At 68.7% G+C, this 56,587-nt stretch carries 50 protein-coding genes and 1 pseudogene (2 of these 51 cut by a window edge); 23 read left to right on the top strand and 28 right to left on the bottom strand.

The features are described from left to right. Both EGT29_RS28810 and ggt read right to left on the bottom strand, forming a co-directional pair. Positions 1–1,283, bottom strand: the 5' portion of a protein-coding gene (locus EGT29_RS28810) for a glucan biosynthesis protein G (RefSeq protein ID WP_124692473.1). Its footprint begins 262 nt before the window's first position; only the first 1,283 of its 1,545 coding nucleotides appear in the window; the start codon lies at positions 1,281–1,283; its stop codon lies off the left edge, out of view. A gap of 232 nt (positions 1,284–1,515) precedes the next feature. Continuing rightward, on the bottom strand, positions 1,516–3,288 hold the full coding sequence (gene ggt / locus EGT29_RS21995) for a gamma-glutamyltransferase (RefSeq protein WP_124690986.1): 1,773 nt from the start codon (positions 3,286–3,288) through the stop codon (positions 1,516–1,518). Between the two features lie 104 nt (positions 3,289–3,392). Between ggt and EGT29_RS21990 the strand changes: the two genes are divergently transcribed. Both EGT29_RS21990 and EGT29_RS21985 read left to right on the top strand, forming a co-directional pair. Then, the gene (locus EGT29_RS21990; RefSeq protein ID WP_124692472.1) at positions 3,393–4,091 is read left to right on the top strand and encodes a response regulator transcription factor; all 699 of its coding nucleotides are present in this window, start codon (positions 3,393–3,395) and stop codon (positions 4,089–4,091) included. Continuing rightward, a complete protein-coding gene (locus tag EGT29_RS21985) occupies positions 4,091–5,404 on the top strand; it encodes a HAMP domain-containing sensor histidine kinase (protein WP_124690985.1) in 1,314 nt (437 codons plus the stop codon). Before EGT29_RS21990 ends, EGT29_RS21985 begins: the two co-directional genes overlap by 1 nt. 3 nt (positions 5,405–5,407) lie before the next feature. Here EGT29_RS21985 and fghA read toward each other — a convergent pair whose 3' ends face one another. Beyond that, a complete protein-coding gene (gene fghA / locus EGT29_RS21980) occupies positions 5,408–6,253 on the bottom strand; it encodes an S-formylglutathione hydrolase (RefSeq protein ID WP_124690984.1) in 846 nt (281 codons plus the stop codon). Between the two features lie 21 nt (positions 6,254–6,274). Further along, entirely contained in the window at positions 6,275–7,381 is a 1,107-nt protein-coding gene (locus EGT29_RS21975; protein WP_124690009.1) for an S-(hydroxymethyl)glutathione dehydrogenase/class III alcohol dehydrogenase, read from the bottom strand. Between the two features lie 134 nt (positions 7,382–7,515). On the opposite strand from EGT29_RS21975, the gene EGT29_RS21970 reads away from it, so the two are divergent. The 5 genes from EGT29_RS21970 (at position 7,516) to EGT29_RS21950 (ending at position 11,912) form a co-directional block, all read left to right on the top strand. After that, positions 7,516–9,102: a methyl-accepting chemotaxis protein gene (locus tag EGT29_RS21970; RefSeq protein ID WP_124690983.1), complete on the top strand. Its 1,587-nt coding sequence runs from the start codon at positions 7,516–7,518 to the stop codon at positions 9,100–9,102. 160 nt (positions 9,103–9,262) lie between these two features. Further along, positions 9,263–10,669, top strand: a complete 1,407-nt coding sequence (dacB, locus tag EGT29_RS21965) for a D-alanyl-D-alanine carboxypeptidase/D-alanyl-D-alanine-endopeptidase (RefSeq protein WP_124690982.1) — start codon at positions 9,263–9,265, stop codon at positions 10,667–10,669. 130 nt (positions 10,670–10,799) lie between these two features. After that, entirely contained in the window at positions 10,800–11,111 is a 312-nt protein-coding gene (locus EGT29_RS21960) for a YqjD family protein (protein ID WP_124690981.1), read from the top strand. A gap of 10 nt (positions 11,112–11,121) precedes the next feature. Further along, the gene (locus tag EGT29_RS21955) at positions 11,122–11,535 is read left to right on the top strand and encodes a phage holin family protein (RefSeq protein ID WP_161567912.1); all 414 of its coding nucleotides are present in this window, start codon (positions 11,122–11,124) and stop codon (positions 11,533–11,535) included. Continuing rightward, positions 11,532–11,912 carry a hypothetical protein gene (locus EGT29_RS21950; protein WP_124690979.1) on the top strand — a complete coding sequence of 127 codons (381 nt, stop codon included), beginning with the start codon at positions 11,532–11,534 and terminating at the stop codon, positions 11,910–11,912. Before EGT29_RS21955 ends, EGT29_RS21950 begins: the two co-directional genes overlap by 4 nt. 33 nt (positions 11,913–11,945) lie before the next feature. Here EGT29_RS21950 and ubiD read toward each other — a convergent pair whose 3' ends face one another. Further along, entirely contained in the window at positions 11,946–13,499 is a 1,554-nt protein-coding gene (ubiD, locus tag EGT29_RS21945) for a 4-hydroxy-3-polyprenylbenzoate decarboxylase (protein ID WP_124690978.1), read from the bottom strand. A gap of 745 nt (positions 13,500–14,244) precedes the next feature. Between ubiD and EGT29_RS21940 the strand changes: the two genes are divergently transcribed. Continuing rightward, complete coding sequence (locus EGT29_RS21940) at positions 14,245–15,066, top strand: transglycosylase SLT domain-containing protein (protein ID WP_161567911.1); 822 nt, start codon at positions 14,245–14,247, stop codon at positions 15,064–15,066. 70 nt (positions 15,067–15,136) lie between these two features. Here the strand turns inward: EGT29_RS21940 and EGT29_RS28805 are convergent. Both EGT29_RS28805 and EGT29_RS21930 read right to left on the bottom strand, forming a co-directional pair. After that, positions 15,137–15,265 (bottom strand): annotated as a pseudogene (locus EGT29_RS28805) (RNA polymerase sigma factor SigJ); the annotation flags it as partial. Between the two features lie 8 nt (positions 15,266–15,273). Then, the gene (locus tag EGT29_RS21930; RefSeq protein WP_124690975.1) at positions 15,274–16,431 is read right to left on the bottom strand and encodes a pyridoxal phosphate-dependent aminotransferase; all 1,158 of its coding nucleotides are present in this window, start codon (positions 16,429–16,431) and stop codon (positions 15,274–15,276) included. A 254-nt stretch (positions 16,432–16,685) separates the two neighbouring features. On the opposite strand from EGT29_RS21930, the gene EGT29_RS21925 reads away from it, so the two are divergent. The 5 genes from EGT29_RS21925 to EGT29_RS21905 all read left to right on the top strand — a co-directional run bounded on the left by EGT29_RS21925 (position 16,686) and on the right by EGT29_RS21905 (position 22,074). Beyond that, positions 16,686–17,609: an FAD-binding protein gene (locus EGT29_RS21925; RefSeq protein ID WP_124690974.1), complete on the top strand. Its 924-nt coding sequence runs from the start codon at positions 16,686–16,688 to the stop codon at positions 17,607–17,609. A gap of 70 nt (positions 17,610–17,679) precedes the next feature. Beyond that, on the top strand, positions 17,680–20,001 hold the full coding sequence (locus tag EGT29_RS21920) for an NADP-dependent malic enzyme (RefSeq protein WP_124690973.1): 2,322 nt from the start codon (positions 17,680–17,682) through the stop codon (positions 19,999–20,001). Next, on the top strand, positions 19,982–21,232 hold the full coding sequence (locus EGT29_RS21915; protein ID WP_124692471.1) for a patatin-like phospholipase family protein: 1,251 nt from the start codon (positions 19,982–19,984) through the stop codon (positions 21,230–21,232). Before EGT29_RS21920 ends, EGT29_RS21915 begins: the two co-directional genes overlap by 20 nt. Before the next feature lie 2 nt (positions 21,233–21,234). Continuing rightward, positions 21,235–21,627, top strand: coding sequence for a ribonuclease domain-containing protein (locus EGT29_RS21910; RefSeq protein WP_124690972.1), 393 nt, complete (start codon positions 21,235–21,237; stop codon positions 21,625–21,627). A gap of 3 nt (positions 21,628–21,630) precedes the next feature. Then, positions 21,631–22,074, top strand: coding sequence for a barstar family protein (locus EGT29_RS21905; protein WP_124690971.1), 444 nt, complete (start codon positions 21,631–21,633; stop codon positions 22,072–22,074). A 15-nt stretch (positions 22,075–22,089) separates the two neighbouring features. On the opposite strand, the gene EGT29_RS21900 is transcribed toward EGT29_RS21905, so the two are convergent. From EGT29_RS21900 to EGT29_RS21860, 10 genes are all read right to left on the bottom strand, one after another. Beyond that, positions 22,090–23,016: an AraC family transcriptional regulator gene (locus tag EGT29_RS21900; protein WP_124690970.1), complete on the bottom strand. Its 927-nt coding sequence runs from the start codon at positions 23,014–23,016 to the stop codon at positions 22,090–22,092. Positions 23,017–23,068: 52 nt separating this feature from the next. Then, on the bottom strand, positions 23,069–23,545 hold the full coding sequence (locus EGT29_RS21895; protein ID WP_124690969.1) for a CBS domain-containing protein: 477 nt from the start codon (positions 23,543–23,545) through the stop codon (positions 23,069–23,071). 22 nt (positions 23,546–23,567) lie between these two features. After that, entirely contained in the window at positions 23,568–25,289 is a 1,722-nt protein-coding gene (locus tag EGT29_RS21890) for an IlvD/Edd family dehydratase (RefSeq protein ID WP_124690968.1), read from the bottom strand. A gap of 28 nt (positions 25,290–25,317) precedes the next feature. Then, positions 25,318–26,769 (bottom strand): NAD-dependent succinate-semialdehyde dehydrogenase, encoded by a 1,452-nt coding sequence (locus EGT29_RS21885; RefSeq protein ID WP_124690967.1) that lies wholly within the window; start codon positions 26,767–26,769, stop codon positions 25,318–25,320. A gap of 9 nt (positions 26,770–26,778) precedes the next feature. Next, positions 26,779–28,689: a thiamine pyrophosphate-dependent enzyme gene (locus EGT29_RS21880; RefSeq protein ID WP_124690966.1), complete on the bottom strand. Its 1,911-nt coding sequence runs from the start codon at positions 28,687–28,689 to the stop codon at positions 26,779–26,781. A gap of 38 nt (positions 28,690–28,727) precedes the next feature. Then, complete coding sequence (locus EGT29_RS21875; RefSeq protein ID WP_124690965.1) at positions 28,728–29,726, bottom strand: tripartite tricarboxylate transporter substrate binding protein; 999 nt, start codon at positions 29,724–29,726, stop codon at positions 28,728–28,730. Positions 29,727–29,810: 84 nt separating this feature from the next. After that, positions 29,811–30,830: a xanthine dehydrogenase family protein molybdopterin-binding subunit gene (locus EGT29_RS28880; protein WP_202865557.1), complete on the bottom strand. Its 1,020-nt coding sequence runs from the start codon at positions 30,828–30,830 to the stop codon at positions 29,811–29,813. Continuing rightward, a complete protein-coding gene (locus EGT29_RS28875; protein ID WP_202865556.1) occupies positions 30,827–32,734 on the bottom strand; it encodes a molybdopterin cofactor-binding domain-containing protein in 1,908 nt (635 codons plus the stop codon). Before EGT29_RS28875 ends, EGT29_RS28880 begins: the two co-directional genes overlap by 4 nt. Beyond that, complete coding sequence (locus EGT29_RS21865) at positions 32,727–33,638, bottom strand: xanthine dehydrogenase family protein subunit M (protein WP_124690964.1); 912 nt, start codon at positions 33,636–33,638, stop codon at positions 32,727–32,729. The genes EGT29_RS28875 and EGT29_RS21865 overlap by 8 nt, the downstream gene beginning before the upstream one ends. An 11-nt stretch (positions 33,639–33,649) precedes the next feature. Beyond that, entirely contained in the window at positions 33,650–34,792 is a 1,143-nt protein-coding gene (locus EGT29_RS21860; protein ID WP_124690963.1) for a zinc-binding dehydrogenase, read from the bottom strand. Positions 34,793–35,032: 240 nt separating this feature from the next. Between EGT29_RS21860 and sodC the strand changes: the two genes are divergently transcribed. Then, positions 35,033–35,560: a superoxide dismutase family protein gene (sodC, locus tag EGT29_RS21855; RefSeq protein WP_124690962.1), complete on the top strand. Its 528-nt coding sequence runs from the start codon at positions 35,033–35,035 to the stop codon at positions 35,558–35,560. Between the two features lie 16 nt (positions 35,561–35,576). On the opposite strand, the gene EGT29_RS21850 is transcribed toward sodC, so the two are convergent. Continuing rightward, positions 35,577–36,320, bottom strand: a complete 744-nt coding sequence (locus EGT29_RS21850) for a 16S rRNA (uracil(1498)-N(3))-methyltransferase (RefSeq protein ID WP_124690961.1) — start codon at positions 36,318–36,320, stop codon at positions 35,577–35,579. Between the two features lie 122 nt (positions 36,321–36,442). On the opposite strand from EGT29_RS21850, the gene tkt reads away from it, so the two are divergent. The 7 genes from tkt (at position 36,443) to EGT29_RS21815 (ending at position 44,714) form a co-directional block, all read left to right on the top strand. Further along, a complete protein-coding gene (gene tkt, locus EGT29_RS21845; RefSeq protein WP_124690960.1) occupies positions 36,443–38,491 on the top strand; it encodes a transketolase in 2,049 nt (682 codons plus the stop codon). Positions 38,492–38,548: 57 nt separating this feature from the next. After that, complete coding sequence (gap, locus tag EGT29_RS21840) at positions 38,549–39,559, top strand: type I glyceraldehyde-3-phosphate dehydrogenase (RefSeq protein ID WP_124690959.1); 1,011 nt, start codon at positions 38,549–38,551, stop codon at positions 39,557–39,559. Positions 39,560–39,561: 2 nt separating this feature from the next. Further along, entirely contained in the window at positions 39,562–40,764 is a 1,203-nt protein-coding gene (locus EGT29_RS28795; protein WP_124690958.1) for a phosphoglycerate kinase, read from the top strand. 4 nt (positions 40,765–40,768) lie between these two features. After that, entirely contained in the window at positions 40,769–42,217 is a 1,449-nt protein-coding gene (pyk, locus tag EGT29_RS21830; protein WP_370282538.1) for a pyruvate kinase, read from the top strand. A gap of 33 nt (positions 42,218–42,250) precedes the next feature. Then, a complete protein-coding gene (fba, locus tag EGT29_RS21825) occupies positions 42,251–43,315 on the top strand; it encodes a class II fructose-bisphosphate aldolase (RefSeq protein ID WP_124690956.1) in 1,065 nt (354 codons plus the stop codon). 28 nt (positions 43,316–43,343) lie between these two features. Further along, positions 43,344–44,228, top strand: coding sequence for a phosphoribosylaminoimidazolesuccinocarboxamide synthase (locus EGT29_RS21820; RefSeq protein ID WP_124690955.1), 885 nt, complete (start codon positions 43,344–43,346; stop codon positions 44,226–44,228). Positions 44,229–44,321: 93 nt separating this feature from the next. Further along, positions 44,322–44,714: a DUF1640 domain-containing protein gene (locus tag EGT29_RS21815; RefSeq protein WP_124690954.1), complete on the top strand. Its 393-nt coding sequence runs from the start codon at positions 44,322–44,324 to the stop codon at positions 44,712–44,714. Position 44,715: 1 nt separating this feature from the next. On the opposite strand, the gene EGT29_RS21810 is transcribed toward EGT29_RS21815, so the two are convergent. From EGT29_RS21810 to EGT29_RS21775, 8 genes are all read right to left on the bottom strand, one after another. Further along, positions 44,716–45,447, bottom strand: a complete 732-nt coding sequence (locus EGT29_RS21810; protein WP_161567910.1) for a GntR family transcriptional regulator — start codon at positions 45,445–45,447, stop codon at positions 44,716–44,718. A gap of 89 nt (positions 45,448–45,536) precedes the next feature. After that, positions 45,537–46,541, bottom strand: coding sequence for a tripartite tricarboxylate transporter substrate binding protein (locus EGT29_RS21805; RefSeq protein WP_124690952.1), 1,005 nt, complete (start codon positions 46,539–46,541; stop codon positions 45,537–45,539). Between the two features lie 29 nt (positions 46,542–46,570). Beyond that, the gene (locus EGT29_RS21800; RefSeq protein ID WP_124690951.1) at positions 46,571–47,764 is read right to left on the bottom strand and encodes a CaiB/BaiF CoA-transferase family protein; all 1,194 of its coding nucleotides are present in this window, start codon (positions 47,762–47,764) and stop codon (positions 46,571–46,573) included. After that, positions 47,761–48,591: a p-hydroxycinnamoyl CoA hydratase/lyase gene (locus EGT29_RS21795; RefSeq protein WP_124690950.1), complete on the bottom strand. Its 831-nt coding sequence runs from the start codon at positions 48,589–48,591 to the stop codon at positions 47,761–47,763. Before EGT29_RS21795 ends, EGT29_RS21800 begins: the two co-directional genes overlap by 4 nt. 17 nt (positions 48,592–48,608) lie before the next feature. Next, positions 48,609–50,060 carry an aldehyde dehydrogenase family protein gene (locus EGT29_RS21790; protein ID WP_124690949.1) on the bottom strand — a complete coding sequence of 484 codons (1,452 nt, stop codon included), beginning with the start codon at positions 50,058–50,060 and terminating at the stop codon, positions 48,609–48,611. A 51-nt stretch (positions 50,061–50,111) separates the two neighbouring features. Next, positions 50,112–50,960, bottom strand: coding sequence for an alpha/beta fold hydrolase (locus EGT29_RS21785; protein WP_124690948.1), 849 nt, complete (start codon positions 50,958–50,960; stop codon positions 50,112–50,114). 33 nt (positions 50,961–50,993) lie between these two features. Then, positions 50,994–51,932, bottom strand: coding sequence for a 3-carboxyethylcatechol 2,3-dioxygenase (locus EGT29_RS21780; RefSeq protein WP_124690947.1), 939 nt, complete (start codon positions 51,930–51,932; stop codon positions 50,994–50,996). Positions 51,933–51,941: 9 nt separating this feature from the next. Next, on the bottom strand, positions 51,942–52,934 hold the full coding sequence (locus EGT29_RS21775; protein WP_124690946.1) for a PhnD/SsuA/transferrin family substrate-binding protein: 993 nt from the start codon (positions 52,932–52,934) through the stop codon (positions 51,942–51,944). Between the two features lie 150 nt (positions 52,935–53,084). Here EGT29_RS21775 and EGT29_RS21770 point away from each other — a divergent pair, with 150 nt between their 5' ends. Then, the gene (locus EGT29_RS21770) at positions 53,085–54,053 is read left to right on the top strand and encodes a tripartite tricarboxylate transporter substrate binding protein (protein WP_124690945.1); all 969 of its coding nucleotides are present in this window, start codon (positions 53,085–53,087) and stop codon (positions 54,051–54,053) included. A gap of 274 nt (positions 54,054–54,327) precedes the next feature. Here EGT29_RS21770 and trxA read toward each other — a convergent pair whose 3' ends face one another. Both trxA and EGT29_RS21760 read right to left on the bottom strand, forming a co-directional pair. Then, positions 54,328–55,170: a thioredoxin gene (gene trxA / locus EGT29_RS21765; protein ID WP_124690944.1), complete on the bottom strand. Its 843-nt coding sequence runs from the start codon at positions 55,168–55,170 to the stop codon at positions 54,328–54,330. Positions 55,171–55,218: 48 nt separating this feature from the next. Continuing rightward, positions 55,219–56,169, bottom strand: a complete 951-nt coding sequence (locus tag EGT29_RS21760) for a LysR family transcriptional regulator (protein WP_370283062.1) — start codon at positions 56,167–56,169, stop codon at positions 55,219–55,221. Between the two features lie 118 nt (positions 56,170–56,287). Between EGT29_RS21760 and EGT29_RS21755 the strand changes: the two genes are divergently transcribed. Continuing rightward, on the top strand, positions 56,288–56,587 hold the beginning of the coding sequence (locus tag EGT29_RS21755) for a YeiH family protein (protein WP_124690942.1). It continues 792 nt past the right edge of the window; the window shows 300 of its 1,092 coding nt (coding positions 1–300); it begins with the start codon at positions 56,288–56,290; its stop codon lies beyond the right edge, outside the window.

Genomic DNA, 56,587 nt, shown 5'->3' with positions numbered 1-56,587 from the left:
ATCAGGAATGCGGTGCTGCCGTCGGGGCGGCGGATCAGGTCGGTGCCGCGCGTCTCGCCCACCGAGCGCCGCGTCTGCAGGACGCGGGCCAGCTTGGGATCCTGCAGCGCGGCTTCGTTGCGCGTCCAGCGCAGCGTGTAGTTCATTTCCAGCGCGGTGCCGGGCTTGGGCTGGTGTTCGGGCACCCAGAACGCGACGATGTTGTCGTTGGTTTCATCCGCGGTCGGGATCTCGACCAGCTCCACCCGGCCCTTGCCCCAGTTGCCCGTGGGTTCCACCCAGAGCGTCGGGCGCAGGTCGTAGCGGTCGTCCAGGTCCTCGTACTGGCGGAAGTCCCGGGCCCGCTGCTGCAAGCCGAAGCCGCGCGGATTCTCGACCATGAACGAGCTGTTGGCCAGGCGGCGCGGGTTGTTCAGCGGCCGCCAGAGCCATTCGCCGTTGCCGGCGTGGAAGGCCAGGCCGTCGGAATCGTGCAGCTCGGGCCGGTAGTTGGGGCTGCTCGAAGGCTGCGTCGCGCCATAGAGATACATGCTGGCCATGCTGGCGATGCCGAGCTTGGCGACCGGGGCGCGCAGGTAGACGCGCGAGCGGACCTCGACCAGGGTGTCCTCGCCCGGGGTGATGGTGAACCGATAGGCGCCGGTGGCGCGGGGCGAATCCAGCAGGGCGTAGATCACGACGTGTTTGTCGCTGTTGGCCGGGCGGGCGATCCAGAACTCGCGGAAGCGGGGGAATTCCTCGCCCGAGGGCACGGCGGTATCGATGGCCAGTCCCCGCGCCGAGACGCCGTAGACCTGGCCCTTGCCGACCACGCGGAAGTAGCTGGCGCCCAGGAAGGACGCGAGTTCGTCGTCGCGCTTGGCCGGATCGTTCAGCGGATAGAGGATGCGGAAGCCGGCGAAGCCCAGGCCGCGCAGCAGCTTGGGATCGACCTGGCGCGGGCCGAAGTCGAAGTCGGCGGGATCGTACTTGATCTCGCGAACGCCTTCGGCATCGATCTCGTTGATCTTGACCGGAAGGTCGAAGGCCATGCCCGGGTGATGGAAGGCGATCTGGAACGCGGTACGGCCGTCGGCCCACAGATACTTGTCGCGCTTGGGCTGGATCTGCTGGTATTCGGCGTACTTGAGGTCGCGCAGTTCCTTGGGAAGCTGGCTCGTGGGCGCCTTGTATTTCTCGCCGGAGAGTTCCTTGGCGCGGCGGGCGACATCGAAGAAATCGAAGGCGCTGGCGGGGGCGGCGGCCAGGAGGCCGGCCGACAAGGCCAGGGCCGAGAGAAGCATGCGGGCGGCGAGCGAGCGCACCCCTGCGGAAGAAAGGGAGTTGTCAGTCACGGATCTTGGACGTCCGGCGTGGCCTGGAATGCTGAAACGGAGATTCTAGAGGGTATGGCCGCCCCTAGGGGGCTCCGGCGGCATACATGTACTACTGGATGTAGCCATGCGGCGCCAACCGGACCAGAATGGACGCCATTTTCACCAAATTGGTTCCCCGGCGCCCGGTTGGGGCGCGCGCCTAGCGCCCCGATGCGGTGCCTTCGCGCCGCGGATCGGCGCCGGCCCGCAGCAGTCCGTTGCTCAGGACCTCGATGCCGTGCAGGCCGCTGGGCATGGCCGAGACGGCCACGGGGTGCCCCATGGCGCGCAGCGCGGGGACCAGGCTTTCCAGGCGGGTATCGCTTTCCAGTTCCGTGGCATGGTTGCGGCTGCCGTAGTGCGGCAGGTCGATGGCGGTCTGGATGTCCAGGCCCCACGTCAGATTGGCCAGCAGCGTCTGGGCCACGTAGTTGGCGATGGCGCTGCCGCCCGGCGAACCCGCCACCAGCCGCAGCCGCGGGACCTCGCCGCCTGCGCGCAGCACGATGGTGGGCGCCATGGTGCTGCGCGGGCGCTTGCCGGGCTCGACCCGGTTGGCCACCGGCACGCCATGGTCGTCGCGCGGCGACAGCGCGAAGTCGGTCAATTCATTGTTGAGCAGGAAGCCGCCCACGAGGATCTTGCTGCCGAAGGCCTGCTCGATCGTGGACGTCATGGCCACCGCGTTCCCCTGGGCATCGACGATGGACAGGTGGGTGGTCGAGGGCAGCGCGGGCGTGTCGTCGACGCCATGGCGGGCCAGCGCGCCGCGCACGGGTTCGCCCGGCAAGGCCCGGCCCATCGAACGGTCGGCCGAGATCAGCGCCGCGCGCCGGGCCAGGTAGGCCGGATCCAGCAGGGCGGCCACCGGCACGTCCACGAAATCGGGATCGGCCACGTAGCGGTCGCGATCGGCATAGGCCAGCCGTCCCGCCTCGGAAAAGTAATGCACCGCGGCAAGCGATTCGGGCCGGGCCCGGGCGATGGGCGTGGCGTCCAGCAGCGCCAGCATCTGCAGCACGGCCAGTCCCCCGGACCCGGGCGGCGGGGCGCCGCACACCACATAGGTCCGGTAGGAGCCGCACAGCGCGGCGCGTTCGCGCGCCTGGTAGCGCGCCAGGTCTTCGGTCGACAGGTCGCCGGGCCGCGCATGGGCGCGTACCGCCTCGACCATGGCGCGGGCCAGCGGTCCGCGGTAGAAGGCGTCGGCGCCCTCGCGGGCGATGCGCGTCATCGTGCGGGCGAGTTCGGGATTGCGCAGCCGTTCGCCCTCGCGCAGGGCCGAGCCGTCGGGGTGGAAGAAGTAGGCGCGGGCGGCGGGCTGGGCAGCCAGACGCTGGTTGTCGCGCAGCAGCGCGGCCAGGCGCTGCGAGACCGGGAAGCCGTGCCGCGCGCGGTCGATGGCGTCGTCGAACAGCGACGGCCAGGGCAGCTTGCCATGCTGGCGGTGCGCCAGTTCCAGCGCCCGCAGCAGGCCCGGGACGCCGACCGACTTGCCGCTGTCGACGGCAAAGGCGAAGCGCATGGGCCGGTCGCCCCGCATGAAGCGCTCATCGTTCGCGGCGGCCGGGGCCGTCTCGCGGCCATCGAATACCGTGACCCGGTCCTGGCGGGCGTCGTAGTGGACCAGGAAGGCTCCGCCCCCGAGCCCGGAGGATTGCGGCTCGACCAGGCCCAGCATCATCTGCGCGGCGATGGCCGCGTCGACGGCGCTGCCGCCGCGCTCGAGCACGCGATAGGCAGCCTGCGTGGCGAGCGGGTGGGCGGTGGCCGCCATGAAGTGGCGGCTCATGACGGCCTGCTTGGGCTGGTAGGCGGTCTGCGCCTCGGGGTTGGCGTCGATGCCCGGGTCGGGCACGGCGGCCCGGACCGCCGAGGCGAGCGCGACGCAGGCCAGCCAGAGCAGGCGCGATGCGCGGACGAACGATGTCATGGATGAAGCTTCCTTGCGATGGCCTGGGGCCGGCCAGACCGCGACCTTACCATCGGCCGCGGCAAAGCGGCTTACACTTGGACACCCGTCCTTCCTCCGGTTTCATGAAGACGCCCCATCCCCGCGTGCTCGTCGTCGAAGACGACATGACGATCTCGGCCAATCTGTGCGCCTATTTCGAGGCCAAGGGCTACGTCGTCGACGTCGCCTACGACGGCCCGTCCGCGCTGTATCGGCTCGGGTCCGACGGCTTCGATGCCGTCCTGCTCGATATAGGCCTGCCCGGGCTGGACGGGGTCACGGTGCTGCATCGCCTGCGCGCGGAGCTGCATCAGGCCACGCCCGTGCTGCTGCTGACGGCGCGCGACGAACTGCAGCAGAAGCTCGACGCCTTCGCCCATGGCGCCGACGACTACGTCACCAAGCCCTACGCGCTGGCCGAGGTCGAGGCGCGCGTGCGCGCCTTGCTCAACCGCGCCTCGGGCCAGGTCGCCAATCCGGTGCGGCGTTTCGGCGCGCTGTCCTACGATGCCCGCACCCGCGAAGTGCACGTGGCGGAGCGGCCGGTGCGGCTCACGCCCAAGGCCAGCCGCATCGTCGAGGTGCTGATCCGCGATCCCGGCCGGGTAGTGTCGCGCGCCGACCTGGAGAGCGCCCTGTGGGGCACCGACGTACCGGAAAAGGATGCCTTGCGCAGCCAGATCCATCTGCTGCGCAAGGCCTTGTCCGAAGCAGGCTTCGATGGGCTGGAGACCGTGCACGGCGTGGGGTATCGCCTGTCCGGCGGCCCGGGGCGCGACTGATGGCCGGTCCCGCCATGCTCAAGCAGCGGGTCATCTGGGCGCTGACACTGGCCATCGCCTTGTTCGTGGCGGTGCAGGCCATCGTCGCCTATCTGGTGCTGGACAGGCAGGAAGACCGCATCGTCGACCAGATCGTGCTGACCGAGGCCGAGCGCCTGGTGCATCGCCTCGAGGCCGGCGAAATGGTCTGGACCGGCGGCGACATCCTGCTCGGCCCCAGCCTGCATGCATGGGTGGGAACGAACGGCGACGTGCCGCGCGTGCTGTCCCGGCTGGGCCCCGGGCAGTACCAGCTCAACACCGAGGGCGAGGTCTGGCACGTGGCGGTGGCCGATTCGGCGAAAGGGCGGGTGTACCTGCGCTACGATGCGACCGACAACGAGCACCGGGTCTACGAGTTCGGCGCCATCCTGCTGGGGCTCTGGCTGGCATGCACGCTGCTGGGATACTGGACCGCCCGCGCGCTGGCCGGCCGCGTGGTCGGCTCGATGGTGGAGGTGACCGATCGCATCGAGTCGTGGGCGCCTGGCAGCCCGGGCATGAAAGTCATGCGCAGCGACGAGGCGGGCCGACTGATCGAGGCCTTCAACCGCATGCAGGACAAGGTGGACCAATCCATCGCCCAGGAGCGCGAGTTCTCGGCCAACCTCAGCCACGAGATCCGCACGCCGCTGACCAGCATCCGGACCGACGCCGAACTGATCGCCCTGGAGTCCGAGCCGTCCGCGCAGGCCGGGCTGCGCCTGACGCGCATCGTCAGCGCGGTGGACGAGATCGCCTCCACGCTCGAGACGGCGCGCGCCATCAGCAGCGCGCAGGCGGGGCCGCGCACGGAAGTCGCGCTCCGGGCCTGCCTGGACGACGCCTGGAGCGGCCTGGCCGAGCGCGCGCACCGCGCCGGCCTGGTCCTGGTCAACGAGGTGCCCGAGGCGGCCATGGCCACGCTGGACCGCTACGGCCTTCTGATCGTGCTGCGCAACCTGGTGCGCAATGCCATCGACCACGCGGCCCCCGCCGTGCTGACCGCGACCTGGACCGGGGAGTGCCTGGCCCTGGCCGACAACGGTCCCGGCATTCCCGCCGCCGACCAGCCGTTCGTGTTCGAGCGCTACTACAGCGGCCGCCTGCGCGACAGCCAGGTGCCCGTGGCCGGGGACGCGGGCGTCCAGCGGGGGCTCGGATTGGCGATCGCCAAGCGGGTGTGCGACATCCAGGGCTGGCGGCTTACCGTGGCGTCCAGCACCGACGAACAGCACCGGGGCACTCGCTTCCTGCTGTGCTTCGGGGAAGGGGCGGCGCTGGTGGTGTCCTGAGGCTCAGGCGCCCAGCGCCTTGGCATGGAAGGCCATGTGGTCCTCCATGAACGTCGAGATGAAGTAGTAGCCGTGGTCGTAGCCCGCGTGGCGGCGCAGCTCCAGCGGCTGGCCGGCGTCGCGGCAGGCGGCCTCGAAGGCCTCGGGCCGCAACTGCGGCTCCAGGAACTGGTCGGCCAGCCCCTGATCGACCAGGATGCCGCCGGGGAAGGGCTGGCGCGCGGTCCGCATCAACTCGGTCGCGTCGTACCGCTTCCAGGTTTCGCGGTCGGGGCCGAGATAGTTGCCGAAGGCCTTGTGGCCCCAGGGGCAATCGACCGGATGGGCGATGGGAGCGAAGGCCGACACCGAGCGGAACTTGTCCGGATTGCGCAGGGCCAGCACAAGCGCGCCATGGCCGCCCATGGAGTGGCCGAAGATGCCGGCGCGTGCCGGATCGCCCGGCAGTTCGGAGGTCACCAGCCCGAACAGCTCGTCCACGATGTAGCTGTACATCCGGTAGTGGCGATCCCAGGGCGCCTGGGTCGCGTCCAGGTAGAAACCGGCGCCGGCACCGAAATCCCAGCTGTCGGTTTCGCCCGGCAGGCCCGCGCCGCGCGGGCTGGTATCCGGCGTCACCAGCATGATGCCGTGCTGCTGCGCGAACCGCTGCGCGCCGGCCTTGATCATGAAGGTTTCCTCGGTGCAGGTCAGTCCGGCCAGGTAGAACAGCACCGGCACGGGCCCCGCCTCGGCGTGCGTGGGCAGGAAGACCGAGAAACGCATCGGCAGGCCGATGGCGGAGGAGTCGTGGCGGTAGAAACGCTGCTGGCCGCCGAAGCACTGGTGCAGGCTGATCAGTTCGGGCATGTGGAATCCTTGCGGCCTTGATTAATACAGCACGACCGAGCGGATGGACTGCCCGCTCTTCATGAGGTCGAAGCCCTCGTTGATGCGTTCGAGCGGCAGGGTGTGGGTGATGAGTTCGTCGATCTTGATCTTGCCGTCCATGTACCAGTCGACGATGGTGGGCACGTCGGTGCGTCCGCGGGCACCGCCGAAGGCCGAGCCTTTCCATTCGCGGCCGGTGACCAGCTGGAAGGGGCGGGTGGCGATTTCGGCGCCGGCGGCGGCCACGCCGATGATGAAGGACTGGCCCCATCCCTTGTGGCAGCACTCGAGCGCCTGGCGCATGGTGGTGGTGTTGCCGATGCACTCGAAGCTGTAGTCGGCCCCGCCGTCGGTGAGCTGGACGATGTGGTCGACCACGTTGGCGACGTCCTTGGGGTTGACGAAGTGGGTCATGCCGAACTGGCGGCCCAGGGCCTCGCGCTCGGGGTTCAGGTCGATGCCGATGATCTTGTCGGCGCCGACCATTTTGGCGCCCTGGATGACGTTCAGGCCGATGCCGCCCAGGCCGAAGACGACGACGTTGGCGCCGGCCTCGACCTTGGCGCTGAAGACCACGGCACCCACGCCGGTGGTCACGCCGCAGCCGATGTAGCAGGCCTTGTCGAAGGGGGCGTCCTCGCGGATCTTGGCCACGGCGATCTCGGGCACCACGATGTAGTTCGAGAAGGTCGAGGTGCCCATGTAGTGGTGGATGGGCTTGCCGTCCAGGGAAAAGCGGCTGGTGCCGTCGGGCATCAGGCCCTTGCCCTGGGTGCTGCGGATGGCCTGGCACAGGTTGGTCTTGCGCGACAGGCAGAACTTGCACTGGCGGCACTCGGGCGTGTACAGGGGAATGACGTGGTCGCCCTTTTTCAGGGTGGAGACGCCGGGGCCGGCATCGACGACGATGCCGGCGCCCTCGTGGCCGAGGATGGCGGGAAACAGGCCCTCGGGGTCGGCGCCCGACAGGGTGTAGTAATCGGTATGGCAGATGCCGGTGGCCTTGACCTCGATCAGCACCTCGCCGGCGCGCGGACCTTCCAGGTCCACTTCTTCGATGGTCAGGGGCGCGCCTGCCTTCCAGGCGATCGCGGCTTTGGTCTTCATGGGCTGCTCCTAGGCTCTCGAGGGAATCATCCGGGATTGTAGTGGGGCGGCGCGGGGCCGATCGGCAAATAGTCCTAAAGTCCGGCGACCTTGGTGCCGTCAACCGTCATGAGTCGTTGTCCATACCAAGAGTCATGCGCAAGAATCTGCCCGTCACGTCGCTCGAGCGCTTCGTCGAGAAAAGCCGCCCCGTGGTGACCACCACCGACCTGAAGGGGCGCATCACCTATGCGAACCCCGCGTTCATCGAAGTCAGCGGCTTCTCGCGCGATGAACTCATCGGCCAGCCCCACAACATCGTCCGGCATCCCGACATGCCGCCCGAGGCCTTCGCCGACCTCTGGCAGACCATCAAGCGCGGCCAGCCCTGGCGGGCGACGGTCAAGAACCGCTGCAAGGATGGCGGCTTCTATTGGGTCGAGGCCTACGTCACGCCACTGTACGAGAACGGCAGGCACGTCGGCTACATGTCGGTGCGCAGCGCGCCCGACCGCGCCGAGGTGGCGTCCGCCCAGGCCCTGCATGCCGACGTGTCGGCGGGCAAGGTGAAATTCCCCGCCACGCCGCGTCCGCGCTGGTGGCACGCGCCCACCCCCTGGGGCGCGGGCGTGGCCGTCCTGTCGCTGGGCATGGCGCTGGGTGCCTGGCTGCTGCCCCACTGGGGCTGGATGCTGGGGCAGGTCGCGGTGGCGGGTGCCGCCGCGGCGGTGTGGCGGTACCGGGTCTGGGCGCCGCTGCGCCGTGTCGACCGCACGCTGGCCGCGATGGGCGAGGGTATGCTGTCGGTGGCCGTGGAAGGTCGTCATCAGTTCGATCTGGGCGGCCTGCCCATGCGTATCGAATCGACCCGCATCCACCTGCGTTCCACGCTGTGCGACGTGCTGCAGGTCGCGCAGGCGGTGGATGGCAACGCCGACCGCGTCAACGGCGAGATCGCCGCGATCCGGCAGGTCATCGACGAGCAGCGCGACCGCCTGACCCGCATCGCGGCGGCGGTCGAGCAGATGAGCGTGGCCATCCGCGAAGCGTCGCAGCACACGGGCACGGCCCTGTCCTTGTCCGAGTCGGCCCTGAGCGAGGTCGATACGGCCGAGGCCAAGATCGGCGATTCGGTGCGCGGCACGGATTCCGTGGCCAAGGCCGTCGGCCGCACCAACGAACAGATAGGCTCGCTGCACGACCTGGTCTCGACCATTTCCGGCGTGACCCAGGCCATCAGCGAGATCGCCAACCAGACCCGCCTGTTGTCGTTGAACGCGGCCATCGAGGCCGCCCGCGCGGGCGAGAACGGCCGCGGCTTCGGCGTCGTGGCCGAGGAAGTGCGCACCCTGTCCGATCGCACGGCCGGCAGCACGGGCGACATCGGCCACGCGCTCCAGGCCATCACCCGCTTCGCCACCGAGACTTCGACCTCCATGCAGGACGCGGTGGCCTCGGTGCAATACAGCGGCGAGCAGATCCGCGAAAGCGCCGGCTTCTTCGAACGGGTGCGCCATTCGTCGTCGCTGGTGGTGGAGCGGGCGCGCGACATTTCCGGCATGTTGCAGCAGCAGTCGGCGGCGTCGCAGGAAGTCGCCGACAGCATGGAAGGCATCTCGGGCGAAGTGGAACGCACCTCCGCCTCGGTCGCCTCGCTGGCCCAGGCCACCGAGGCGCTCAAGGGCACGGTGGGCGACATGCGCCAGTTGCTGGTGCGCTACGAGGCCTCGCTCCATCATTGAGCGGCATGCCGGCGGCCGCGCCGGGAACCGTTATGCTCTAGCCTGTTCGAACCACGGAACGGGAACAAGGGGGCAGGCGTTGTTGCAGAGTGGCGCGCGAGCCGGCGTGGCCGAGGGCCGGCGCGGGACGGGAAGAGCCGGGGGCAGGCCCGGCGCATGGATGCGGGCCGCGGCGGCAGTGTGCGCCTGCCTGGCATTCACCATGGCGCGGGCGCAGGACCTGCCCGCGGAATTGTCGGCGGCCTGGGCCGCCACGGGGTTGCCCGAGAGCGCGCTGTCGGTGGTGGTCGAACCGGTCGATGGCCCGCGCATGGTCTCGGTCAACGCCGGGCAGCCGCGCAACCCCGCCTCGGTCATGAAGCTGGTGACCACCTTCGCCGCCCTGGACAGCCTGGGGCCCGCGCATATCTGGCGCACCCAGCTGCTGGTGGAGCCGGGCACCACGATCTCGGCCGACGGCGTCCTGTCCGGTCCGCTGTACCTGCGCGCCAGCGGCGATCCCTTCTTCAAGCTGGAAGACCTCTGGCAGCTGCTGCGCGAGCTGCGCGTGCGCGGCGTGCGCAGGATCCCGGAACTGGTCGTGGACCGCTCGGTATTCGGGCCGGTGGCGATCGATCCCGGCGCCTTCGACGGCGATCCCTCGCGGCCCTACAACGCCAGTCCCGACGCCTGGATGGTGGGCTTCGGCGCGGTGCGCCTGCTGTTCACCCCGGACCTGCGCAGCAGGCACTGGCGGGTGACCCTGGACCCGGCCCTGCCCGGCGTCAAGGTCGAGGGCGGACTGAAATGGTCGGACAATCCGTGCCCCGGTTCGCCCGTGGTGCAGACCGAGCCGTTCCTGACCTCGTCCGGCGTGTCGCTGCGCGTGGCGGGAACCGTATCGGGGGGCTGCGGCGAGTTCAGCCTGTACCGGCTGGCACTGTCCCAGCCGCGGCATGCCGAGGCGGTCTTTCGCGTGCTCTGGCAGGAAATGGGCGGCAGCCTGGCGGGCCGGATACGCGAGGGCGGCGTGCCGGGCGATGCCGTGCTGTTCGCCACCCACGATTCGCCGTCGCTGGCCGAGGTCGTGCGGCATATCAACAAACAGAGCAACAACGTCATGGCCCGCCTGCTGCTGCTGACGCTGGGCGCCGCGTACGAGCCGGGCCCGGCCACCGTGGCCAGCGGCGATCGCGCGGTGGACGGGATCCTGGCCGCGCGGGGCCTGACGCTGCCCGAGCTGGTGCTGGACAACGGCTCGGGGCTGTCCCGCGACGGCCGGATCTCGGCCGACAGCCTGGCGCGGCTCCTGGCCGCCGCGTGGCGTTCGCCGGTCATGCCGGAGTTCGTTTCCTCGCTGGCCATTTCGGGCATGGACGGAACGGTGCGCCGCCGCATGCGCGACTCCGATGCGGCGGGCCTCGCGCACCTGAAAAGCGGGTCGCTGCGCGACGTGCGGGCCCTGGCCGGCTACGTGCTGGCGGCCAGCGGGCGCCGCTACCTGGTGGTCAGCGTGGTCAACGACGAACGTGCGCAGCAAGCCAACGGCTTCAACGACAAGCTTATCGCGTGGCTGGCCAGCCAGTGATGCAGGATGCAAGCGCGGGGTTGCAGGTGTTACCCGATGCTGCCCTCCGGATGCAAGGGTTCCGGTATGCGGGGGCGACTGCTATCATCGGATCGTCCAATCGTAAAAACAACGCAGGGAGCGCAACACGATGACTACCAGCACCGCAGGCAAGGAAAAACTCATCTCGGACGTCAAGGTCGTGCTGAACGACGCGGAAGACCTGCTCAAGCAAGCCGCTTCCAGCACCGGTGACCGCGCCGTCGAACTCCGCGAAAGCGCCCTGACCTCCCTCAAGCGCGCGCGCGAAAAGCTCCTGGACGTCCAGGACTCCATGCTGGAACGCAGCAAGGCAGCCGCCCGCGCCACTGACGACTTCGTGCACGACAATCCCTGGCGCGCCATCGGCGTGGCGGCGGCGGTCGGCTTCCTGGCCGGCCTGCTGGTCAACAGCCGCCGCTGATACGCGCAGCGTGTCCGCGTCGCCGCATCTGCTGGGTTCGCTCCGGGCGCTGGCTGCCACTTCCATCGGCATCCTGCGTACCCGGCTCGAACTCGTCGCCATCGAACTGGCCGAGGAAAAGTCGCGCCTGCTGGGCATGGTGCTGGTCGCCCTGGCGGCCCTGCTGTGCCTGACGCTCGGCCTGATGATGTTCTCGTTCCTGATCGTCGTGGTGTTCTGGGATACCGAATACCGGCATCTGGCCATCGCGCTGGTCGGGGCGGCCTATCTGCTGGTCGGGCTCATCATGCTGGTCATGGTGCGCCGGCAGGCCGTGCATGCACCCCTGGTGTTCGAGGATACTCTGGCCGAACTCGAACGCGACCGCGACATGCTCGCCGCGGTGGCCGAGTCCGACCCCGACAGCCGCCGGGGGCCGCGATGAGCGCCCGTCGCAGGGCGCGCGAGGCGGGAGACATCGAGGCCCGCAAGGAATTGCTGCTGGCCCGGTCGTCCATCGAGCGCATGGAGCTGGCGGCCCACCTGCACCAGATCAAGGAAGCCGTCACGCCGGGGCAGGTGCTCAAGTCGGTCCTGCCCAGCCTGGGCGGCAGCCGCGGCATGGCGACCGCCATGCAGGCCTGGCGTTTCCTGCGGCGCTATCCGATCGTATCGTCCGCTGCTTCGATGTTGCTGGCCCGCGTGCGGCTGGGCGGCGTCTTCCGTCTGTTGAAGCTGGGCGGCGGCGCGGTGGCCGCCTATCAAGCCTACAAGCTCTGGCGGGCCATCAAGGAAGACCGCAGCCGGCCCGACCCACGCTAGCGTCAGCAGGCCCCGTTGCTGGGGCAGCCGGATTCAGCCCGGCAGCCCCAGTTCCTGCCACAGGCCGTCCACCCGTTTCTTCACGTCCGCATCCATCACGATGGGGCGTCCCCATTCCCGATCGGTCTCGCCCGGCCACTTGTTGGTGGCGTCCAGGCCCATCTTGCCGCCCAGGCCCGAGACCGGCGATGCGAAGTCCAGGTAGTCGATGGGGGTGCGGTCGGCCAGCAGGGTATCGCGGACGGGGTCCATGCGCGTCGTGATGGCCCAGACCACCTCCTGCCAGTTGCGCACGTCGATGTCCTCGTCCACCACCACGATGAACTTGGTGTACATGAACTGGCGCAGCACGCTCCAGATGCCGAACATCACGCGCTTGGCGTGCCCGGGGTACTGCTTGCGCATCGAGACGATGGCCAGGCGGTAGCTGCATCCTTCGGGCGGCAGGTAGAAATCGACGATTTCCGGCAGTTGCCGGCGCAGCAGCGGCGTGAAGACCTCGTTCAGGGCGACGCCCAGGACGGCGGGTTCGTCGGGCGGCTTGCCCGTGTAGGTGGAGTGGTAGATGGGATCGCGCCGCATGGTGATGCGGTCGACGGTGAAGACCGGGAACCAGTCCTGCTCGTTGTAGTACCCGGTGTGGTCGCCATAGGGGCCTTCCAGCGCCATCTCGTAGCCGTTGTCGGGCGGGGCCGCGACGTCGGGGGCGGGAGTGGGGGCGATGGCGCGCGGATCGGAGGCCGGCAGCAGGTGGCCCTCCAGCACGATCTCGGCCGAGGCGGGTACGGACAGCGTGCTGCCCAGGCAGCGGACCACCTCGGTGCGGCCGCCGCGCAGCAGGCCGGCGAACTGGTATTCGGACAGGGCGTCGGGCACCGGCGTGACGGCGCCCAGAATGGTGGCGGGATCGGCGCCCAGAGCGACCGCGACCGGGAAGGGCTGCCCGGGGTGAGCCAGCATGTGTTCCCGGAAGTCCAGCGCGCCACCCCGGTGCGACAGCCACCGCATGATGAGCTTGTTGCGCCCGATGGGCTGCTGGCGATAGATGCCCAGGTTCTGGCGCTTGCGATTCGGTCCGCGCGTGACGACCAGCCCCCAGGACAGCAGCGGGGCGACGTCGCCGGGCCAGCAGTGCTGGATGGGCAGGCGCCCGAGGTCGACGTCGTCGCCTTCGAGCACGATCTCCTGGCAGGGCGCTGCCCGGACTTCGCGCGGCGCCATGTCCCACAGGGCGGATTTCAGCATCGCCACCTTGCCGAGCGCATCGCGCAGGCCGCGCGGCGGCTCGGGCTCGCGCAGCGAGGCCAGCAGTTCGCCCACGTCGCGCAGGGCGCCCACGTCTTCCGCGCCCATGCCCAGCGCCACCCGGTGGGCGGTGCCGAACAGGTTGGCCAGCACCGGCATGTCGGCCTGCTCGCGGCCGGGCTGCCGGGCGTTCTCGAACAGCAGGGCCGGCCCGCCTGCGCGCAATACGCGGTCGCAGATCTCGGTGATCTCGAGGCGGGTCGACACGGCGGTCGGGATGCGCTTGAGTTCGCCCCGCGCTTCGAGCTGGCGCAGGAAATCTCGGAGGTCGCGGTATTTCACGGGCGGGGCACCTTGATGGGGGAAGCCGGGGGAAGGGCCACTTTAACCCGCCGTGGCGGTTGCGGCGTTTGACGCACGGATGAGGTCATCGGGGTCCGTGGCGGTGTGAAACATGAAGTCCGGGACAAATTTTACATATGTTTCTGAATCTGATTCGATCGTGGCGATAGTGTATGCTTACTTTTATCTATCTTTCCATATACGGTCGCATGGGTACCGATAGAAAATCCCAATGATCGCGATTGTCTATCGGATGCACCAGAATGGTGAATTTTTACGGTTGACCACATCAAATCGCATTCCTACAATCCGCCAACTTTCAGCGTGTGCCCGGTGCCGTCGTCCTGACAGCCGCCCCCAAGTCGGGGCCGGACCAGACCACCGGGCTGCTTAACGGGCCATCGGGCGCCCACCATACTGGAGTTCTCTTAGCGGCGCGAACGCGCCCTCTGCCCGAAACAGGCATGGTCCCGAGCTGTCTCTGCGATAGCGACCATGCAGGTGTGCCGCCAGTCGTCCTGACTGCGGCGCGATGTGCAGCCAAGCAGGTTGTGGCCTTGATGTCCGGAGTCGTATCTCGATCGCTTCCGGATGCGGTTTTTTTGTGGCCCGCCGTTGCAAGGAGGTAAGTATGCCCGACGCGCAGTCGAGCTCGTCGACGGAGCAGCCCGACCCCCGGCCTCGACCGGGAATCACGGATTGGTGCCGCTCCATCAATAGTTATGTAGGCCTGGCCGTGCTCGCCATGGCCGCCGTAGTGTGGTCTGTTCCTGGTCTGCGTGACCAGGCTTCGCAATTCACCGCGTTCAACGGTGTCGAGACGCCCGTGGCCGAGCCGGCCCAGGTCGATGTCGCCTCCGCCGTTGCCGCGGCGGCCGCCGTCGCGGCCGTGGCCGACAACGTACAACCGCATGCCCAGGCGACGTCTTTCCTGGGCTCGATGGGTAATGCCGCCAAGCCGGCGCAGAAGCCGCACGCGACCAAGGTGTCGGCCGTGCAGTCCGAGTCCCTGGGCCGCTATATCGCGCGCAAGTACCGGGTCTCGAACGAGGCTACCCGCATGCTGGTTTCCACCGCCTATGGCGTGGGACAGGAAATGGGCCTGGATCCGCTGCTGCTCCTGGCGATCATCGCCATCGAGTCCAGCTTCAATCCGTTCGCCGAAAGCCATGTCGGCGCCCAGGGCCTGATGCAGGTCCTGACCCGGGTCCACACCGAGCGGTTCGAGCCGTTCGGCGGTAGCCAGGCCGCCTGGAATCCGGTGGCCAACATCCGTGTCGGCGCGTCGATCCTGAAGGAATACATCGAGCGTGGCGGTTCGCTGACGGCCGGCCTGCGCATGTACGTGGGCGTGGGCCCCGATGGCACCAGCCCGTACGGCGACAGGGTCCTGGCCGAACGCCGCCGCCTGGCCTCGGCCGCGGGCGTCAACACCGAACTGCCGGGCACCGCACCGGCCACGCCGGCGCGCTCGGCGTCGGCCAAGCCTATACCCATCCCCACCGATCCGTCCTCGGAAGCGGTGTCGGTCAAGGGCACCGAACCCGGCTCTCCCGCCGTCATGTAGGCTCGTCCCCGGGCCTGCGCCCGGGCGACGTTTCCGCCGGCCTTTCCGGCCGGTTGCCGGATGCGGCATCCAGATGCCGCAGCTTGTCCGGATTGCGCGTGACGTAGATCGCCGCCACCTTGTCCTTCTCGATCAGCAAGGCCGTTGCCTGCAGGATCCCTCCGCGCTCGATGGTCAGGAAGCCCGGCAGGCCGTCCAGCATGCGCGTTACCCGAGCAATCGCTCCATGCGCGCCACGCCTTCCTGCAACCGGGCCAGGTCGGTGGCGTAGGAAAAACGCAGGTAGGAGGCGGTCTCGGCGGTTCCGAAGTCGCGGCCCGGCACCGCGCACACCCCGGCCTCGTGCAGCAGGCGCGTGGCGAAGGCCGCGCTGTCGGCCGCATGCGCGCGCACATCGCTATATATATAGAAGGCGCCGTTGGGCTTGACCGGGACCGTCAGTCCCAGGCGTTCGAACTCGGGCAACAGGTAGTCGCGCCGCTGGCGGAAGGCTGCCCGGCGCGCCTCGAAGATGTCGAGCGATTCGGGCTGGAAGCACGCGAGCGCCGCGTGCTGGGCCAGCGTGGACGGGCAGATGACCAGGTTCTGCGCGAGCTTCTCGAACACCGAGACCAGTTGCGGCGGCACCACCAGCCAGCCCAGGCGCCATCCGGTCATGTGGAAGTACTTCGAGAAGCTGTTGACGATGATGAGATCGTCGGCCAGCGCCAGCGCCGACCGGCGGTCGCCTTCGTAGCTCAGGCCCAGGTAGATCTCGTCGACCAGGGTGAAGCCCTGGCGGCCGCGTACCTCGCGGATCAGCTCGGCCAGCGCGTCCGGCACGATGGAGGTTCCGGTGGGGTTGCCGGGCGAGGCCACGATCACGCCGGCGGTGCGCGGTGTCCAGTGGCGCCGTATGTGGTCGGCCGCAAGCTGGAAGCGGTCGCCGGGGCCGGCCGGGATCAGCACGGGCTCGCCGCCGGCCGCGGTCACGATGTGGCGGTTGGCCGGATAGGTGGGGTCGGGCATCAGCACCTGGGCGCCGGCATCGACGAGGGCGGTGCAGGCCAGGAGCAGCGCGCCCGAGGCGCCGGCGGTGACGATGATGCGTGACGGATCCACGGCCACGCCGAAGCGCGTCTGGTAGAAGCCGGCGATCGCCTCGCGCAGGGGGGCGATGCCGACCGCCTCGGTGTACTGGGTCCGTCCTTCGCGCGCGGTGCGTTCCAGCGCCTCGACCACGGCCGGGACGGCGGTGAAGTCGGGTTCGCCTATGCTCATCTGCACGATGTCGCGGCCCTGGGCCTGCAGGGCCGCCGCCTGCTTGACGACCTCCATGGCGTAGAAGGGAGCGATGCGGGCGATGCGGGGGGAGAGGCGCAGCATGGTGGTCGGACGGCGGGTGGTGGGTGGGCGGCGCCGTCGCGGACGCGGCGCCGATGGGGGCTCCATGCCGTCCATGATACGCCCCGCCGCAGGCAGGGGGCGGATGGCCGTCCGCGCGCCCGCGCCGTTACAATGGACGGCATGGCACCGCTTGTTTCGTTACGTTCCATCTCCGGCCGCACCTTCCCGCCGTCCTGGCCCGAAGGCCGGCTCGGCCTCCCTCCCGGGCCGGCTTCCGGCGCGGAGTCCCTGTCATGAAACCCGGCCGCCGCGCCTTTTTCCTGCCCCGCATGCTGTCGGACGCGCCCTGGCCGGCCTTCTGCCAGCGCCTGGCGCGCATGGCCCGTGGCCAGGTCAGCGACGAGACGCCGCAGGCCGATGCCCCCGGGCGCGGGCGCCTGGTCGTGGCCCGGGAAGAGGACGTCTATCATGCCGCCGCGCTGTGCCGCGAGTTCGGCGTGCTGCTGGTGCAGCCCGGCGCGCGCGAAGCGGCCCTGCCGGCCGACCGCGGCTGGCTGCGGCTGGACACCTCGCAACTGGCGGCGATCGAATCTTTCGACGAACGTGCCGGCACCATCGTGGTGCAGTCGGGCTGCTCCATGGGAGCGCTGCGCGAGCGGCTGGCGGGAACGCCGTGGCGCTGGCATGCGGGCGCCGACCTCGAACCGGTCGGCGCCTGGCTGCTGCGTACCCGCGGCTGGCTGCCGGGCCGCTGCCGGGACTCGGGCCTGGACGCCGCCCAGGTGCTGCTGGCCGATGGCGCGTTCGAGCAATTGGGCCCTTTCGGGGTCGAATCCACCCAGCCCCTGCGTTCCACGTCGGCCAGCCGCCTGGTGTCCGACCTGTTTCAACTGGCCACCGATTCGGCGGTCGCCGCGATGCTGGAACTGCCGGTCTGGCCGGCCGGCTACCGGATCGACGCGCTCGTGCCGCGCGCCGCCGCGGGCGGCGAGCCGGTGCCCAACCCCGCGCATTTCCTGCTGGGCAGCGAAGGCACCCTGGCCTGGGCCGGACGATTCCGGCTGCGTTTGCGCGATGCCGGGGAATCGCCTCCGGTGCTGTCCGTGCAGGAGCGCGAAGACCGGGCTTCGGGCCGGGAAACCCCGGCCGACCGGCTCGACGCCATGGTCAAGGCCACGTTCGACGCGGGGAGTGTTTTCCCCTCGTCGGTTGTATAACCCGTGCGGGGAGCGGATAATCCGCACCTCGCATAACTTCGTGTGACCGCCCTGCGGGCGTTATTTTTCCATGGCTCAACCCCTCGACCCCAATCTGCGCAAGGCCGCCCTCGAATATCACGAGTACGGCCGTCCGGGCAAGATTTCCATTGCTCCGACCAAGCAACTCGTCAACCAGCGCGACCTGGCTCTGGCCTATTCCCCGGGGGTGGCGGCGGCGTGCGAAGCCATCGTCGACGACCCCGCGGCCGCGTTCCGCTACACCGCGCGCGGCAACCTTGTCGGCGTGATCTCCAACGGCACGGCGGTGCTGGGCCTGGGGGCGATCGGCGCGCTGGCGTCCAAGCCGGTCATGGAAGGCAAGGCGGTCCTGTTCAAGAAGTTCGCGGGCATCGACGTGTTCGACATCGAGGTCAACGAGACCGACCCCGACAAGCTGGTCGACATCATCGCGGCGCTCGAGCCGACCTTCGGCGGCATCAATCTGGAAGACATCAAGGCGCCGGAGTGCTTCGCGGTCGAACGCAAGGCCCGCCAGCGCATGAACATCCCGGTGTTCCACGACGACCAGCACGGCACGGCCATTACCGTGGCGGCCGCCGTGCTGAACGGCCTGGCCGTGGTCGGCAAGAAGATCGACGAGGTCAAGCTGGTGGCGTCGGGCGCGGGCGCCGCGGCGCTGGCCTGCCTGAACCTGCTGGTCGACCTGGGCCTGCCGCTCGCCAACGTCTGGGTGACCGACATCGAGGGCGTGGTCTGGAAGGGCCGCACCACGCTGATGGATCCCGACAAGGAACGTTTCTCGCAGGAAACCGACAAGCGCACGCTGAGCGAGGTGATCGAAGGCGCCGACGTCTTCCTGGGCCTGTCCGCCGGCGGCGTGCTCAAGCCCGAGATGGTGGCGGCCATGGCCAAGCGGCCGCTGATCCTGGCGCTGGCCAACCCCACGCCGGAAATCCTGCCCGAGATCGTGAAGTCGGTGCGCGACGACGCCGTCATCGCTACCGGCCGTTCGGACTATCCGAACCAGGTCAACAACGTACTGTGCTTCCCGTACATCTTCCGGGGCGCCCTGGACGTGGGCGCGACCACCATCACGCGCGAGATGGAAATCGCCACGGTCCACGCGATCGCCGAACTGGCGCGCCAGGAGCAGAGCGAGATCGTCGCCGCAGCCTATGACGTGTCCGATCTCGCGTTCGGTCCGGAATACCTGATTCCCAAGCCCTTCGATCCGCGCCTGATCGTGCGCATCGCGCCCGCCGTGGCGCGCGCGGCCATGGACTCGGGCGTGGCCACGCGGCCGATCGCCGACATGGACGCCTATGTCGAGCAGCTGCAGCAGTTCGTCTATCACTCCGGCGCCTTCATGCGCCCCCTGTACGGCGCGGCGCGCCGCACGGTGCGCGAGGGCGGCAAGGCCCGCATCGTCTACACCGAGGGCGAGGACGAGCGCGTGCTGCGCGCGGTGCAGGCGGTGGTGGACGACGGCCTGGCCCGGCCCATCCTGGTCGGCCGTCCGGCGGTGCTGGCCAAGCGCATCGAGAAGCTCGGCCTGCGCATGCGCCTCGGGCAGGACGTCGAGGTCACGAACACCGAATTCGACGAACGCCACCGCAACTATTCCCAGACCTACTGGGACATGACCAAGCGCAAGGGCATCACCAAGGAATACGCGAAGATCGAGATGCGCCGGCGCCTGACGCTGATCGGCGCGATGATGGTCCACCAGGGCGATGCCGACGGCATGATCTGCGGTACGGTCGGCCCTTACGTCAACCACCTGCAGTTCATCGACGAGGTCATCGGCCGCAATCCCAGCGCCAAGGTCTACGCCGCGATGAACTTCCTGGTGCTGCCGCAACGCACCGTGGTGCTGGTCGACACGCACGTGAACGAGAATCCGGACGCCGACCAGCTGGCCGAGATCACCATCATGGCGGCCGAGGAAATGAAGCGCCTGGGCGTCGAGCCCAAGGCCGCGCTGCTGTCGCATTCGAACTTCGGTTCCAGCGATTCGCCGTCGGCGGTCAAGATGCGCCAGGCCCTGGCGCTGATCCAGGAACGCGCGCCGTGGCTGGAAGTGGATGGCGAGATGCACGGCGACTGCGCCATCGACGAAGCGGTCCGCAACCGCATCATGCCCGACAGCACGCTCAGGGGCGAAGCCAACCTGCTGGTGTGCCCCACCATCGAGTCGGCCAACATCGCCTACAACCTGCTGAAGACGGCGGCCGGCAACAACGTGGCCATCGGCCCCATCCTGCTCGGCTGCAAGGCCCCGGTCAACATCCTGACCGCCAGTTCGACGGTACGCCGCATCATCAACATGACCGCGCTGACGGTCATGGATGCCAACGCCTCGCGCCTGGATGGCAGCGGCGGACGTTGATCCCGCCGCGGGGGCCGCGCGCGCGGCCCCCACCGTGCCGGTGCTGCGGCCCGCATGCACCGGCCTCGTGCTTGCCGGCGGCGGCGCCCGCGCCGCCTACCAGGTAGGCGTGCTCAAGGCCATCGTCCGCATCCTGGGCGAGCGGCCCGGCGGCCTGCACGCCAATCCCTTCCACGTCCTGTGCGGCACCTCGGCCGGCGCCATCAATGCCGCCGTGCTGGCCTGCGGCGCCCATCACCTGCCGCAGACGATCGAGCATATGCTGGACGTCTGGGAGAATTTCCACGCCGCCCAGGTCTACCGGACCGATGCGCTGCACACCGTGCGCGGCGGGGGAAGCTGGCTGTCCATGTTGTCGTTCGCGCTGATGATGGCCCGCGTGGGCCGGAGCAAGCAGCCCGCGCTGCTGGACAACCAGCCCTTGGGAGAACTGCTGCGCGGCGTACTGGACTTCGGCCGGCTGGACGCCAACCTGGCCGACGGCGTGGTCCAGGCGCTGGCCATCGCCGCCACCGGCTACACCTCGGGCCAGCACATCACCTTCTACCAGTCGGCCTACGAGATCGAGCCGTGGCGCCGCTCGCTGCGCGTGGCGGTGCGGGCCGAGATCGGCGTCGAGCACCTGCTGGCGTCCAGCGCGATCCCGTTCGTGTTCCCGGCGCGCCGGCTGCTGGTGCACGGCGAGCCCGAGTGGTGCGGCGACGGCTCCATGCGCCAGCTCGCTCCCATCAGTCCCGCGATCCACCTGGGCGCCGGCCGCGTGCTGATCATCAGCGGCGGCCATTCCGAGGCGGATCCCCGGCGCCGGACCGGAGCGCCCACCTACCCGACGCTGGCCCAGATCGGCGGCCATGCCTTGTCCAACATCTTCCTGGACAGCCTGGACGCCGACATCGAGCGCATCCAGCGCATCAACCAGACCCTGTCGCGGCTGCCGGCCCAGGAGCGCTGGAGCGGGACGCTGCGCCCCATACGCGTGCTATCGATATCACCCAGCCAGCGCCTGGACGAGATCGCCGGCCGCCACCTGGACAGCCTGCCTCCGGCGATGCGCAGGCTGATGCGGGGCATGGGCGTCTCGTCCGGTTCCGAGGCGCTGACCGGCGCGTCGCTGGCGTCCTACCTGCTGTTCGAACCCGGCTACACACGCGAGTTGATCGCCCTGGGGTTTGGCGATACGCTCATTCGCAGCGACGAGGTGCTGGCTTTCTTCCGTACCGACGAGGAATAGCGATGTCTTCGACTCTAGGCCGTTTCCTGCGCGGATTCGCGATCGCGCTGCTGTGGCTGGTGCTGGGAGCCGGCGCCTGGGCCCGGGGGCCCGCGCCCGGCACGGTCGATGCGCGCGACCTGCCGCCCGAGGCGCGCCAGGTGCTGGCGCAGATCCAGCAGGGCGGGCCGTTCCGGCATGCCCGCGATGGCGTGACGTTTTATAACCGCGAACGCCTTTTGCCCGTGCGGGCGCGTGGGTACTATACCGAGTACACCGTGCCTACGCCCGGTGCGCGCAATCGCGGCGCCCGGCGCATCGTCGCCGGCAAGGGCGATACGGGCAACCCCGCCACCAGTGGAGAATACTGGTATACCGCCGATCACTACGCGTCGTTCCGGCGCATCCAGGAGTGATCCATGTCCTCGAATGCGAGAAACCTGAACGAATGCCTCAAGACCGGCGGCGCCCTGGCCGACCCGGACCTCGACGTGAAGGCCTTGCTCCAGGCCGCGCGGCACTTGAAGCTGGCCGTCTACGAGGTTGACTGTTCGCGTGCCAAGAGCAAGTCCGCCGTGTTGCGGGCGATCGCCAACGCGGTCGATTTCCCCGAGCATTTCGGCGGCAACCTCGACGCCCTGTACGACTGCCTGTGCGATACGGTGCTCGATCAGCCGGCCGGCATGGTGCTGGCGCTCTGGCAGTTGCACCAGGACGATCCCGGCCTGTCCGAGCATGCGGCGGCCATTGCCCAGGTGGGCGAGGACGTGGTCGAGTTCGCGCGCGAGAACGGCAAGGCCTTCACCTTCGTCCTGGACAAGGCCGACGGCGCCGCCGAGCCAGGCCGCACCCATTCCGCCTGAGTCCCGGCGCTTCCCCTATCCCTGCCGGACGCGGCGCCGGTACTCCGAGGGAGACAGGCCGAAGCGCTGATGAAAGCGGCGGGTGAAATACGCCTCGTCGCTGAAGCCGACGGCATTGGCTATTTCGAAAATGCGGTCTTCGCTGTGGGCAAGCAGGTCCTGGGCGCGGTCCATCCGCTTGACCGTCACCCAGTCGACGAAGGCCAGCCCCGTGTGCTTCTTCAACAGCTGCGACAGGTAGTTGGGCGACAGGAACGCCGCCTCGGCCACGCTGTACAGGGAAAGCGGCTTGTCCAGGTTCTCGTCGATGTGGCGTATCGCCCGTTTCAGGGCGTCGGTGCGGCCCTGAAGATAGATGCGCCGTTCGGTCAGGCCGCGCAATTCCGCTTCGAAGCGTTCGGTGGTGAAGCCGATCAATTCCAGCAGCGTGCCGCGTATGCGTTCCAGCGTGCCGAGCCGGCGCCGGTGGTTGAGCGCGGTCATGTGGCGCAGCAAGCCCTGGATGTGGGCGAACTCCTGGTCATCGAATTCGAAGTCGATGTGCCCTTCGTACAGGAAGGGGGCCAGTTCGGGGTAGTCCGTTAGCGAGACCTCTTCCATTTCCAGCGGCGACAGGTCGAAGTCGCGCCGCAGGAAATTGGTGGCGAAGTTGATGATGGTGTAGCTGGGCTCGCAGGGGTTGTATGCGCAGTGCACCCGGTAGGGCAGCACGAAGATCAGCGACCGCGCGCGATACTGGCGGCGCTGGCCGCTGATGACCTGGCTGGCGCCGCCCGTGGCATTGACCTGGATCTGGAAGAACTCGTGGCGGTGCGGCGTGGAGACCGCGGGCCGGACCGTGTGGTCCCGGATGTCGAAGTCCAGCCGTTCGGACCGCTCGACCATGCGGTAAGTCTTGATCGACGGGTCGTCGACCCGGATGCCCACGGCGTCGCTGTGCATGGCGCCTCCTGTTTCCCATGGTGGTGCCAGCGACGCTGGCGAGGCCGTGGCCTTATCTGATGGCGTGTTCCGGAGCCGGCCAGTCGCCGATGTAGGACATCAGCATGCGGTTCTCGAAGCTCTGCTGTTCATGGACCGCTTTGGCGACATCATGGAACGAAACCACGCCTTGCAGCAAGCCTCGGGCCACCACCGGGATGTAGGACTGGTGATGCGACACCATCAGCGAGCGCAGCACGTGCAGGTCCATGTCGGGCTGGGCGACGATGGGCTCGGGATTCATCACGTGCGACACCCGCAGCTCGGCCACGGGCGGGGTGGGCCCCTGCCGCAGTTCCTTCTGGCGCCGGGCCAGCACGCGGATCACTTCGCTGAAGGTCAGCAGGCCCGCCAGGATGTGGCGGTCCATGACGACCAGCGAGCCGATGTCCTGGTCGGCCATGGTGATGACGCATTCGGACAGGGGCGTGTCCGGCGCGACGGTGTACAGCGCCTTGTCCTGGATCCTGAGTATGTCGCTGACGCGCATCGTGTGTCTCCCTGGAGCATCTTCACGGTCTTGGCCCGGGCGGCGTGCCAAGCAGGAAATCGAAATCGCAGCCGCCGTCGGCCTGCAGCACGTGCTGCTGGTAGAGGCGGGCATAGCCGCGTTCGGCCCGCGGCGGCGCGGCTGGCGATTCGGCGCGCCGCCGCGCCAGTTCGGCCTCGGGCACCAGCAGGTCGATGCGGCGGTCCCTGACGCTCAGGCGTATGCGGTCGCCGTCGCGGATCAATCCGATGGGGCCGCCCGCGGCGGCTTCGGGCGCGACGTGAAGCACGATGGTGCCGTAGGCGGTCCCGCTCATGCGGGCGTCCGAGATGCGGACCATGTCCTTGACGCCGCGCGCCGCCAGTTTCTTCGGGATGGGCAGGTAGCCGGCCTCGGGCATGCCGCTGCCACTGGTGGGGCCGGCGTTCTGCAGCACCAGGAAGTCGTCGGCCTCTACGTCCAGGTCGGGATCGTCGATGCGGCGCGACAAGTCCTCCAGCGATGCGAAGACGACCGCCCGGCCTTCCCGTTCGAACAGCGTCTTGTCGGCGGCCGAGCGTTTCAGGATGGCGCCGCGCGGCGCCAGCGAGCCGAACAGCGCCACCAGTCCGCCCACCGGTTCGACCGGATCGCTGGCGCGCTTGACGACGGTATGGTCCACCCAGGCGCCGCGCTCGGCCTCCAGGCGCTCGCCCAGCGTCTCGCCGGTAACGGTCAGGGCGTCCAGGTGCAGGGTGGGCGCCAGTTCGCGCAGCACGGCGGACAGGCCGCCGGCGGCGTAGAAGTCCTCCATGTAGTGGTCGCCGGTGGGTTTCAGGTTGACCAGCACCGGCGTGGTGTCGGACCACGCGTTCAGTTTCTCCAGCGACACGGGGATGCCCAGCCGGCCGGCGATGGCCGTCAGGTGGATGATCGCGTTGGTCGAGCCGCCCAGCGCGAGCAACACGCGTACCGCGTTCTCCACCGACCTGGGCGTGATGACCTGGCTTGGCCGTATCGGCTGGTGGATGAGACGGACGGCCAGGGCGCCGCTGGCTTCGGCGGCGCGCAGCCGGTCCGCGTGCACGGCGGGAATGGCGGCGGTGCCCGGCAGCGACATGCCCAGCGCCTCGGCGATGCAGGCCATGGTGCTGGCGGTGCCCATGACCGCACAGGTGCCGGCGGTGGTGGCCAGCCGGCCTTCGACCTGACCGATTTCCTGGCCGGCGATGTCGCCCGCCCGGTAGCGGGCCCAGAAGCGACGGCAGTCGGTGCAGGCGCCCAGCTTCTCGCCCTTGTGGCGGCCGGTCATCATGGGACCGGTCACCAGTTGCACCGCGGGCACGTCGGCCGCCGCCGCGCCCATCAACTGGGCGGGCACGGTCTTGTCGCAGCCGCCGATCAGCACCACCGAGTCCATGGGCTGGGCGCGCACCATCTCTTCCACGTCCATGCTCATCAGGTTGCGGAACATCAGCGAGGTCGGGCTCAGGAACACCTCTCCCAGCGAAATGGTGGGAAAGTCGATCGGCAGGCCGCCCGCCGCGAGCACGCCGCGCTTGACCGCCTCCACCAGCTCGGGCATGCCGCGATGGCAGTTGTTGAAGCCCGAGCCGCTCGAGGCGATGCCCACCACCGGCCGCCTGAGCATCTCGGTGGAGTAGCCCATCGACTTGGCGAAGGACCGGCGCAGGTACATGGCGAAGCCGAAGTCGCCGTAGTTGGTCAGGCCGCGCGCCAGTCCGTGTTCCTGTTGTTCTTCCATGTCTTGGTCCTGTCGGGGGGCGCGGCGGTCAGAGGCGCGCGCGGATCAACTTGGGTTGCAGGTAGTCGTGGATGCCCAGCGAGCCGCCTTCCCGGCCCATGCCGCTTTCCTTGATGCCACCGAAGGGCGCTTCGGCGCAGGCCAGCAGCACTTCGTTGATGCCGACCATGCCGCACTCCAGCGCCTCGGCCGCGCGCGTGGCGGTACCGAGCGCGTTGGAGAACACATAGCCGGCCAGTCCGAAGGGCAGGGCGTTGGCGCGCGCGATCGCGTCCTCGAAGCGCGAGAAGGGCGTCAGCGGCGCCACGGGCACGAAGGGTTCCTCGTTCATGATAGCCGCGTCGGCCGGGACGTCGGCCAGCACCGTGGGTTCGAAGAAGTAGCCGCGCGGCAGGGCGGCGGGCCGCTTGCCGCCCGCCAGCAGGCGTGCGCCGCGGGCCAGCGCGTCGTCCACCAGCGATTGGGCGTGCGCCAGGCCCCGCGCGTTGGCCAGCGGCCCCATGTCGCTGTCGGCGGCCGATCCGGGCCGGAGCGACCGCGCCACGTCGGCGAAGGCGTCGCAGAAGGCAGGATAGATGGCCTCGTGCACGAAGAAGCGCGACGGCGAGATGCAGACCTGGCCGCAATTGCGGAACTTGGCGCGGGCCAGCGCCGTGGCGGCGGCGACCGGATCGGCGTCCTCGAACACCAGCGCCGGCGCATGGCCGCCCAGTTCCATCGAGACCTTCTTGATGCCGGCGGCGGCGTAGCCCAGCAGGCGGCGTCCCACGTCGACCGAACCCGTCAGCGACACCTTGCGCACCAGCGGCGATTCGATCAGGTGCTTAGAGATCGATCCCGAGTCCCCCGTGACGAGGTTGATCGCGCCGCGCGCCACGCCCGCATCGTGGCAGGCCTGCACCAGGGCCATGCACGAGCCTGGCGCTTCGCTGGCTGGCTTGATCACCACCGAGCAGCCGGCGGCCAGCGCGGCGGCCAGCTTGCGCGCAGGCAGCAGCGCGGGGAAATTCCAGGCCGAGAAAGCCGCCACCACGCCAACGGGGTCAAAGCGGACCGTCATCCTGACGTCCGGCGTGCGCCCCTCGATGGTCTGGCCGTAGATGCGCTTGGTCTCCTCGGCGTACCACTCGAACTGGTCGGCCGCCGCCTGGGTCTCGCCGCGGGCCTCGGCCAGCGGCTTGCCGGTTTCCCGGGCCATCAGCCGGGCGATGGCTTCCTCGCGCGCGCGGATCAGGTCCGCCGCGCGCCGCAGGGCCGCGCTGCGTGCCCAGGGCGATTCCTGGCGCCACCGCGCCAGCCCCTCCCGCGCGCTCGCCAGCGCGGCGTCGAGGTCGGCGGGCGTCGCGACAGGCACGAAGCCGATGATCTCCTCGGTGGCGGGGTCGAACACCTCGCGCGCGGCCAGGTCGCGCGCCGCCAGCCACTCGCCGTCGATGTAGAGGCCGTACTCCTGGTAAAGGCCGAATTGTTCGCGCTTCACGTCTGTTCCTCAGATGTCCATGGATAGATAGCGCTGTTGCACTTGCTCGCACCAGTTGCCGACGTTCCACGAACCGTAGGCCCCCAGCCCGCCCCGTTCGTCGCTGCCGGCATAGACCGGCACGTGCACGACCGACAGCCCCGGGTGGGCATGCGCCTCGCGCAGCGCCTGCTGCAGGCTCCTGGCGGTATGGCCGCCCCAGACGGCCTTGACGCCGCGCACGGCCAGGGCCATCGCCACGTAGTCCACCGCCACGCCGTCGTTGGTGCGGAAGTCGACGCCGTACTGCGCGTGCTGCAGGCTGGAGATCGCCGCCATCCGCCGGTTGTCGAAGATCACGATCATGCCGTTGGCGCCGTGCTCGACCGCGCTGATCAGCGCTTGCGGATTCATCATGAACGAGCCGTCGCCGGTGAACGCGACGGCATAGCGCGGCCGGGCCGCCAGGCCCGAGGCCACCACGGCGCAGGTGGCGAAGCCCATGTACGAGGCGCCCGACTCCGTGTAGGTCCGGAAGGGCGTGTCGTCCTCGACCGTCTGGAAGCCATTGGCCTGCACGTCGCCGGCGTCGAACAGCTTGACGGCGTCGATGTCGCGGGCGAAGTCGGCGACGATCTTGATCGCCTCGGGCTGGGTCAGCACGATGCCGTTCCAGACTTCGTCGTGAAGCCCACCCAGGTTTTGCCGCGACGCCAGGAAATCCTTCCAGGCGCGCTTGGCGGCGGCGCATTCGTCCAGCCAGCCCTGCCGGCCGAGCGAGGTGTCGCGCACGACCACCAGCGCCGACAGCAACTGGTCCAGCACGGCGCCGATGTCGCCATGCAGCCCCAGCGTGCGGTTGTAGTGCGCCACGTCGTCCAGGTCGCCGTTGATGTTGATCACGTCGCGCGCACGGGGATAGCCGGTGCCCGAGCAGTCCGACTGGCACACCGCGCGCGAGCCGATCACCACCAGCAGCTCGGCGCGTTCCATCGCATGGTTGCCGCTGATCGAGCCTTTCGATCCGCCCACGTGCATGTTCTGCGGATGGGCATCGGGCAGCACGCCGGTCGAGCCGGGAGACAGCACGGCGACCGCGCCGGTGGCCTCCACCAGCCGGCGCACCGCCGCCGCATGGGCCCGCGCGCCGCCGCCCGCCTTGACGACGATGCGGTCGTACTTGCGCAGCAGCACCGCGGCTTCCTCGATCGCCTCGGGGTCGGCCACCGCCTGCCGCGCCACCCGCAGGCGCTCGGGCAGGGCCGCCAGGTTGAGCTGCTCGATGCGCCGCGGCTGGGTGTTCAGCGGCAGCAGGAGGTAGAAGGGGCCCGGTTTGAAGGGATGATGGACGCGCCGCGTGCCGCGCCGCAGCGCATCGCGCAGCGCCTCGGGCGTGTGCAGCACGTAGGAGTCCCCCATCAGGGCCGTCATCTGCCCATAGACATGCTGGACGGGACGGGGCACCTGCTGCATGTTGTAGCCTTCGCCGTGGGTCGTCTCGTCGCCGTAGATGTGATAGAGCCCGACGCCGTTCGAGGCGGCCGCCAGCGAGCCCGCCATGGCCTGCAGCGCGCCGGGGCCGATGGAGGTCACGACCGCGCAGGTCTCGCCGTGGATCCAGGCTAGCGCGGTGCCGGCATGGGCCATCTCGACCTCGTTGCGGAAGTTGAAGACCCGCGTCACGCCGGCCTCGGTGTAGACGCGCAGGACCTCGCCCAGGTCGGTGGAGCCGTGGCCGAAGATCGCCAGGTACTTGCATACGCCCTGCCGCAGCAGCCCCAGCACCAGGGCTTCCGACAGCGAGACCGAGACGCGCCGGCTCAAGAGGCCTTGTTCGAGCGCCTCCTGCAGGCCGCCGGCGCGGGCGATGGCGGCCGCGCGGGCCTGCATGCCCGCGGAGTCCGGCAACTCGGTCCTGGGCAGATCCACCGTTTGATTCATGTCGTGCTCCCGTGCGGCCGCCGCCAGGCGGCCAGTGTTCAGAACTTCGCCTGCGGCTCCGGCGTCTTGCGCAGGCCCACGTCGGTCATCAGCTTGGCCAGCAGCACGTCCTCGGTGGCGATGGTGTGGCCGAAATCCGGCGCCGACTGGAAGGCCGGCACGAAGCCCAGCTTTTCCCCCTGGGTCTTGAACTCGGCGCTTTCCACGGCCTTGCGCACGGCCGCTTCCAGCCGCGCCACCACGGGGGCCGGCGTACCCTTGGGCACCGCGATGCCGCGCCACATGTCGGCCTGGAAGTCGAAGCCCTGTTCCCGGGTGGTCGGGACGTGGGGGAAGGCCGGCTCCCGGTTGGAGCCCATCACGCCCAGGACCTTCAGCGTGCCGGCCTTCACGTGCGCGGTCAGCGCGCCCGGAAGCTGAACCAGCGCGTCGATGTGGCCGCCGATCAGGCTGGTGACCACCTGGGATGCGCCGAAGGCGACATGGGTCACTTCGGCCCGCGTCTCGTGGAAGAAGGCCACCGCGGAGGTATGGGTATGGCTGCCGAAGCCGGAGTTGCCGAGCCGGATCTCGCCGGGCCGCTTCTTCGCGTCCGCGACCAGGTCGCGCAGCGAGTTCCACGGCGCGTCGGCCTTCACCGCCACCACGGGCAGTTCGACCGAGACCCGGGCCACGGGATCGAAGGCCTTGTAGTCGAACGGCACCAGTCCCTGGTAGTAGGCGGTGGAAATGGAGTTGGAGTTGAAGACGATCGAGTAGCCGTCGGGCTTGCGGGCCTGCACGTACTTGTAGCCGATGGCACTGCCGGCGCCGGGGCGGTTCATGACCGTGACGGGCTGGCCGAGTTGGCGCGACATGCCGTCGGCCAGGACACGGGCGACCACGTCGGCGGACGAGCCGGCGGGAAAGGGTACGGTCATCTCGACGGGCTTGTCCGGAAACTCGTCGGCCGTGGCGGATGCCGCGTGGGCGATGGCCAGGGTCGACATACCGATGGCGCACAGCCATCCCTTCGCTGTCTGCCTGCGAACGTTCATGGTCGTCTCCTACCTCTGTTTGACCGCCGGGACCGTCCGCGTCGTTGGCGTGTAGCGGCTAGGGGCGGTAAGTCGGGAAATGAGTCATGCCACCTTGCGTTGCTCCCTGGGTTGCACGGCCCGCTTCAGACGCAGGGCCTCCAGTACGCGCTCGGGCGTGGCGGGAAGGTGCGTCATGCGTACTCCCACTGCATCGTGGATCGCGTTCACGATCGCCGGCGCGGTCGGGGTCAGGCATGGTTCGCCGATGCCCTTGACGCCCAGGGGCGTCTTGGGGTCGGGTTCGTCGATCAGCACCGACGTGACATGGGGCACGTCCAGCGTGGTCGGCAGGATGTACTTGGCCAGTCCGGGCGTGGTGGTGTGGCCGGCGGCCTGGCTGTAGGCCTCCATCAGCGCGTGGCCCACGCCCATGACCACGCCGCCCTCGATCTGGCCCTCGACCTGCTGCGGGTTGATTACCCGCCCCACGTCATGGGCCGCCCAGACGCCCAGCACCTGCACCTCGCCGGTGTCGGTGTCCACCTCGACCTCGGCGATCTGCGTGCCGAACACATAGCTCTGCCATGGCGTCGCGGCGCCGGTTTCTGGGTCGAGCGCGGTGTGCGCCGAGGTGAACAGCCCGCTGCCCACGATGACGATGCCGCGATCCTTCTTCAGGACGTGCACCGCATGTTCCATGCTCATGCGCTGGCTGGGCGAGCCCGCGACCCAGACTTCGCCGGCGCGGGCGCGGATGGACGCGGGGCTGACCTGCCAGAGGTCGGCCATGGCCGCGGCGAACTTGCCGAAGGCCTCGCGGCAGGCCAGCGCCACCGCGTTGCCTATCATGTAGGTCATGCGCGTGGCGCCGGCGTGGGCGGCCTCGGGCACGCGCGCCGTGTCGTTGTCGGCCAGCACCACGTCCTCCGGGCGCACGCCGGTTTCCTCGGCGGCGATCTGGCACAGCCCGGTCAGCACGCCTTCGCCGATCTCGGTCACGCCGGTGGCCACCTTCAGCGTCCCGCCGTCGTCGATCTCGACCCAGACGGCGGCCCGATCCATGGCGGCGGTGCGGGCGATGCCGTACCAGCCGCAAGCCATTCCCCGGCCTCGTTTCTTCATGTCGTCTCCTTGTCGGTGGCCATCGTGCCCAGGCCCAGCGTGCAGGGCGCGCGGGTGCCCGGGCCGCCCAGGTCGATGCGCGCGGGCTCGCCCCGGGCTTCCCGGTGCGGCACGCCCGGATCCCAGCGCGCGGCCGCCAGCGCGGCGTCCAGGCAGGCGGTGGCCGCCACGCGGTCCAGCGGCTGCCGGGTATGGGTGGTCGCGCCGTCCTGCATGAGGTTGAGGCGCCGCAATTGCGCCGGGTCCATGCCCAGCCGTTCCGCGCACAGGTCCAGGTGGGACTCGGTGGCGAACTCGGACTGGAACGCACCGAAGGCCCGGAACGCGCCGCTGGGGGTGTTGTTGGTATAGACGCCGATGGCATCGACCCACACGTTGGGAATGGTGTAGGGGCCGGGCCCCAGGATGGCGGACTTGTTCATGACGCCCGGCGTCGACATGGCGTAGGCGCCGCCGTCCGACACCATGATCATCCGGGTGGCGACGATGAGCCCGCCGCGCCTCAGGCCCATGGTGTAGTCGATGCTGAACGGATGCCGCTTGGCGCTGGCCGCGATGCTTTCCTCGCGGGTGAACACGTAGCGAACCGGCCGGCGCGTGCGGATGGCGGCCAGCGCCAGCATGCCCTGGTACAGCATGTCCTCCTTGCCGCCGAAGCCGCCGCCCACGGTACTCATGATCATGCGCACCTTGTTGATGGGCCGGCCCAGGATCCTGGCCAGCATGTGGCGGTGGTGGGTGATGTTCTGGCTGGGCGACATCACGGTCACGCAGCCGTCGGGCTCCAGGTAGGCCAGCCCCGCCTCGGGCTCCAGGTAGGCGTGTTCCAGGGCCGAGGTGCGGTAGGTTTCCTGGACGACGAGGTCGGCCTCGCCCAGTCCCGCCTCGACATCCCCCTTGCGTATGCGCGTGTGCTTGCAGATATTGCCGGGCGCGAAGCCGTGCAGTTGCGGGGCGCCTTCCTTCATGGCCTCGAAAGGATCGAACACGCCCGGCAGGAGGTCGTAGGTCACGCGGATCCGCTTCACGGCCTCGCGCGCGATGTCCGCGGTCTCGGCCACCACGGCGGCGATCCCCTCGCCCACGTAGCGGACCATGCCGCGCGCCATGATGGGCTGGTCCTCGATGAAGACGCCGAAGTTGTCGACCCCGGGCACGTCGTCGCAGGTCAGCACGCATTCCACGCCCGGCATGGCGCGCGCCTCGCCCACGTCCAGCCGCTGGATGCGGGCGTGGGGGTGCGGGCTGCGCAGCACCTGCATGTGCAGCATGTTGGGCATCCACAGGTCGGCCGCGTACTTGATGGCGCCCGTGACCTTGGCCGGCGCGTCCAGCCGGCGGGTGCGCGAGCCGATGAAGCTGTCGGTGGCGGCTTCTTCCAGGTCTGTTTCCGGGCGCGTGCCGTTCAGCACGTCGCGGGCCATGGCCACGGCGTCCAGGATCTTCTGGTAGCCGGTGCAGCGGCAGATGTTGCCGCCCAGCCCTTCCTTGATCTCGTCCAGGCTGGCCCGCGGCCGCTTGCGCAGGGTGGACGTGGCGGCCATCACCATGCCGGGGATGCAGTAGCCGCACTGGCTGGCGCCACATTTGTGGAAGGCGCGCTGGATCACGGTCATGCCCTGGTCCGCGTCCAGGTCGTCCACGGTTTCCACGGTCCTGCCGTGGATCTTCTGCACGGGGGCGAGGCAGCTCTTGATCAGCGTGCCGTCGACGAACATCGAACACGTGCCGCATTCGCCCGCGCCGCAGCCTTCCTTGTTGCCCGTCAGCTTCAGTTCCTCGCGGACGAAGTCGATCACCCGGTAGTGGATGGGGACGGTACGCGCCACCTTGCGTCCGTTGACGGTCGCGACGATGTGCGTCGTGGGCGGATGGGCGGCATCGAAACCCGATGGGTCAGGCATGGACGATCTCCTGGGGCAGACGCTGTACCGCCAGCCCGCATTGTTCGAGCGCGGCGACCAGGCCGCGTTCGACGAAATTCACCAGGACTTCGCGGCGGTACTCCTGGCGGCTGCGCGAACGCACCCTGTCGGCGGCCAGCACGGCGGCCTCGCGTATCGCCGCGGGTGTCGGGCGCTGGCCGCGCAGGGCGGTCTCGGCGTCGCCCAGCCGCTCGGGCACCGGGCCGACCGCGCCGATCGCGATGCGCACGTCGGCCAGCGTCCTGCGCGCCGGCTCGAGCCGGGCCAGCACCGCCAGGCAGACCGTGGAGATCACCAGCGAACGGCGATGCCCGACCTTCTCGAAGGCGCCGCCATGGCCGGGCACGGCGTCGCAGTCGATGCGCACCAGGATTTCGTTGTTGCCGAGCCGGGTCCGGCCCGGGCCGGTGATGAAATCCGCCAGCGGCATCGCGCGCTCCCGGATGCCGGCGCCGTCGCGGGCGGCAAGCACCACCCGGGCGTTCATGGCCAGCAGCGCCGGCAGCGTGTCGCCAGCCGGCGATGCGTTGACCAGATTGCCGCCCAGGGTGGCCTGTTCGCGGATCTGATCGTCGGCGAACCAGACCGCGCACCGAGCCAGCAGGCCCGCGTCGCGCAGCAGCAGGGGATGCCGTTCGCACGCCGCGATGGACGTGGCGGCGCCGATGCGCAGCACGCCATCCTCGCCCGTGACGGCCGTCAGCGCCGGGATCGCACCGACATCGACCAGCGCCGGCAGGTGGACGTCGCCGGCGCGGCCCTCGCGCGCCCAGGGCAGCAGGTCGGTGGCTCCTGCCACCAGGCGCGCCCCCGGCGTGGCCTGCAGGGCGTCGAAGGCTTCGTCCAGGGTCGTCGCCGTCACGTAGCGATCGAAGGTCAGCATCGCCCGCTCCGTCAGGCCGCCTGCTGGTTCATCTTCACCACGACCTTGATGGCGTCGTCGATGCGCTCGCGCGCATAGCGCAGCGCCGTCGGCACTTCCTCGAGCGGAAAGGTGTGGGTGTGGATGATCTTGGCGTTGAAGCGCTTCTGCGCCATCAGGGAGGCAGCGCGATGGGTGGCGCTGCGGCCCTCGCCGCGGATGCCGAACAGATAAATGTTGTTGCGGACCAGGGCGGCCACGTCGATGGCAACCGGCTCGGCCGGGAAAGCGGCCAGGCAGATCCGGCCGCCGCGCTTGAGCATGGCCGAGGCGTCGTTGATGGCGTTCGGCGCGCCCGAGCATTCCAGCACGTAGTGCGCGCCGCCATTCGTGTATTCCTTGACCTTCGCCACCGCGTCCTCGTTGCGCACGTTGATGACATGGTCGGCGCCCAACTGGCGGCCGATCTCCAGGCGGTTGTCGCGGGTACCGGTCAGTATCACTTCTCCGGCCCCCAGCGCCTTGGCCACCGCCACACCCAGGAGGCCGATGGGGCCGGGGCCCATGACGACCACGGATTGCCCCGCCACCAGGCCGGCGGTCACGTCCAGGCCGTACATGGCGGTGCCCGCCGTGACGATCAGGGTGGCTTCCTCGTCGCTCATGTCGTTCGGCACGTGGGCCAGCGTATTGACGTTGTTGATGGCGTACTGGGCGAAACCGCCGTCGGTGGTGAAACCGTTGGCGCGGTGCCCCTTGTCCACGTCGCCGTAGTTCTGCCCGTAGTTCAGGCAGGCCGTGTACATGCCCTCGCGGCACCGTTCGCAGCGGCCGCAGCCGGCGTGGACCTCGACCGCCACGCGGTCGCCCAGCCTGAACTCGTCCACGCCGGGGCCCAGCTTCACGATGGTGCCCATGTATTCGTGGCCGGGCGTGAAATTCTTGTTGAACGGCAGGCCGCCCTGGATGAGCGCGGGCGGACCGCGATGAATGATCTCCAGGTCGGTGGCGCACACGGCGATCGCGTCGATCCGGACCAGCACCTCGGCCGGGCCGGGCTGGGGCACGGGCTTGTCCACGAACGACAGTTGCTCGGGGTCGTCCAGGACCCAGGCCTTCATGGTCTGCGGGATCGTGTAGGTGTTCTTGAACGCGGTTTCGGTAACGGTGTTCATCCGTGAGTCTCCTCTGCGGCGTGTGGGGATGGGCGGACTGTATAGGCGTGCCGCGGCCGCGAACAAGGGTTGCCGGACCCATCTCGCGGATCTGTTCAAGACTTTCCTGGTTTTGTCCAAGCCCTGGCCCGGATGTGACGATTCTTAACGGCGGACGTCTTTTTTCGCCGTCTCGCCGCCGTTACCATGGCAGTGGCAGGCGGCCGGTGCGCGGCCGTGCCCCACAAGGAGGAAGGTGCGATGAAACGCCACATTGCGGCAATGCTGTTCCTGGGAACGTCCACGCTCTGCGCGCCGGCCCTGGCCGACCTGTCGATTCCGATGGCCACCGTGGACGCCCAGGGCAAGGGGCAGGACATCGGCAAGGTCACGGTGAAGGAAACGCCCTATGGCCTGGTGTTCACGCCGGCGCTGAGCGGCCTCGCGCCGGGCCTGCACGGCTTCCACGTCCACCAGAATCCCAGTTGCGATCCCGGCCAGCAGGACGGCAAGCCGGTGGCCGCGCTGGCGGCGGGCGGCCACTACGATCCCAAGAAGACGGGCAAGCATGGCGAGCCCTGGGACGACGGCGGCCACCTGGGCGACCTGCCCGCCCTGTACGTGGACGCTGGCGGCAAGGCGAACTACCCGGTGCTGGCGCCCAAGCTCAAGAAACTGTCCGAGGTGCAGGGCCACGCGCTGATGGTGCACCAGGGCGGCGACAACCATGCGGACCACCCCATGCCGCTGGGCGGCGGCGGCGCCAGGATGGCTTGCGGTGTGATCTGACGGGGGCTCGCCCCCGTCAGATCCAGTCCAGCTTGGCGGACAGGGCCGAGATCAGCGCGGTGCCGGCCGTCTCGGTGCGCAGGATGCGGTCGCCGAAGCGGACGGCGCGTACGCCGTGGCGGGTGGCCAGGGCGTATTCCTCGGGCGACCAGCCGCCTTCGGGGCCGACCAGCAGTTCCAGGTCGGCCGGCGCGGCGGGCAGGTCGCCCAGCCACTGGGTAAGCCGGATCTCGGCGTCGGGGTCGCAGAACACCCGCTGGCTGCCGTCGGGCACGGGGCGCGACAGCCATTGCTCGGGCGTCAGCGGCGCGGACACGATGGGGACGCGGTTGCGGCCGCACTGTTCGCAGGCGGCAATCGCTACCCGCTGCCAGTGCTGCACCCGCTTCTCCAGGCGCTCGCCCGACAGCTTGAGGATGCTGCGGGCGGCCGCCAGAGGCTGGATGGCGTGGGCGCCCACTTCCACCGCCTTTTCCACCACCCAGTCCATCTTGTCGCCCGACGGGATGGCCTGGGCCAGCACGATGCGGCCCGGCAGCTCGGCCTCCCGCGAATCGTGGGTGCCCAATTGGGCCGCAGCCGCCCGGCCGTCCACTTCCAGCTGCGCGGGGTACTGGCCGCCTCGGCCGTTGAACAGGACGATTTCCTCGCCGTCGCGCAGGCGTAGCACGCGCAGGGCATGATGGGCGATGGGCGCGGGCAGATCGAGCCGGGCGCCGGATTGCAGGGGAAGGTCGACGTGGAAGCGGGGCAAGGGCATGGATGGGAGAGCGATGTAACTTTTGACAAGCATCCTGGCCCCCGAAAGGGCGGGGGACTTGTACGAATGTTAAACTCGAAAGCTTTGTAGCAGCGGGTTTTCCCGCCGGAACGAGTGTCTTCATGAGCAATCAAGCCGCCTCTCAACTCAATATGGCGGATGCCATCCGTGCACTGTCCATGGATGCCGTCCAGAAGGCCAACTCGGGCCACCCCGGGGCGCCCATGGGCATGGCGGAAATCGCCCTCGCGCTCTGGCATGGACACCTGCGCCACAATCCGGCGAATCCCGCCTGGGCCGACCGCGACCGCTTCGTGCTGTCCAACGGCCACGGCTCGATGCTGATCTATTCGCTGCTGCACCTCACGGGCTACGACCTGCCCATCGAGGAACTGCGCAATTTCCGCCAGATGCATTCCAAGACCCCGGGCCACCCCGAGGTCGGCATCACCCCGGGGGTCGAGACCACCACCGGTCCGCTGGGGCAGGGCGTGTCCAACGCCGTGGGCATGGCGCTGGCCGAGGCGCTGCTGGCGGCCGAGTTCAACCGTCCGGGCCTGCCCATCGTCGACCACTTCACCTATGCCTTCGTCGGCGACGGCTGCCTGATGGAAGGCATCTCGCATGAAGTCGCCTCGCTGGCCGGCACGCTCAAGCTGTCCAAGCTGGTCGTGCTGTACGACTCGAACGGCATTTCCATCGACGGCGAGATCAAGTACTGGTTCGCCGACGACACCGCCAAGCGTTTCGAGGCCTACGGCTGGAACGTGATCCGCAACGTCGACGGCCATGACGCCAAGGCCATCGAGGCCGCCATCGCCCAGGCCAAGTCGCAGGCCGGCAAGCACGGCGGCCCGACGCTGATCGAATGCCGTACCGTCATCGGCAAGGGCGCGCCCACCATGGCCGGTACCGACAAGGTCCACGGCTCGCCGCTGGGCGACAAGGAAATCGCCGCCACCCGCGAAGCCATCGGCTGGCCCTATGCGCCCTTCGAGATCCCGGCCGAGGTCTATGCGTTCTGGGACGGCAAGGCCAAGGGCGCGCAGACGGAAGGCGCCTGGAACGAGCTGTTCGCCCAATACGCCGCCCAGTTCCCCGAGCAGGCCGCCGAATTCGAGCGCCGCATGCGCGGCGACCTGCCGGCCGAGTTCGCCGAGAAATTCGCCCAGTTCCTGGCCGAGACCAACCAGAAGCAGGAAACCGTTGCCACCCGCAAGGCCTCGCAGTTCGCCATCACGGCGCTGGCCGGCATGCTGCCCGAGCTGCTGGGCGGGTCGGCCGACCTGACCGGTTCCAACTACACCGACTGGAAGGGCGTGGCGCCGGTGCGCGCCGGCAAGGACGGCATCGAGTTCGGCCGCCACATCAACTACGGCGTGCGCGAGTTCGGCATGGCCGCCATCATGAACGGCATCGCGCTGCATGGCGGCTACCTGCCGTTCGGCGGCACCTTCCTGACCTTCTCCGATTATTCCCGCAATGCCCTGCGCATGGCGGCGTTGATGAAGCAGCGCGTGGTGCACGTCTTCACGCACGACTCCATCGGCCTGGGCGAGGACGGCCCCACCCACCAGTCCGTCGAGCACGCGGCCAGCCTGCGCCTGATCCCCAACCTGGCGGTCTGGCGTCCCTGCGACACCACCGAGACCGCGGTGGCCTGGGGCGCGGCCGTCGAGCGTCCGGCCAGCATCGGCATGGATGTGCATGCCGGCGGCCCGTCGGCGCTGCTGCTGTCCCGCCAGAACCTGCCTTTCGTCGAGCGCGACCAGGCCACCATCGCGAACATCTCGCGCGGCGGCTACGTGCTGCGCGACGCGCTCAACCCGCGCGCCGTGATCATCGCCACCGGCTCGGAAGTCGCGCTGGCGCTGGCCGCGCAAGAAGCGCTGGCCAAGGACGAGATCTTCGTGCGCGTGGTGTCCATGCCGTGCACGCAGGTCTTCGACAAGCAGGACGACGCCTGGCGCCAGCACGTGCTGCCGCGCAGCCTGCCGCGGGTGGCGGTCGAGGCCGGGGTCACCGATTACTGGCGCAAATATGTAGGCCTGGACGGCGAGGTCGTGGGGATCGACACCTACGGCGAATCCGCGCCGGCCGGCGTGTTGTTCAAGCATTTCGGATTCACCGCCGAACGGGTCGTCGAGGCCGTCCGGAAGCTGGTGGGCTGAGCGGGGCAGTCGTCCACCAACGTCACAGATTCTTCTCATCAAAGCAAAGGAAACACCATGACCATCCGTGTCGCGATCAATGGCTATGGCCGCATCGGCCGCAACGTCCTGCGTGCCCACTATGAAGGTGGCAAGAAGCACGACATCGAAATCGTCGCCATCAACGACCTGGGCGACCCCAAGACCAATGCTCACCTGACCCGTTACGACACGGCCCATGGCAAGTTCCCGGGCACCGTCGCGGTCGAGGGCGACTACATGGTCGTCAACGGCGACAAGATCCGCGTGCTGGCCAACCGCAACCCGGCCGAGCTGCCCTGGGGCGAGCTGGGCGTGGACGTGGTGCTCGAATGCACCGGCTTCTTCACCAGCAAGGAGAAGGCCGGCGCCCACCTGAAGGGCGGCGCCAAGAAGGTCGTGATCTCGGCCCCCGGCGGCAAGGACGTCGACGCCACCATCGTCTACGGCGTGAACCAGGACGTGCTGAAGGCGGAACACACCGTCATCTCGAACGCCTCGTGCACCACCAACTGCCTGGCTCCGCTGGTCAAGCCGCTGCATGACAAGCTGGGCATCGTCTCGGGCCTGATGACCACCGTGCACGCCTATACCAACGACCAGGTGCTGACCGACGTCTACCACGAGGACCTGCGCCGCGCCCGCTCGGCCACCCAGAACATGATCCCGACCAAGACCGGCGCCGCCGCCGCGGTCGGCCTGGTGATGCCCGAGCTGAACGGCAAGCTGGACGGCTACGCCATCCGCGTCCCGACCATCAACGTGTCGGTGGTCGACCTGACCTTCGTGGCCAAGCGCGACACTACCGTCGAGGAAGTCAACGCCATCCTGAAGGAAGCGTCGGAAGGTTCGCTCAAGGGCATCCTGAACTACAACACCGAGCCGCTGGTGTCGTCCGACTTCAACCACGATCCCGCCTCCAGCACCTTCGATGCCACGCTGACCAAGGTCACGGGCAACCTGGTCAAGGTCTCGTCGTGGTACGACAACGAGTGGGGCTTCAGCAACCGCATGCTGGACACCACCGTGGCGCTGATGTCGGCCAAGTAAGCATGAGCAAGGTCATCACGCTGGCCGATCTGGCGGCCAAGGGAAAACTGGACGGCAAGCGGGTGTTCATCCGCGCCGATCTGAACGTGCCGCAGGACGACCAGGGCAACATCACCGAGGACACGCGCATCCGTGCCTCGGTGCCGGGCATCCGCCTGGCGCTGGACGGCGGCGCCGCCGTCATGGTGACGTCGCACCTGGGCCGTCCCACGGAAGGCACCCTGACGCCCGCCGATTCGCTGGCGGTGGTGGCCAAGCGCCTGTCCGAGCTGCTGGACAAGCCCGTGCGGCTCGTGGCGGACTGGGTCGACGGCGTGTCCGTCGCGCCCGGTGAAGTCGTGCTGCTCGAGAACTGCCGCGTCAACAAGGGCGAGAAAAAGGACGACGACGCGCTGGCGCGCAAGATGGCCGCGCTGTGCGACGTCTACGTCAACGATGCCTTCGGCACCGCGCACCGCGCGGAAGCCACCACGCACGGCATCGCCCGCTACGCTCCGGTGGCCTGCGCCGGCCCGCTGCTGGCGGCGGAACTGGACGCCCTGGGCCGCGCGCTCAGCGCGCCCAAGCGGCCGCTGGTGGCCATCGTGGCCGGTTCCAAGGTCTCGACCAAGCTGACCATTCTCAAGAGCCTGGCCGACAAGGTCGACCAGCTCATCGTGGGCGGCGGCATCGCCAACACCTTCATGCTGGCCAAGGGCCTGCCCATCGGCAAGTCGCTGGCCGAGCCCGACCTGCTGAACGAGGCCAGGGCCATCATCGAGGTCATGGAAAAGCGCGGTGCGGCCGTGCCCATCCCGACCGACGTGGTGTGCGCCAAGACCTTCGCCGCCGACGCGCCGGCCGAGACCAAGTCCGCCGATGCCGTTGCGGCCGACGACCTGATCCTGGACATCGGCCCCGTCACGTCCGAACGCCTGGCGCAATTGCTCAAGGCGGCCGGCACCATCGTCTGGAACGGCCCGGTGGGCGTGTTCGAGTTCGACGCCTTCTCGCATGGCACCGAAACGCTGGCCCGCGCCATTGCGGCCTCGCCTGCGTTCTCGATCGCCGGCGGCGGCGACACGCTGGCCGCGATCGCCAAATACGGCATCGCGGACCAGGTTGGCTACATCTCGACCGGTGGCGGTGCCTTCCTCGAGTTCCTGGAAGGCAAGGCCCTGCCCGCGGTCGCCATCTTGGAGGAGCGCGCCGCTCAAGGCGCCTGACCCTGTGGACGCACCTTCCGCTCGTGCCACGAAGATCGTGGCTACACTCGGGCCGGCTTCCAGCTCGGCCGACACGCTGGCGCGGATGATCCGCGCCGGAGTCGATGTAGTACGGCTCAATTTCTCGCACGGCACGGCGGAAGACCATGCGGCGCGCGCCGCCCTGGTCCGCGAGGCCGCGTCGGCCTGTGACCGCGAAGTCGCGATCATGGCCGACCTGCAGGGGCCCAAGATACGCGTCGGCAAGTTCGCCGACGGCAAGGTCCTGCTTGAACCGGGCCAGCCCTTCATCCTCGATGCCGCCTGCGAACTGGGCGACCAGGGCAAGGTGGGCCTGGATTATCCCGACCTGCCGCGCGACGTGCGGGCCGGCGACATCCTGCTCCTGAACGACGGCCTGATCCGCCTGCTGGTAATCCGCGTCGCCGGCACCGAGATCCATACCGAGGTGCTGGTCGGGGGCGAGCTGTCGAACAACAAGGGCATCAACCGCCAGGGCGGCGGCCTGACCGCGCCCGCGCTGACCGGCAAGGACATGGAAGACCTCCGGTCCGCGGTGCAGATGGGCGTGGACTACATCGCCATCAGCTTCCCCAAGAACCGCACCGACATGGAAATGGCGCGCCAGCTGGTGGCCATCGCCGGCGCGCCCACCGGTGTCCGGCCCCAGCTCATCGCCAAGATCGAGCGGGCCGAGGCCATCGCCGTGCTGGAAGAAATCATCGATGCCTCGGACGGCATCATGGTGGCGCGCGGCGACCTGGCGGTGGAGGTCGGCGCGGCCGCCGTGCCCGCGCTGCAGAAACGCATGATCCGGCTGGCGCGTTCGCGCAATCGCACCGTCATCACGGCCACGCAGATGATGGAATCCATGATCGTCAACGCCATGCCCACGCGCGCCGAGGTCTCGGACGTGGCCAACGCCGTGCTGGACGGCTCGGATGCGGTGATGCTGTCGGCCGAAACCGCGGTCGGGCGCTATCCGGTGGAAACCGTCGAGGCCATGGCCTCGATCTGCCTGGAAGCCGAGAAGTCGCAGCATTTCGAGCTGGACAAGGATTTCCTGGACCAGACCTTCCACCGGGTGGACCAGTCCATCGCCTATGCGGCGCTGTTCACGGCGCACCACATGCGCTGCAAGGCCATCTGCGCGCTGACGCATTCCGGCGCGACCACGCTGTGGATGAGCCGGCACGATAGTGCAACACCCATTTACGCCCTGACCCCGCGCGTGGCGACGCAGCGTAAGGTAGCGCTGTACCGCAACGTGCGGACGCTGCAACTGGAAGATTCCGGCGATCGCGACGCGTCGCTGCTGGCGGCCGAGAAGCTGCTGGTGGAGAAGGGCGTGGCGGGGCCGGGCGACCTGATCGTCTTCACCGTGGGCGAGCCGATGGGCTCGCCGGGCGGAACCAATACTCTAAAAATCGTGAGGGTAGGCCAGCAAGGCTGAACCCCCCAACCATTTCTTATCCAGGAGTTCACAATGGCACTCGTTTCCATGCGTCAACTGCTCGACCATGCGGCTGAAAACGGCTACGGCATCCCGGCGTTCAACGTCAACAACCTGGAACAGGTCCAGGCCATCATGGAAGCCGCCGACGAGACCAACAGCCCGGTCATCATGCAGGCCTCGGCCGGCGCCCGCAAATATGCCGGCGAAGGCTTCCTGAAGGCCCTGATCGCCGCGGCGGTCGAATCCTATCCCCACATCCCCGTCGTCATGCACCAGGACCACGGCCAGTCGCCCGACGTCTGCAAGGGCGCCATCGCCATGGGCTTCTCCAGCGTGATGATGGACGGCTCGCTGATGGCCGACGGCAAGACCATCGCCGACTACGACTACAACGTCGACGTCACCACCCAGGTCGTGAAGATGGCCCACGTGCAGGGCATCTCGGTCGAAGGCGAACTGGGCTGCCTGGGCTCGCTCGAGACCATGAAGGGCGACAAGGAAGACGGCCACGGCGCCGAGGGCACCATGACCCGCGAACAGCTGCTGACCGATCCCGAGCAGGCCGCCGACTTCGCCAAGCGCACCCAGATCGACGCGCTGGCCATCGCCATCGGCACCAGCCACGGCGCCTACAAGTTCTCGCGCAAGCCCAGCGGCGACATCCTGGCCATCGAGCGCATCAAGGAAATCCACCGCCGCCTGCCGACCACCCACCTGGTGATGCACGGCAGCTCCAGCGTGCCGCAGGACCTGCTGGCCGAGATCCGCGAATTCGGCGGCGACATGAAGGAAACCTACGGCGTGCCGGTCGAGGAAATCCAGGAAGCCATCAAGCACGGCGTGCGCAAGATCAACATCGACACCGACATCCGCCTGGCGATGACCGGCGCGATCCGCCGCTTCCTGGCCGAGAACCCCTCGAAGTTCGACCCGCGCGAATACCTCAAGCCCGCGCGCGCCGCCGCCAAGAAGATCTGCGTCGAACGCTACAACCAGTTCGGCACCGCCGGCAACGCCAGCAAGATCAAGGCCGTTGCGCTGTCGCAGATCGCCGCCGACTACGCCTCGGGCAAATTGGCCCAAATCGTCAAGTAAGCCCTCAACCGTCGAAGCAGGCCGCATCATGTCCGCACCGCTCTATCAGTCCACCATCCGTTCCCTGCCGCTGCTGGCGCGCGGCAAAGTGCGCGACATGTATGCTGTCGGCGACGACAAGCTCCTGATCGTCACCACCGACCGCCTGTCCGCCTTCGACGTCATCCTGGACGATCCGATCCCGGGCAAGGGCGAGGTGCTGAACTCGCTCACCAATTTCTGGCTGGGCCGGCTCGGCAACATCATCCCCAACCACCTGACCGGCGTCGAACCCGAGAGCGTCGTCGCCGCCGACGAACGCGACCAGGTTGCGGGCCGGGCGATGGTGGTCAAGCGGCTCAAGCCGGTGCTGGTGGAAGCGGTGGTGCGCGGCTACCTGATCGGCTCGGGCTGGAAGGACTACCAGGACACCGGCGGCGTGTGCGGCATCAAGCTGCCGGAAGGGCTGGTGCAGGCGCAGAAGCTGCCCGCGCCCATCTTCACGCCGGCGGCCAAGGCCGAACTGGGTTCGCACGACGAGAACGTCAGCTTCGAGCACGTGGTCAAGGAAGTCGGCCCGCAACTGGCCGAGCAGATCCGCGAAGTCTCGCTGCGCATCTACCAGCTGGCGTCCGAGTATGCCGCCCAGCGCGGCATCATCATCGCCGATACCAAGTTCGAATACGGCCTGGACGAGAACGGCGTGCTGCACTTGATGGACGAAGTGCTGACGCCCGATTCGTCACGCTTCTGGCCGGCCGATTCCTACGTGCCGGGCAGCAGCCCGCCGTCGTTCGACAAACAGTTCGTGCGCGACTGGCTGGAAACCCAGCCCTGGGACAAGACCGCTCCCGCGCCGAGGCTGCCGCAGAACGTGCTGGAGCGCACGTCGGACAAATACCGCGAGGCGCGGGTCCGGCTGGTCGGGGTCTGATCGCCGGCTTGCGCAAGGCAGGGTGACGGCGGGCAGGATGGAAACATCCTGCCCGCCGTTTTTCTTTTGGATGTCATGGCATAGAATATTTCCATGACCGCCGCCCTTGCCTTCGATACCTTGCAGTATTCCAAGCGCCTGCAGCAGGCAGGCGTGGCGGCGCCCTTGGCGGATGCGCAAGCCGAGGCGCTGGCGCAGGTGTTGACGACCGGTATGGACGCCTTGGCCACGCGGGCGGATCTCGAACGAATCACGCTGGCCACACGCGCCGATCTCGAGCGGGTCACCCTGGGCATGCGCGTAGAACTCGAACGAGTGGAAACCGGCCTCAAGGGCGATATCCGGGCCTTGGAAAACCGGTTGGTCAGCTCAGAAGGCCAACTGAGGTCCGAGCTCCGTTTGCTCGAACAGCGCATGACCATCAAGCTCGGCTCGCTGCTGGTGGTGGCAGTGGGTGTCATGACTGCCCTGAACAAGCTGCTCTGAATCAGATCAGCGCGATCTCCAGCCTGACCGCATCCCCCCGGTATATCCCTTCCCCCACGTAGATCAGCTTGCCCGACGTGTCGATGGCGCGCCGCACGACGTGCGCCACCGGTGCGTTCAGCGGCAGTTCCAGCAGCGCTGCCATCTCGCGGTCGGCGCTGCCCAGGGTCATGATCTGATTGGCCCGCGCGATGCGCTTGCCGGCAACCTCGTGCAGGATGGGCAGGGTGGCCTCGTGCCGGAACCGTTCAGGCGGTCCTTGCCTGAACAACTCGCTGTCCAGGATGAAGCGGGCCGCCAGATAGGGGTGGCCGTCGCGCGCGTGCACCCTGCGCATCATCGTGTAATGGTCGGCCGGTTCGCCTTCGCCGGCGGCGAAGGCGGGGAGTTCGTCCAGGTCCCGCTGTTCCAGGACCTCGATGTCCGCGCCCTCGTGGGCCGAGATCAGCGAGGCCCAGTCGATGGCCAGCCGGTGCGCGCTGCGTTCCTTGGGCGTTCGGCGAACGAAACTGCCCTTGGCGCGGAAGCGCTCGATCAGCCCTTCGTCCTCCAGCACGCCCAGCGCTTCGCGTATGGTGCCGCGTGCCACCTCGAAGTCCACGGCCAGGTCCGCTACGTTCGGGATGCGGCCGCCCACCGGCCAGTCGCCGGTAATGATCTTGTTGCGGAACAGCGATGCCAGTTGCAGATAGCGCGCCATCCGGTCTAGCGTGGTGTCGGTGAATGAGGACATGGGTCGGAAGCCTGGTTCGGGAGCTGCGGTCGGCGCCGGAGCGCCGACCGCGATTATTCCATCCCCGCCATTATCCTGCGGACCGTCCATCATTCGGGCCGGATGTTCAACTCGCGCGCGAGCTTGCCGAAGGCCGCGATGTCGTGTTCCACCGTGGACCGCATTTCCTCCGGGGTGCCCCGTGCCGCCTGGAAGCCGCTGTCGGCCAGTTTCGTGCGGATGGCCGCATCGGCCAGCACCTGGCGGATGGTGCCCGACAGGCGGTCGCGGATCGCGGCGGGCGTGCCGGCCGGCAGGGCGAAGCCGAAATAGGTGTCGGGGATGGTGTTCTCGTCGCCGCCGATCTCGCTCACGGCGGGGACGTCCGGCAGCAGCGGGAAGCGGCGGTTGCCGCCCACCAGCAGCGGCCGCACGCGGCCTTCGCGGATCGCGCCCAGCGCCGGTCCGATCGTGACCAGGGCCATGTCGACCTCGCCGGCCATGGCCGCGGTCAGCGCCGGGGCGCCGCCCTTGTAGGGCACGTGGGTCAGCTGTATGCCCAGGCGTGAGCACAGCGACTCGGTGCCCAGCTGGGTCATGCTGCCGTTGCCGAAGCTGGCATAGGTCAGGCGGCCGGGCTGCTTGCGCGCGGCGGCGACGAACTCCTGGATGGTCTTGGCTGGCTGCTTGGAGCCGGCCACGAGCACATAGGGGCCCCAGACCGCGATGCCGACGTAGGAAAAGTCCTTCAGCGGATCGTAGGGCAGCTTCTTGTACAGGCTGGGATTGATGCCCAGCGCACCGCGGTCGACGAACAGCAGGGTATAGCCGTCGGGCGCGGCCTTGGCCACGGCTTCGGTGCCGATCAGGCCGTTGGCGCCGGGCCGGTTGTCGACCACCACGGGCTGGCCCAGTTTCTCCGCCAGTTGCTGGGCCACCAGCCGCGCGTTGGAGTCGGCGCCGGCGCCGGCGGGGAAGGGCACGATGACACGGATGGCGCGTGTCGGGTAGGTGTCGCCCTGGCCGCGTGCGGCGCCGGCCGCGCCCAGGGCCAGGCCGGCGCTGGCGGCGATGAAGCCGCGGCGGGTGATCGAGGTGTCGCGATGGTCTTGCATGCGGTGTCTCCTTTTCTAAGTGGACGGACCTAGGCCGTCGTCCCCCGGACGGCGGCGATTTCCTGTTCCGACAGGCCGGCCTCGGCCAGGATGGCGGCGGTCTGCTCGCCCAGCGTGGGCGGAGGATGGCGGCTGGGCTGGCGCTGGCCGTCGTAGCGGATGGGCCGGCTCAGCGCCCGCACCGATCCCATCTCGGGGTGATGCAGTTCATGGAAACTGCCGGCGGCCGCGAACTCGGGATCGTCCAGGATGTCGGGCACGGTCAGGACCGGCGCGTGCGGCACGTCGGCGGCGCGCAGCGCGGCCAGCCAGTGGGCCTGCGGCTGCGTGCGGAAACGGTCCCTGAGCAACGCGGACAGCGACTCGAAGTTGGCGATGCGCGCGCCTCGGGTGGCGAAGCGTGGATCGTCCCGCAGTTCGGGCATTTCCACCGCCCGTACCAGGCCTTCCCAGAATTTCGACGGCGACGAGAGCTGCAGGCCGATGCGCGCGCCGTCGGCGCACTCGAACGCGAGGCTGTGCGAATAGGACGCGCGCGTGGTCGACCGCATGCGCGTGCCGTCGCGGGTATAGCTGGCGAAGAAGTCGGGCATGAAGGACATGGACGACTCGATCATGTTGACCTCGACCAGCCGGCCTCGCCCGGTGGCCTGCCGGGCGAACAGCGCGCCCAGGATGCCCTGGCACGCGTACATGCCCGCCAGCTGGTCCGAGATGGTGGGTCCGCGCACCTGCGGATTGGCGGGATCCAGGAAAGTGTCCAGCATGCCGCTCAAGGCCTGGCCGATGGTGTCGAAGGCGGGCTGGCCCTCGTGCCGGCTGCCGGGCAGGAAGCCGCCGATCGCGCAATAGACCAGCTGCGGCCGCCGGGCGCGCAGCGTCTCCCATCCCAGGCCCATCCTGTCCATGACGCCGGGACGGAAGTTCTCGATCAGCACGTCCGCCGTGTCCACCAGCCGCAGCAGGGCGTCGCGCCCCGCCTGGCGACCCAGGTCCAGCTTCACGCTGCGCTTGTTGCGGTTGAACGCGACGAAGTTCGGACTGTACTGGCCGTCGCGGAAGGCGCGGAAAGGGTCGCCTTCCGGCCGCTCGACCTTGATCACGTCGGCGCCCAGGTCGGCCAGCATCAGCCCGGCATAGGGGCCGGTGATGAAGTTGCCCAGCTCCAGCACCCGGATGCCTTGCAGGACGTCGCCGGAGGCGGGCGCGGACGAGGCGTTCATTGCGCGTCCCGCCGGTATTCGCCGAAACCGGGGCGATAGGTCTTCTCGTCCAGGAACTGGGTCATGGCCTGTTCGCGTCCGCCCTCGGTATCCATGAAGCGCATCTCGCGCTCCTTGGCCAGCAGGTAGTCGGCGGCCTGGTCCACGCTCATGCCGCGCACCAGGCGCAGGCTTTCCTTGATGGTGCGCAGCGTCTGCGGATTCTTGCGCGCCAGCGTGGCGGCCAGTTCCTCGGTGCGCGCGCGCAGGCGGTCGAGCGGCACGGACTCGGTCACCAGCCGCATCTGCGCGGCCGTCTTGCCGTCGAAGGGGTCGCCCGTCATCGCGTAGTAGACCGCGTCGCGGTAGGCCAGCCCGTCGACGATGACCTTGCCGACCAGGCCGCCGGGCAGGATGCCCCAGTTCACCTCGGACAGGCCGAACTGCGCTTCGTCCGCCGCGATGGCGAAATCGCAGGCGAACAACTGCACGAAGGCGCCGCCGTAGCAGTGCCCGTTCACCATGGCGATGGTGGGCTTGGGAAAGCTGCTGAGCAGGGTCCAGCGCCATTCGTGGTTGGCCAGCCGGGCCAGGTGCCGCTGCTTGGGCTTGTCGTCCAGGGCGCGGAAGAACAGGCCGATGTCCTGGCCGGCGCACCAGCTTTCGCCCGCGCCGGTCAGCACCAGCACGCGCACCGCCGGTTCCTCGGCCAGCTCCTTGAGCACGTCCACCATCTCGAAGTGCAGGTCCGGGCTCATCGCGTTGCGCTTGTCGGGGCGGTTCAGCGTGACCCAGCCTATGCCGTTGGCGATCTCGACTTTGACGTTCTTCAACTGATCGAATTGCATGCTTGTCTCTTCCTGGTTCAAAGCGTGATGTAGACGTTCTTCAATTGCGTGTAGGACACCAGTTCCTCGAAGGATTCCTCGCGGTTGTTGCCCGACTGCTTGTAGCCGCCGAAAGGAGCGGGGAAGAAATGCTTGGCCGCGTTGTTGACCCAGACGTAGCCCGCCTCGAAGCGGCCGGCGGCGCGGTGGGCCGTATCGAGCCGCGTGGTGTACACGCCGGCGGCCAGCCCGTACTCCAGCGAATTGACCTGGTCGAACATCTCGTCCTCGTCCGACCACTTGAGGATGGACAGCACCGGGCCGAATATTTCTTCCCGCGCGATGCGCATGTCCATGGTCACGTCGGTGAAGACGGTGGGCTCGATGAAGTATCCGTCGGCCAGCCCGGCGCCGTCGGGATGCTTGCCGCCCGCCGCCAGCCGGGCGCCTTCCTGCTTGCCCAGCTCGATGTAGTGCATGATCTTGTCGTACTGCTCGCGCGAGACGATGGCGCCCATGGTCGTGGCCTTGTCCGTGGGCAGGCCGGGGCGGTAGGCGCGCACGCCTTCCAGCACGCCCTGGACCACCTGGTCGTACACCGATTCGTGCACGAACAGCCGCGTGGTCGAGCTGCATGCCTGGCCGCACCAGGTGAAGCACATGCCGGCCACGGCGCCCTTGATGGCGCGTTCCAGGTCCGCGTCGGGGTAGACCACCAGCGCGTTCTTGCCGCCCAGTTCCAGGCTGACGTGCTTGAGGTGTTCGGCCGCGCCGCGCGAGATGGCCTTGCCGGTGGCGATGCTGCCGATCAGCGTGACCTTGGGCACCAGCGGGTGGTCGACCAGCGCCTGCCCGCACTCGGTCCCGCCCGACAGCACGTTGATGACCCCGGGCGGCGCGATGCCGTCTATCAGTTCCATCAGCCGATAGGCCGACAGCGGCGCCTGCACCGGCGGTTTCATGATGACGGTGTTGCCGGCGGCGACGGCCGCCGCCAGCCGGCTGGCGGTGAACATCATCGGATGGTTGTAGGCGACGATGCGGGCGCAGACGCCATAGGGCTCGCGCACCGTCATGTCGATGACGCCTTCGCCCATGGGAATGGTGGAGCCGCGCAGCTCATAGACCAGCCCGGCGAAGTAGTCGATGAGCTGGGTGGCGATGTCGACGTCGTGCATCAGCGCGGACACGGGGTTGCCGCAGTCGATGGCGTCGATCATGGCCAGTTCCTCGCGATGCTCGCGCATGACCTGGGCGATGCGGCGCAGCACCGTGGCGCGTTCGCCGGGCGCGGTGCGCCGCCATGAGCCATAGGCCTCGTGCGCGGCGCGCACGGCGGCATCGACGTCGGCGTGGCTGGCCACCGCGCAGGGGCCCAGGTTCTCGCCGGTGGACGGGCTGAAGGAGTCGGCATAGCCGCCCTCGGGGCGATGCCAGGCGCCGCCGTAATACAGGTCGCGATGCCTGGGCAGCAGTTTCTCGATGGACATGGTCTTCCTCCTGGGTCGTTGTTGTCGTGTCGTATCGGGTCGGCGGCCGGTTCAGTCCGCGGGCAGGAAGCCGCGCAGCACGCGCGCCAGGTCCCCGGGGTTGTCGCCGGCCAGGTCGTGGCTGCCGTCTATCTCTTCCGCGCGGCAGCGCGGGTTGGCCAGTCGCAGCTTGTCCAGCGTGGGCGCCTCGAACATGTCGGATCGGCTGCCGCGCACGAACAGCGCGGGCACCTTCAGTTCCCTGACCATGGCCCACAGGTCCGGCCCCGGCGCGGCGGGCTTGCCCTGCAGGGTCTGGCGGAAGCTGTCGCGGAAATGCAGGTCGCGCTTGAGTTCGTAGCCGCCGGGAACGGCTTGCAGGAAGGCTTCGTAGCGCTTCCTGGCGGGCGCGTTCGCGGGCAGGTCGGCGGGCAGCCCGTGGTAGGCCAGCGCTTCGTCCACGGACGCGAATACGTCCGGCTGGTTGCCGATGCGCACGGCGACGTTGCGGCGGCCCGCGGCGGCCACGTCGGGCGCGAAGTCCAGGCAGGCCAGCGCCGCCACCCGTTCGGGGTACCAGTGCGCGGCGCACAGGCAGATGCGTCCGCCCATGGAGTGGCCGGCCAGCACGGCGCGCGGCCATTGCAGGTGATCCAGCACGGCGACGAGGTCGCCGGCGAAGTCGCGCAGATCGTAGTGCCGGTCGGGGCTGCGGGTGGAGTCGCCGAAGCCGCGCAGGTCGACGGCGACCACCTCGCGGTCGGTGGCCAGGGCCTCGGCGATGCCGGTCCAGTCGTACGAGAAATACGACAGGCCGTGCGCGATGAGGACCGGCGTGGCGCCGGGCGCGCCGAAGCGGCGGTAGAAGATTTCGACGTCGCCGCTGCGGGCGGTGCCGGTGCGATGGGCTATGGGTGCCATGGGGGGTGTCCAGGTCGATGCGTGGTCGGTGTTTCAGCCGGCGGTGACGATGCCCATGCCGGTCAGCCACTCGGGAATGATCCGGTAGTAGCGCACCTGCATGGGATGCGTCTCGATCGCGCGCGCGGCGGCCGCGGCGGCCACCCAGGCCCGGATCTCGTGTCCGCCGAAGCCGCCCTGGCGGTCGATCTCGGCATCGTCGATGGCATCCAGGGCCTCGGTGTCGTAGGCGCACAGCTTGGCCATGAAGGCTTCGTCCCATTTCCGGTCGGGCGGCATGCAGGGGCCCTTGCCGACGACCAGGTCGCGGCCGGCCTGGATCACGCGGGCCTCGCGCGCGGCCAGCTCCTCGGCCGTGGGGGTATGCCGCTTCACGAGCCGTTGCGCGATGTCATGCGGCACCTGGCGCAGGCGCGGCGTGGGGGGATCGTGCGACAGGCCGCCCGAGCCGATGATGGTCACGCGCAGGCCGCGCGTGGCCAGGAAGCGGCCCACGGCCTCGCCGAACAGGCGCGACCGGCGCATGGACGGACGCGGGTCGGCGGCGCAGTTCAGGAAGATGGGCAGCACGTCGTAGCGCGCCAGCGCGCCGGTCAGCTGCGTCAGCGAGATGGCGTTGCCGTGGTCCACGCACATGTCGTAGGAGATGGCGGTGTCCAGGTCCTGGCGATGCAGCGCCCGGGCGCATTCCAGCGCCAGTTCGGTGGGTACGCGCAGCGGGCCGCCAGGCAGCCCCCAGTCGCGCGTGCCGTGCGCCGCCAGGCCCAGGCAGAACGCGGGCATCAAGTCGTAGAAGAAACCGTTGAAATGGTCGGGGCCGAAGCTGACCACGAGGTCGGGCGCGAAGGCATGGACTTCGCGCGAGACCGTTTCCATTTCGTCGAAGAAGGCGCGCTGGCCCTCGGGATCGGACGCCTCGATGTCGGCCAGCATGAGCGGACTGTGCGAGCAGCAGATCAGTTGCGCGGGCATGGGCGGCTCCTAGATGTGGACGGGGTCGAGCGTGCTGGCCGCGAACAGTTCATCCACGCCCAGTTGGCGGACGGCCAACCCCTGTTCGTACGAATAGCGCGTCATCGCTGCCAGCGTCTTGCGGTTGGCTTCCACGCCGTAGGGCCAGAAATCCCGGCCCATGACGGCCTCGGTCGATTCCAGTTCGGCGGTCACCCACGGCAGCCCGATCTTCAGCGCGGTGACTTCGCGCAGGTCGCGCTCGGCGATTTCCTTGGCCTGGGCGAACGCCTTGTACAGGCTGGAGGGCAGCCACGGATGCGCCTGGGCGAGATCCTGGCGCACGCCCAGCGCGTGCATGATGGGGAACAGGCCGGTGCGGGCGTAGTACGCCTGCTCGACCGCGCGGTAGTCGGGGTACAGGCGCTGGACCCGGGGATGGCCATCGAGCAGGCACGACGGCGCGCGGGCGGAGATGACGGCGTCCAGTTCACCGCTGGCCAGCAGGTTCGACAGCGAGCGGCCTTCGGGTGCGCTCGACAGCGGGAAGCCCGGCGGGAGGTTGAGCGGAAACTTGTCCTTGCGGCCATACTGTTCCAGGCCACCCTGGACCCAGTCGATGTCGGCGGCCTCGATGCCGTACTCGTCCTTCAGGAAGCCCCGCACCCACAGCACGGCGGACATCTGGTACTCGGGCAGGCCGATGCGCTTGCCGCGCAGGTCGGCCGCGCTGGCGATGCCGCGGTCGTTGCGGATGTAGATGGCGGAGTGGCGGAAGGTGCGCGACAGGAAGACGGGCAGGGCGACGTAGGGCGCGATGCCGCGCGACAGCGCGATCAGGAAGGGACTGAAGCCGATCTCGGCGACGTCGAACTCCCCGTGGAAATAGGCGCGGTGGAAACATTCCTCCACCGGCATGGGAAGGTAGTTGACCTCGCAGCCTTCGACGGTGACGCGGCCGTCCAGCAGCGGACGGACCCGGTCATAGTCCCAGGTGGCGATGGTGATGGGTAAGCGGGCCATGATGCTCCTGCGGTTCGATCATCGGCGCCCATTCTAGACCTCAAAAAATCAAAAGTATAGATTTTTGAGTTTTAGAGGTTTAGCATCGAGTCTGCGCATGCCGGACCATCCATTCGAAAGACACAGGCATGCGTATACGAGGAGACTTCCATGCACCGATCCATCGCGCGTTGCGCGCTTGCCGCCGTGTTCGTCTGCGCGTCCGCGGCGGCCCAGAAACCTTCCTATCCCGACCGGCCCGTGCGCGTGGTCGTGCCCTATGGACCGGGCACGGCGCCGGACATGATCGCGCGCGTCGTGAGCGAACAACTGTCGCGCCAGACCGGCCAGTCCTTCGTGGTCGAGAACAAGCTGGGCGCCGGCGGCAAGATAGGCACCGAAGCCGTGGCCGATGCCAAGGCCGACGGCTACACGCTGCTGCTGGGCGGCAAGGACACGCACGGCATCCTGACCCATCTCTATCCCGACTGGCGCATCAAGCCGGAGAAGGACTTCGCGCCCGTCGCGCTGCTGGCCCGTATCCAGAACGTGCTGCTGGCCAGCCCCAAGCTGCCGGCCTCGAATCCGCAGGAGTTCCTTGCGCTGGCCAGGCAGAAGGAGTTGCGCTATGGCACGCCCGGCGTCGGCACCAACCTGCACCTGGCCGCCGCCTACCTGCAGAACAATTATGGGCTCAAGCTGCTGCACATCCCGTACAGCCGCAGCTTCGCCGAGGCCTTGCCGGCGCTGGCGCGCGGCGAGCTGGACCTGGTGGTGGCCGGCCTGCCGCCGGCCATGCCGCTGCTCAAGGACGGCCGCATCAAGGCCATCGCCGTGACGGGCACCCAGCGTTCGCGCTTCGCGCCGGACATTCCCACCTTCGCTGAATCCGGCGTGTCGGGCCTGGAGTCGGGCGGCTGGTTCGCGCTGTTCGCGCCCAAGGGCGCGCCTCAGGCCGCCGTGGATGCATTGTCGAAAATGGTGGCGACGGCGCTGCGCGAGCCCGCCGTGGCAGAGAGACTGTCCGGCGTCTATGCCGACCCGGCCCCGTCCTCGCCCGCCGAACTGGGCAAGCTGGTCGCCGACGAAACGCAGCGCTGGGGCAAGGTCGTGGCCGATACCGGCATAAAAATCGAGTAGAAGAAGAGGACCCCCCCTACGCGCTGACGCGCGCCCCCCAGGGGGCGAAACCGGCGGACCGGCAAAGCCGGATCCGCGGTTTCCTGGGTCTAGGGAAAAGATCTTGGACTGAAGCACGGTTGCTATCGCTGGCTGCCAGCGGTAGCAACGGTGTAGCGTACCAAGAAACAGGCACTAGACCCAGGGCGCCGCGGATCCGGCTTTGCCGGTCCGCCAGCGCCGCCCCCTTGAGGGGGCCCGCGTCAGCGGGTAGGGGGTGGGCTTCCCCTGGGGGTCAAAATAGTACCGTCGACAGTTTGCGGCGGTACTGCGAGACCAGCTCGGGTTGGGCCGAGGCCATGTCGAAGACGGCGATCAGGGTCTTGCGGCCGATTTCTTCCTGGAAGCCGCGGTCGCGCTGGACGATTTCCAGCAGTTCGTCCATCGCGCCGGCCCAGGCGCGGCGCGCGATGCGCTTGTTGGCCAGGTCCAGGCGCGCCTGCAGGTCGCCGGGGTTCTGCTGGATGCGGGCCAGCAGCTCGGTTTCCTCGGGCGAGTCCTGCGCCTGTTCGACCGCGTTCAGGGCGGTCTCCAGGTTGGCGTAGTGGGGATCGGCCTTGGCCTGCGGCGTCAGCAGCGCGAACTGGGCCTTGGCGTCTTCGGGCCGGCCGGTGGTCAGCAGCAGCTCGACGTAGTCCATGCGCGCCGGATCGTAGGCCGCGTCCAGGACCAGCGCCGCGCGCAGGTGTTTCTCGGCCGTGGGGACGTCGCCGGCCTGCATGGCGGCCATGGCCTGCTGGTGTTCCTGCTCGTGGGGCAGCGGCAGCAGGCGGTCGATGAAGGCGCGGACCTGGCCTTCCGGCAGCGCGCCGTTGAACTGGTCGACCGGGCGCCCATCCAGGATGGCGACCACCAGGGGAATGCTGCGCGCCTGGAAGTGGGCGGCCAGTTGCTGGTTTTCGTCGACGTTGACCTTGACCAGCTTGAAGGCGCCGCCGTAGTCGCGCTCGAGCTTTTCGAGGATGGGGGTCAGCGAGCGGCAGGGGCCGCACCAGGGGGCCCAGAAATCGACCAGAACCGGCTTTTCGCGCGAGGCCTGCAAGACCTCGGCTTCGAAATTGGCGAGCGTGACATCCATACCGGGAATCCTATGGCTATGAAGCAGTAATCAAACAGAGATTGTGCTTCATTTTTCCCGAGGGCGGGCCGGGTCTCCGGTTGCGGCTGCATCGTGCGCGAAGGCCCGCAGGTAGGCCGTCAGGCGCCGCACGCCGGGCGTGGCGAGCTTGCGCGTGTGGGAGATCAGGTAGAACGAGCGGTCGAGGCGGGGCAGGTCCGTCGGCAGCTCGACCAGTTCGCCGGTCGCCAGCATGTCGCTGACCACCCAGCGCGACAGGCAGGTGATGCCCAGTCCGCCCGCGGCGGCGCGCTTGATCGCTTCCGAGTTGCCGAACTCGATGCCCGATTTCATGTGGTGCAGGTATGGGGTCAGCGCTTCGCGTATGGTTTCGCGGGTGCCGGAGCCTTCCTCGCGCAGCAGCCACGTGGCGGCGCGCAACTGGGCGGTGGAGATCCGTCCGCCCGTCGGCGGCACGATGGGGTCGCGCGCCCCGGCCACGATCACGAGTTCGTCGGTCAGCCAGGGTTCCACGGTCAGCTCGGGCTGTTCGCACGGCCCCTCGACCAGGGCCAGGTCCAGCTCGAAGTTCACCACCTGCGTGGCGATGGCCAGCGTGTTGGCGATGGCGACGTGGGCGGTCCATTGCGGCTGTCCGCTGTCCGCCAGGTCGCGCTGGAAGCCCGCCAGCAGGGTGGGCAGCACGTAGTTGCCGATGGTGGTGCTGGCGCCTATGCGCAGCCCGCCCACGTGGCCCTGGCCGTCGCGGGCCCAGCGTTCGATCGCGGTGGCGCGGTCCAGCAGTTCGCGCGCCTGGGGCAGCAGTTCCCGGCCATTGTCGTTGAGCACCAGGCGCTTGCCCACCCGGTCGAACAAGGCCATGTCCAGGGCCCGCTCCAGGTCGTTCAGCGCCGCGCTGGTGGCGGACTGGGACAGCGCCACGGCCGTGGCTGCGGCGCTGGTGCTGCCGGTGTCGGCGACGGCGGCGAATATCTGCAATTGGCGCAAGGTCAGGCGCAAGGCTTCCATATAACTCGAATTACCAGTTTTCCAGTTTGAATATACAAAAATAAACCGTTTTGACGGATCGAAGGGCTTGCTTAGAGTGGAGGGCATTCATTCCAGAAGTTATTAGCTTATGTCGAATTCGTCTGCTACCCACGTCGCCGCCGCCGGCCAGCCCTCCCAGGGCAAGGCCGGATTCTTCAGGCAGGCGGCCCCCGGTCTCCTGCTGGCCGCGGCCATCGGGGTCGCCGCGATGGGGCTGGCGGGGTGGGATTTCTTCGCCAGCCGGGGGTTCAGCGCGCTGACGCTGGCCATCGTGCTGGGCATGCTGGTGGGCAACACCGTCTATCCGCGCATCGCGGCGCCCAGCGCGGTCGGGGTGGGCGTGGCCAAGCAGACGTTGTTGCGCGCGGGCGTCATCCTGTATGGCCTG

Origin of the sequence: Pigmentiphaga sp. H8 (assembly GCF_003854895.1) — a bacterium.
Lineage (GTDB): Bacteria > Pseudomonadota > Gammaproteobacteria > Burkholderiales > Burkholderiaceae_B > Pigmentiphaga.
The sequence above is the reverse complement of the archived record's forward strand: the minus strand, read 5'-3'. Positions and strand labels throughout refer to the sequence as shown.

Bases quoted from the DNA above. Each gene is read 5' to 3' on its own strand.
- EGT29_RS21985 (WP_124690985.1), top strand. From the start codon at position 4,091: ATGGCCGGTCCCGCCATGCTCAAGCAGCGGGTCATCTGGGCGCTGACA.
- EGT29_RS21900 (WP_124690970.1), bottom strand. From the start codon at position 23,016: ATGCACAGCGACGCCGTGGGCATCCGGGTCGACGACCCGTCGATCAAG.
- EGT29_RS21950 (WP_124690979.1), top strand. From the start codon at position 11,532: ATGAGCGCCCGTCGCAGGGCGCGCGAGGCGGGAGACATCGAGGCCCGC.
- EGT29_RS21990 (WP_124692472.1), top strand. From the start codon at position 3,393: ATGAAGACGCCCCATCCCCGCGTGCTCGTCGTCGAAGACGACATGACG.
- fghA (WP_124690984.1), bottom strand. From the start codon at position 6,253: ATGCCCGAACTGATCAGCCTGCACCAGTGCTTCGGCGGCCAGCAGCGT.
- EGT29_RS28795 (WP_124690958.1), top strand. From the start codon at position 39,562: ATGAGCAAGGTCATCACGCTGGCCGATCTGGCGGCCAAGGGAAAACTG.
- EGT29_RS21820 (WP_124690955.1), top strand. From the start codon at position 43,344: ATGTCCGCACCGCTCTATCAGTCCACCATCCGTTCCCTGCCGCTGCTG.
- ggt (WP_124690986.1), bottom strand. From the start codon at position 3,288: ATGACATCGTTCGTCCGCGCATCGCGCCTGCTCTGGCTGGCCTGCGTC.
- EGT29_RS21915 (WP_124692471.1), top strand. From the start codon at position 19,982: ATGGCAGCGGCGGACGTTGATCCCGCCGCGGGGGCCGCGCGCGCGGCC.
- EGT29_RS21920 (WP_124690973.1), top strand. From the start codon at position 17,680: ATGGCTCAACCCCTCGACCCCAATCTGCGCAAGGCCGCCCTCGAATAT.
- EGT29_RS21790 (WP_124690949.1), bottom strand. From the start codon at position 50,060: ATGTCCATCGAGAAACTGCTGCCCAGGCATCGCGACCTGTATTACGGC.
- EGT29_RS21975 (WP_124690009.1), bottom strand. From the start codon at position 7,381: ATGAAGACCAAAGCCGCGATCGCCTGGAAGGCAGGCGCGCCCCTGACC.
- EGT29_RS28875 (WP_202865556.1), bottom strand. From the start codon at position 32,734: ATGCCTGACCCATCGGGTTTCGATGCCGCCCATCCGCCCACGACGCAC.
- trxA (WP_124690944.1), bottom strand. From the start codon at position 55,170: ATGGATGTCACGCTCGCCAATTTCGAAGCCGAGGTCTTGCAGGCCTCG.
- EGT29_RS21880 (WP_124690966.1), bottom strand. From the start codon at position 28,689: ATGAATCAAACGGTGGATCTGCCCAGGACCGAGTTGCCGGACTCCGCG.
- EGT29_RS21775 (WP_124690946.1), bottom strand. From the start codon at position 52,934: ATGGCCCGCTTACCCATCACCATCGCCACCTGGGACTATGACCGGGTC.
- EGT29_RS21800 (WP_124690951.1), bottom strand. From the start codon at position 47,764: ATGAACGCCTCGTCCGCGCCCGCCTCCGGCGACGTCCTGCAAGGCATC.
- EGT29_RS28880 (WP_202865557.1), bottom strand. From the start codon at position 30,830: ATGAAGAAACGAGGCCGGGGAATGGCTTGCGGCTGGTACGGCATCGCC.
- EGT29_RS21780 (WP_124690947.1), bottom strand. From the start codon at position 51,932: ATGCCCGCGCAACTGATCTGCTGCTCGCACAGTCCGCTCATGCTGGCC.
- EGT29_RS21895 (WP_124690969.1), bottom strand. From the start codon at position 23,545: ATGCGCGTCAGCGACATACTCAGGATCCAGGACAAGGCGCTGTACACC.
- dacB (WP_124690982.1), top strand. From the start codon at position 9,263: ATGCGGGCCGCGGCGGCAGTGTGCGCCTGCCTGGCATTCACCATGGCG.
- tkt (WP_124690960.1), top strand. From the start codon at position 36,443: ATGAGCAATCAAGCCGCCTCTCAACTCAATATGGCGGATGCCATCCGT.
- gap (WP_124690959.1), top strand. From the start codon at position 38,549: ATGACCATCCGTGTCGCGATCAATGGCTATGGCCGCATCGGCCGCAAC.
- EGT29_RS21910 (WP_124690972.1), top strand. From the start codon at position 21,235: ATGTCTTCGACTCTAGGCCGTTTCCTGCGCGGATTCGCGATCGCGCTG.
- EGT29_RS21940 (WP_161567911.1), top strand. From the start codon at position 14,245: ATGGCCGCCGTAGTGTGGTCTGTTCCTGGTCTGCGTGACCAGGCTTCG.
- EGT29_RS21890 (WP_124690968.1), bottom strand. From the start codon at position 25,289: ATGGAAGAACAACAGGAACACGGACTGGCGCGCGGCCTGACCAACTAC.
- EGT29_RS21860 (WP_124690963.1), bottom strand. From the start codon at position 34,792: ATGAACACCGTTACCGAAACCGCGTTCAAGAACACCTACACGATCCCG.
- EGT29_RS21785 (WP_124690948.1), bottom strand. From the start codon at position 50,960: ATGGCACCCATAGCCCATCGCACCGGCACCGCCCGCAGCGGCGACGTC.
- EGT29_RS21905 (WP_124690971.1), top strand. From the start codon at position 21,631: ATGTCCTCGAATGCGAGAAACCTGAACGAATGCCTCAAGACCGGCGGC.
- EGT29_RS21810 (WP_161567910.1), bottom strand. From the start codon at position 45,447: ATGTCCTCATTCACCGACACCACGCTAGACCGGATGGCGCGCTATCTG.
- EGT29_RS21850 (WP_124690961.1), bottom strand. From the start codon at position 36,320: ATGCCCTTGCCCCGCTTCCACGTCGACCTTCCCCTGCAATCCGGCGCC.
- sodC (WP_124690962.1), top strand. From the start codon at position 35,033: ATGAAACGCCACATTGCGGCAATGCTGTTCCTGGGAACGTCCACGCTC.
- EGT29_RS21770 (WP_124690945.1), top strand. From the start codon at position 53,085: ATGCACCGATCCATCGCGCGTTGCGCGCTTGCCGCCGTGTTCGTCTGC.
- fba (WP_124690956.1), top strand. From the start codon at position 42,251: ATGGCACTCGTTTCCATGCGTCAACTGCTCGACCATGCGGCTGAAAAC.
- EGT29_RS21960 (WP_124690981.1), top strand. From the start codon at position 10,800: ATGACTACCAGCACCGCAGGCAAGGAAAAACTCATCTCGGACGTCAAG.
- EGT29_RS21925 (WP_124690974.1), top strand. From the start codon at position 16,686: ATGAAACCCGGCCGCCGCGCCTTTTTCCTGCCCCGCATGCTGTCGGAC.
- EGT29_RS21930 (WP_124690975.1), bottom strand. From the start codon at position 16,431: ATGCTGCGCCTCTCCCCCCGCATCGCCCGCATCGCTCCCTTCTACGCC.
- EGT29_RS21865 (WP_124690964.1), bottom strand. From the start codon at position 33,638: ATGCTGACCTTCGATCGCTACGTGACGGCGACGACCCTGGACGAAGCC.
- EGT29_RS21875 (WP_124690965.1), bottom strand. From the start codon at position 29,726: ATGAACGTTCGCAGGCAGACAGCGAAGGGATGGCTGTGCGCCATCGGT.
- EGT29_RS21970 (WP_124690983.1), top strand. From the start codon at position 7,516: ATGCGCAAGAATCTGCCCGTCACGTCGCTCGAGCGCTTCGTCGAGAAA.
- EGT29_RS21805 (WP_124690952.1), bottom strand. From the start codon at position 46,541: ATGCAAGACCATCGCGACACCTCGATCACCCGCCGCGGCTTCATCGCC.
- EGT29_RS21815 (WP_124690954.1), top strand. From the start codon at position 44,322: ATGACCGCCGCCCTTGCCTTCGATACCTTGCAGTATTCCAAGCGCCTG.
- EGT29_RS21795 (WP_124690950.1), bottom strand. From the start codon at position 48,591: ATGCAATTCGATCAGTTGAAGAACGTCAAAGTCGAGATCGCCAACGGC.